This window comes from Gemmatimonadales bacterium (genome assembly GCA_035502185.1).
GTDB lineage: Bacteria > Gemmatimonadota > Gemmatimonadetes > Gemmatimonadales > JACORV01 > Fen-1245.
This window is the reverse complement of the sequence record DATJUT010000096.1, coordinates 1-57,671: the sequence shown is the minus strand read 5'-3', so window position 1 is coordinate 57,671 and position 57,671 is coordinate 1. Positions and strand designations below refer to the sequence as shown.

Genomic DNA, 57,671 nt, shown 5'->3' with positions numbered 1-57,671 from the left:
GTCCGAGTACTGCTCGAGGTGGACCAGCGCTTCGCCCCGCACCAGCTGCGCCTCGGCGGCCCATCGCGACCCGGCATGGCGGGCCAGCAACGACTCGGCGTGGGTCTGGGCCTGCTGCCAGCGGTCGTGCGCTTCGCCGATCCGCCCGGCGCGCTCGGAGCTGGCAGCCTGCCGGGCGTAGCGGTTGGCGAGGTACATGCCGTTGAAGTACGCGCACCCCGAGACGGCAGCCACCGCCGCGGCCGCTACCACAGGCAGGAGCCGGCGCGCTCTCACGGGGCCTGCCCGCCCGCGCCGGCGGCCGAGAGCCGGCGGTCGTACTCGGCGAGGTAGGCCACCACGGCGTCGGCGATCCCGTGCGCGAGCCGGCGCTGGCCCGCGCTGCCGGTGAGGTACCTCGCCTCGTCGGGATTGCTGCCGAACCCGACCTCGATCAGCACGGCCGGCATGTAGGAGGTCGCGAGGACCGCGAAACCCGCCTGCTTGACGCCACGCGCCTCGGCCGGGTGCACCTGGCCCAGCCCGCGCTCCACGATCTCCGCGAGGCGGCTGGACTCCCGCAGGTGCTCGTTCTCCTGCAGGTCGTTGAGGATGAACCGCATCGGGTCGCTGTCCGAGGCGCCGCCCTTCTCGAAGCGCACCGACTCGTTCTCCAGCTGCGCCACCCGGCGGGCGTCCTCGGTCTTCGCCTCGGCCAGGAAGTACGTCTCGAAGCCCCGCGCGCCCGCCGCGTCCCGCCAGTGCGGATTGGCGGCGTTCACGTGGATCGACACGAACAGGTCCGCGTGCGCCGCCCGCGCGATGCGCCCGCGGTCCCGCAGCGCGATCAGCGTGTCGGTGGTGCGCGTCATCACCACCCCGACCCCCCGGCGCCTGAGCTCGTCGGCCAGGTCCTGCGCGACCGCGAGCGCGACGTCCTTTTCGCGCAGGAACTTCCGGCCCTTGAGCGGACCGAGCATGCCGACGTCGGGGCCCCCGTGGCCCGGGTCGATGGCGATGACGTGCTGCAGCCGCGGCGCGCCGGATCCGCGCGCGGGCACGCGCCCGGCCGCCGGCGCCGGCGTGGACTCCGGCCGGCGCGCCGGCGCCGCCGCGACCGGGGAAGGCACGGCGCGCACCGCCGCCGCGGCTGCCGCCTGGGGCAGCTCCTCGAGCCGCGCGCGCTCCGGATCGTAGCTGTACCGTTCGGGCAGGAGGCGCGGCAGGAACTCGATCACCCACTGGAGCGGCACGAACACCGTGTCCCGCTCGACGTAGGGCGGCGCGGCCAGCGCATACACGTCGTCCCCGCACCGGAAGTAGCTCGCCTCGAGCACGAAGTCGAAGCGCCGGCCCGCCACCCGCAGCTCGACGGCGCCAGCGCGCGGCACGTCCACCTCCACGCTCGTCGCGGCGGCCAGCTCCGGCCCTGCGACCGCCGGCCAGCCGCGCTGCTCGCGGACGACCAGCCGCGCCTCGCCGCGGCCCGACGCGACGGTCAGCGTCTCGGGCGGCGGCGCGGCGAGCCACGCCGCGAGCAGCAGCAGCGCGCCCGGGGTCACCGCCGCCGCACCGCCCGCGCCATCTCGCGCTCCGCGTCGCGCCGCTTGATGTCGTCGCGCCGATCGTACTCCTTCTTGCCGCGGCCCAGCGCGATCGTCACCTTGGCGTGCGAGTTCTTGAAGTACAGCTCGAGCGGCACCAGCGCGAGGCCCTTCTGCTCGATGGCGCCGAGCAGCCGGCGGATCTCGCGGCGGTGCATCAGGAGCTTGCGGGTGCGCAGCGGATCGTGGTTGTGGATGTTCCCCGCCTCGTACGGCGGGATGTGCAGCGCCTCGAGCCACACCTCGCCGCGGCGGACCCGCGCGAACGCGCCCACCAGACTGGCGCGACCCGCGCGCAGGGCCTTCACCTCCGTGCCCGTCAGCACCAGACCCGCCTCCCACGTCTCCAGGAGGTGGTAGTCGTGCTTGGCGCGAGGATTCCGCGCGATGACTCGAGGATGACGGGGCTGGGTGCGCGCCCGACGTGGCGAACCAGGCTTCTCGGCAGGGGTCACAAGCGTCGTAACCCCAAGATAGAGCTAGGGTTCCGACCGGTCAAGGCGAGGGTTGACGGCGGGGGGGGCCAGGTCTATCTTGCGCCGCCTCGCCGAAGTGGTGGAACTGGTAGACGCGCGGCGTTCAGGGCGCCGTGGGCGCAAGCCCGTGAGGGTTCGAGTCCCTCCTTCGGCATTGCCGGGACAGCTGCGAGACGCCGAGGTGCGAGGGGAGGGCGAAGACGCCGTCCCCTCGTTCGTCTCCGGCGGGGTCAGTACCTCGCCATCGCCGGATCGATCTCCTCCGCCCACCCCGCCACGCCACCCCTCAGGCTCCGAGCGTTCGCGATCCCTCGACTGCGGAGGAACTGCGCCGCGTCGAGCGAGCGCATCCCGGTGTGACACACGGTGACCACCGTCGCCGCGGGATCCAGCTCCGTCAACCTCGCCGGCACTTCGCGGAGCGGCATCAGGACGCTCCCGGGGATGCGACAGATCTCCCACTCGAACGGCTCACGCACGTCGAGCAGCACCACCGGCCGCCCCGCGTCGAGCTCCGCCTTCAGCGCGCGCGCCGAGACCTCGAGCCCGTCGTCGGCCGAGGCGGCCGCCGGCCCCACGCCGCAGAAGGCCTCGTAGTCGATCAGCTCGCGGATCGTCGGGCGCGCCCCGCACAGCGGGCAGTCCGGGTCCTTCTCCAGCGCCAGCTCGCGGAACCGCATCCGCAGCGCGTCGAACAGCGCCAGCCGGCCGACCAGCGTCTCGCCGATGTCCAAGACCAGCTTCAGCGCCTCCAGCGCCTGCAGCGATCCGATGATGCCCGGCAGCACGCCGAGCACACCACCCTCGGCGCAGGAAGGCACCAGCTCGGGCGGCGGCGGCTCGCGGTACAGGCAGCGGTAGCAGGGTCCGCGCGCCGCCCAGAACACCGACGCCTGCCCGTCGAAGCGGTAGATGCTGCCGTAGACGTCCGGCTTGCCGAGCAACGCGCACGCGTCGTTCACCAGGTAGCGCGTCGGGAAGTTGTCGCTGCCGTCGAGGACGACGTCGTAGCCCCCGAGCACGGCGAGCGCATTGGCGCTCGAGAGCCGCGCCTCGTGCAGCACCAGCTCCACGCCGGGATTCACGTCGCGCAGCCGCCGGGCGGCGGAGGCGAGCTTCGAGGTGCCGACGGCCGACGTGCCGTGGAGGATCTGCCGCTGGAGATTGGAGAACTCGACCGAGTCGAAATCGGCCAGGCCCAGGACGCCGACGCCGGCCGCGGCGAGGTAGAGCGCCGCCGGCGACCCGAGGCCGCCGGCCCCCACGACGAGCACCCGCGCCGCCTTCAGGCGTCGCTGGCCCTCGACACCGACCTCGGGGAGGATGAGATGACGCGCGTACCGCTGCAACTCCTCCGCACTCAGGTCCGGGAAACCCGACTGAGGCGCAGGAGAATGCCGAATCTTTCTATCGCTATTCAGAATGCGACCACGTCCCGGACCTGCACAGGGACCCGCTCAGACGGTGACGACCCCGTTGCCGACGAGCGAGCGGACTTCCGACTCCTCGTGCAGCAGGTCGGCGAGGCGGATCGAGCCCAGCGTCTCGTCGATGCGCTGCTGGAGCAGCTGCCAGACGGGCCGGATGGCGCAGGAGTTCTCGGTCGTGCACCGCTCCGAGTCCACCGGATGGCACTCGCAGTTGACCTCGAACGTGCCATGCTCGGAGGCGTCGAGCACATCCTTGACCGTCACCTCGGAAGGCTGACGGGACAGAAGGTACCCGCCCCGCGCTCCGCGCACGGACTCGACGAGGCCGGCGCGGCGCAGCCGCAGCAGAATCTGCTCGACGTAGTCGGCCGGCAGCTTTTCCTTCTCGGCCATCTCACGTGCCGCGACGGGACCCTGCCCGGTGCGCCTGGCGAGATGCAGGCTCACGATGAGGCCATACTCCGCCCATGTCGTAACGCGCATATTCACCCTCCTCGCCATCGGAATATGCAAAAAGGAAGCCATTACCTCAAGATAACGGTGCGTTAGGCCTGAGACTCGGTATCACATGATGCTGCAGGGAGATAGCTGCCTGCGGGCTGGAGAGCCGGCTGGTGCCTGGCTCAGGGTTTCCGGCAGATCGCGACCAGCGAGAGGCCGCGCCAGGGCAGGAACCGGTCCAGCGGCCGTGCCAGCCAGACCATGGAGTCGTACAGCTTCAGCTGGATGCGGGAGAAGCTGGTGCGTCGCATCCATCCGTTGACGTGCCACCCGGGTACGGCGGCCCGGTTGAAGTCGAGCAGCGCCTCCACCTCGAAGCCCGCCTCCGTGGCGACGGCCCGCAGCCGGTCCCGGGTGTAGCGCAGCCGGTGGCCGAGGGCGCGGTCGAGCGAGTTGTAGCGCCGCGGGCCCTGCGGCACCAGCACGATGGCGTGCCCGCCGGGCGCCAGCGCGCTGCGGAAGTTCCGCAGCACCGGCACCGGGTCGTCGAGGTGCTCGAGCACGTTGAGGCAGAGCACCGTGTCGAAGCGGCCCGCCTGCGCCGCGAAACCCGCCTCGTCCTCCGCCCGCAGCTCACCGACTTCGAGGTACGGCTTGCCGACCGCGAAGTTCTCCAGGTAGTCGAGGTAGTCCGGGTTGATGTCGGTGGCGCGGTAGTGGTCGCGCGGCACCAGGTGCACCGTGAGATTGCCGATGCCCGCGCCCACCTCCAGCACCGCGCGCCCGACCCACGGCCGGATCACGTCGCTCATCCAGTGCGAGAACCTGCGCGCCCGCGAGAGACTGTGGAGGATGTGCGCGCCGTACGGGTCGTTGAGGTAGAGGTCGTCGATCAGCGCGCCGCGCAGGATGGCGCCGAGCGCCAGCACCCCGTCGCGCCAGCCGATCTTCTTGCCCTCGGCGTAGGTGCGGCCGGCGTACCGGATCGGGGCTTCGAAGATGACCGCGCCGCGCTTGGCCAGCTTGATCGTCAGCTCGGGCTCGATGCGGAAGTCGTCGTATCGCAGCGGCAGGGACTTGAGCAACTTGGTGCGGACCATCTTGTAGCAGGTCTCCATGTCGCTCAGGTTGAGGTTGGTGAGCAGGTTCACGAGGGTGGTGAGGACCCGGTTGCCCAGGCTGTGGTAGAAGAGCAGCACGCGGCGGTAGTCGCCCGGCAGGAAGCGCGAGCCGAACACCGCGTCGGCCTGCTCCTTGAGGAACGGCTGCACCAGCTTCGCCAGATCGTCCGGGTGATACTCGAGGTCCGCGTCATGCGCGACGCACACGTCGCCGCTTGCGTGGGCGATCGCGGTGCGCAGCGCCGCTCCCTTGCCCCGGTTGCGCTCCTGCTCGATGTAGCGGATGGCCGGGTGCTCCGCGGCCAGGCGCCGCAGCACGTCCCGGGTTCCGTCGGTCGAGCCGTCGTCGACGACGATCACCTCGATTTCCCGGATGGCCGGGTCGCGCACGGCGAGCACGCGGCGGATGGACTCCGCCACCAGGAAGCGCTCGTTGTAGACGGGGATGAGGACGGAAACCCTGAGACCGTCAGGCACGCCGCCTCCTACCGAGGGCAGATGGGCGGCGACAAGTATGCGGATAAGTTGCCAGACGGCAAGGAGGAAGTGGTTCCCAGACGCCAGCCGTGAGGGGCCAGACCAGTTGCCAGTACTGACATCTGGTCTGGCCCCCGTTCACTCTCCACTGGTAACCACTTCCTCCTTGCCGTCTGGCAACTAGTCTGACCCCGGTACTCCGATCTCCGTCATCCTCCGGTAGTCGAGCACCTGGTCGAGCTCCTTCCCCTTCAGCACGCCCTTCTCCTCCACCAGCCGCCGCACGGTGGCACCCTTCGCCAGCGACTCCTTGGCGAGCTTCGCGGCCTCGGCGTAACCGATCTTCGGCGCCAGCGCCGTCACCAGGGCGGGGCTGCGCTCCAGCCAGTGGGCGCACATCGCCGCGTCGGCCGTGATCCCCACCACGCAACGGTCGGCCAGGACCCGGACGGCCGCGGCCAGGATCTCCAGCGCAAATACCAGGTTGTGCGCGATGACCGGCATCATCACGTTGAGCTCGAGCTGCCCCGCCTCGCAGGCGAGCGCCACGGTCTGGTCGTTGCCCAGCACCTGGAAGCAGACCTGGTTGACCATCTCCGCGATGCTGGGATTCACCTTCCCCGGCATGATGCTCGACCCCGGCTGGACCGCCGGCAGCGCGATCTCCGCCAGGCCGGTGCGCGGGCCCGACGCCAGCAGTCGCAGGTCGTTGGCGATCTTGTTGAGGTCCACCGCCAGCGCGCGCACGGCGCCGGAGAAGGCGGCCACGTCGCCCATCGACTGCATCAGCTGCACGCGGTCCACGCCCACCCGGAGGTCCAGCCCGGTGAGCGCGCGCAGCTGCCGGACCATCAGCTCGGGGTAGCGCGGCTCGGCGTTCAAGCCGGTGCCGACCGCCGTGCCGCCGATGCCGAGGTCCCTGAGGTCGTCGGCCGCCCGCGCCAGCCGGGCGCGGTTGCGCCGGATGGTGTGACCGTAGGCGGCGAACTCCTGGCCGAGCCGGATCGGGGTGGCGTCCTGCAGGTGGGTGCGCCCCGACTTGACGATCCCGTCGAACTCACGGCCCTTCGCCTCGAGGGCGCCGGCGAGGCCGTCGAGCGCCCCGAGGAGCGGCTCCAGGCGGGCGAGCGCCGCCAGGCGGATGGCGGTCGGGATCACGTCGTTGGTGCTCTGCGCCATGTTGACGTGGTCGTTGGGGTGCACCGGCTGGTACTCGCCCCGCTTCCCTCCCAGCAGCTCGTTGGCCCGGTTCGCGAGCACCTCGTTGCAGTTCATGTTGTGCGAGGTGCCGGCCCCGGCCTGGTAGACGTCCACCACGAACTGGTCGCGGTGCCGGCCCGCCAGCACCTCGTCGGCCGCGCGCGCGATCGCGTCGGCGAGGCGCGCCTCGAGGCGGCCCGTCTCCCGGTGGGTCGCCGCCGCGGCGCGCTTGATCCAGATCACGGCGTCCACGAACGCGGCGAGCGGCTTCAGGCCGGAAATGGGGAAGTTCTGGCGCGCGCGCTCGGTCTGCACGCCCCAGTAGGCGTCGGCCGGGACTGGGAGATCACCGAGGGGGTCCTTCTCGATCCGGGTTGCCATGTCGTGCCCGAGAGATCAGAGGTGAGAGATCAGGGGTCAGTCGAGTTGCGAGACGCCGAGTGGCGAGTGGTGACGAGACTTGAGAGTGCAGGACCGACGAAGGCCGCGCAACTCCACAGCCCCGGGGGGCGAGCACCCGCCCCCTTGCACCCGCCCGCTCCCAGCTGCACACCACTCGCCGCTCGGCGTCTCGCCACCGTCCTGGTCGTGGCGTCTCGCCACGGCACGGAGGGCTGCCAGCCGCGTTCCCGGGACTCGCGCGAGGGCGCAGGCGTCCTAGTCGGAGCAGTCACCGAGCGGGTACACGTGCCCGCAGTTGGGGCACGGGTTCTTGCAGCCCCACGGCTTCCCGCGGACGGGGAAGCCGCACTTCTGGCAGGCGTTGATCCCGGGCACCAGCCGCACGAACGGATTCCCCCGCTTCTCGGCCGCGATGGTCGTTGCCGGCCCGTGGCCGGAATGGACGACGGTCTCGTCGGGCAGCACGAACAGCTTGAGGTGCACGGACTCGATCAGCGCCCGCAGGTCGCCGCCCGGCAGGTCGGTTCGGCCGATGGAGCCCGCGAACAGGGTGTCGCCCACGAACGCCATCCCGTGCCCCACCAGGCTGACGCCGCCGGGCGTGTGCCCGGGCGTGTGGAGGACCCGGAACCGGCACGCGCCGGCAGACACCGTCTCGCCCTCCGCGAACGCGTGGTCCGGCGCCGGGGGCGGGGCCGTGTCCAGCCCGAACATCGCGGCCTGGGCCGGCACGCCGTCGTACAGGGCGCGGTCGGCGGGGTGGAGGAACACCGGCACGTCGAGTGCGGCGCGGACGGCCGCGACGCCGGCGACGTGGTCCACGTGGGCGTGGGTGAGCCACACGGCGCGGAGCGTCCACCGCTCGTGGCGCAGCCGGGCGAGGAACAGGCCCGCCTCCTCGCCCGGATCCACGATCGCGGCGTCGCCGCTGTCGGGATCCGCCACCAGATAGCAGTTCTCGGCGAACGCGCCGTTAGTCAGCGTGACGACTTCGGGCTCCACGCGCCCCCTGCCGCTCCTTCCATTCCGCCAGGTACCGGGTCGCCGCGATCACGGCCGTGGTGGCGTCGCCGACCGCCGTCGTGACCTGACGCGTCAGCTGCGCCCGCACGTCGCCCGCGGCGAACAGGCCGGGGATCGACGTCATCATCACCTCGTCGGTGACGAGGTAGCCGCCCGCGTCGTGGTCGACGTGCCCGCGCACCAGACCCGTGTTGGGACGGAAGCCGACGAACACGAAGACGCCCCCGACCTGGAGCGCCGACGTCGCGCCGGTCTTCACGTTGCGCAGGGCGAGCCACCGGACCGCGCCGCCTTCGCCCTCGATCCGCTCCACGACGGTGTCCCAGACGACCTCGATCTTCGGGTTCTCGAACAGCCGCTGCTGGATGATCTTCGACGCGCGCAGCTGGTCACGGCGGTGGATCAGGTACACCTTGGTGGCGTAGCGAGTGAGGAACCCGGCCTCCTCGGTGGCGGCGTCGCCGCCGCCCACCACCGCGAGCACCTCGCCCCGGAAGAAGTGGCCGTCGCACACCGCGCAGTAGGACACGCCCTTTCCGGCGAACTCGATCTCGCCCGGCACGCCGAGCTTGGTCGGCGTCCCGCCGGCGGTGAGCAGCACCATCGGGGCGCGATACGACGTGCCGCTCTCCGTCGCCACCAGGAACCGGCCGTCGGCCTGCTTCTCGACCGCCGCCACGCCGTCGGTCACCAGCTCGGCGCCGAATTTCAACGCGTGCGCGCTCATCTTCTCGGCGAGGTCGCAGCCTCGCACCGACTCGAACCCGGGGTAGTCCTCGATCAGGTCGGTGTTCAGCAGCTCGCCGCCGGGCACACCCTTCTCCAGCACCACGGTGCGGAGCATGGACCGGCCCGCGTACAGCGCTCCGGTGAGGCCCGCGGGCCCGGCGCCGACGATGATGAGATCGTACTCGTTCATGATTCCCTGCTCTGCCTCGCGGTCCGCCCGCCGGCGGACGCCTCGATGAGTTCCATGAGCGGGACCGGCCCGCCCCCTTCCACGCAGGCGGCGAGACCTTGCAGGAAGCGGACCGTTTCCACGGGAAAGCCGTCCGGGGACGGCCCCCGCAGCTTCGCAATCGCCGCGCGGCCCTGCACTTCGACCCCGTGACGGTTGCCGCGCTCGCGATGCAGCATCGCCGCGGCGGCCTGGATCAGTCCCTGCCAGAGTGACCGCTCCGGCGGCGCCGCCTGCCGCCACACGACTTCGAGCGCCTCGTGCGCCTGCCAGAAGCGACCGGCGTTGAACAGCGCGACGCCGGCGCGCACGGACGCCGCCACATCCGGGACCGCCGCCCCGGCGCCCTCGCGGCCGCGCCCGGCGGCGCCGCGGATCACCGGAGCAGCCGCCCCCCGTCCACCACGAGCGTCGTGCCGGTCACGTAGTCGTTCTCCAGGAGGAAGAGCACGGCGCGCACCACGTCGTCGGGCGTGCCCAGCCGGCCGAGCGGCGTGGAGGCGACGAGCTTGGCCCGCTCCTCCTCGCCCCACGCCTCGGGCAGGAGCACCGCACCCGGCGCGACGGCGTTGACGCGGATCCGCGGCGCGAGGCTCTTGGCCAGCAGCTCGGTGAGGGCCACCACGCCGGCCTTGCTGACCGAGTGCACCGGATAGTGCCGCCACGGCCGGAACGACGACAGGTCGGCCAGCGCCACCACGGCGCCGCCGCGCTCGCCCATCGCCGCCGCCGCGCCCTTGGCGGCGAAGAAGGTGCCGCGGAGGTTGAGGTCCATCGCGCGGTCCCAGTCGGCCGGGGTCACCTGCTCCACGGGCCGGCGCTCCATCACCGCGGCGCTCAGCACCGCGATGTCGAGCGGACCGCCCAGCGCCTGCGCGGCCCGGGCGGGCAGCGCTTCGGCGGCGGCGGCGTCGCTCAGGTCGGCCTTCAGCATCGCGACCCGCACGCCGGCCACCTCGCCCTCCATCATGGTGGCCTTGGCGCCGCGTTCGGAGCGGAGGTAGTGGATGGCGACGTTCACCCCGCGGCGGATCAGACCGTACGCGATCGCGCGGCCGACCCGCTGGCCGGCTCCGGTCACCAGCGCGTTGCGGCCGCGGAGGTCCACGTGGGCTACACCTCGCCGTGCGAGACCGGGAGGACGTGCCCCGTGATGCCGGCCGACAGGCCGGAGGCGAGGAACAGCACGGCGTTCACGATGTCCGCGACGTCCACCCAGCGGACGGCGGCGGCGCCCATCGTGGCCAGGTTCTCGGGGGTGCGCGCCGTGCCGGGCGCGACCGCGTTGACCCGGACGCCCTGGTCGCGCAGCTCCAGCGCCAGGCTCCGGCTCATGGCCGCGACCCCGGCCTTGGCGGCCGTGTACGCCACCATCTCCGCCCGGCCGTGGAACGCGGCGATGGAGGCGAAGTTCACGATGGCCCCCCGGCGCTGCTGCACCATCACCCGCGCGGCGGCCCGCGACACCAGGTACGCCGTCTTCACGTTGATGGCCATCTCGCGATCGAACACCGCCGTCTCGGCCTCCAGCATCGACTTCACCCCGGTGAGCCCGCCCGCCGCGTTCACCACGACGTCCAGCCGGCCATAGGCCTGCACGGCCTCGTCCACCGCCCACTGGGCGACGTCCGGCTCGGTCAGGTCGCCCGCCGCGGCCCGGCACTCGAAGCCCCGCTCGACGAACTCCCGGGCGCGGGTCGCCACGTTGACGGCGCTGACGTCGCAGATGACCAGCCGGGCGCCGGCCTTGCCGAAGCCCTCGGCCACGGCGTGGCCGATCTGCCCGACCCGGCCCACCCCGGTGACCAGCACCACCTGGCCGGTGAAATCCAGGAGGCCCGGCATCACGCGGTCCGCGGCAGCACGCGGAGCACCTCGGCGGCACCGGGCGCGCCCCGTTTTCCGAACAGCACCCGGCCGTCACGCCCGATCAGGTACACGGTGCGCACGACGCCCTTGCCGTCCGGCTTGAGGCAGCGGTAGGCCCGCGCCGCTTCGCGCTCCGGGTCGGCGAGGAGGGGGAAGTTGAAGCGGAACTTGGCCACGTACTTCTCGTGATCGGCGACCGACGCCGGGTTGACGCCGAACGTCTTCACGCCCTGTGCCTGATACTTGCTCTGCTCGTCGCGCACGGCGGAGAGTTGGCGGTTTCAGCCGGGGGTGAAGTCGCCGGGATAGAAGAACAGCGCCACGGGGCCCTCGCTCAGCAGCGCACTCAGGTGCGCGCGCGCTCCCCCGGTGCCTTCCAGGTCGAAATCGGGCGCCGGCGTCCCGACGGCCAGCGGTTCTTCCGCACTAGCGCCGAACATAGCCCAGCTCCGGTGAGGTCCACGATGGTTGGCTCTGCCGCCACAACTCGCCCAGCTCGCCGTCCGACAGCTCGGCCAGGGCCCGCTCGCGGCTGCGGCTGCCCAGCGGCGAGAACCGCGCCAGCCGCTGCTCCCGCGTGCCGTCGGCCGCGACGCGCTCGAACACCAGCGGGAACTCGTCGCGCTCGTAGACCGTGAACCGGCCGGCGACGGAGACCTTCCACTCCTGGCCGTCGATGGTGAGGCGTCGCTCGATCATGGCTGGTCGTCCAAGGAATACTCCTTCAGGGAGCGCACCGACTCGAACCGGCGCGACAGCGCCCGCAGCCCCGCGATCTCGTCGCCGAAGACCGGCGGCGCGTCGGCGCCGGGCGCCGGCGCGGGGCCCTCGATGAACAGCGTAAGCTCGCTCGAATTGATCTCATTCCGATAGGCCCAGCAATGCCACCCCGCCGCCTCGGCCCGGCGGCGCGCGCCGCGCAGCAGCTCCTCCACCTTGGGCTCGGAGCCCGGCGTCGGCTCGAAGATCAGCACCAGCAGCTGGCGGCTCAGACCCCGGTCTCCGGGAAGTCCTCCAGCTCCTTCTTGAGGTCCGACATGAACCGGTCGGCGTCGGCCCCGTCCACGATGCGGTGGTCGTAGGAGATCGAGAGCATCGTCATGGTGCGCGGCACCACGACCTCCGCGCCGTCGTCCAGCGTCATCACGCGCGGCCGTCGCTCGACGGCGCCCACGCCGAGGATGGCCACCTGCGGCTGGTTGATGATGGGCGTGCCCGCGTACGAGCCGAACACGCCGGGATTGGTGATGGTGAACGTGCCGTTCTGGACCTCGTCGGGCTTGAGGCGCTTGGTGCGTGCGCGATCGGCGAGGTCGGCCATCGCCTTCGCGATGCCGAACAGCGACAGCTCGTCGGCCCCGCGGATGACCGGCACGATCAGCCCCCAGTCGAGCGCGACCGCGATGCCGATGTTGACCTGGCCGCGGTAGATGACGGCCATGCGCTGCACCGCCGCGTTGAGGACCGGATGCCGGCGCAGCTGGTCGGCCACCGCCTTCACGATGAAGCCCAGGTAGGTGAGCTTCACCCCGCGGTCCTCGTAGCCCTTCTTGTTCGCCGCCCGGAGCCGCGCGACCCGCGTCATGTCCACCTCGTAGAAGGTGGTCACGTGCGCGGAGGTGCGCCGCGAGAAGACCATGTGCTCGGCCGTGAGCTGGCGGATGCGGCTCATCGCCTCGACCCGGTCGCCCGGCCAGGGGCTGGCCTCCCACGGCCCCGCCGCGCCGGGGGCTGGGGCTTGGGGTTTGGGGGTTGGGACTGCCGCCGCGGCACCGGCCGCGGCCGGGCTCGCCTCGATGTAGCCGAGGATGTCCTTCTTGGTCACGCGCCCCGCATGCCCCGTGCCCGGGATGGTGCTGATGTCCACGCCCTGATCGGCCGCGATCTTCCGCACCAGCGGCGTGGAGCGGCGGCGGAGACGCTCGTCGGCGGACTCCACAGACCCCGGTGTTGGGGATTGGGGTTTGGGGGTTGGGGGTATCGGAGCTGCCGTGATGGGCGCGGCCACCGCGGCGGGGGTTGGGGATTGGGGTTTGGGGCTTGGGGACGGAACGGGCGCCACGGCGGAGGCCGGAGCTGGTGCAGCCCCAACCCCCAAACCCGAAACCCCGACCCCCGCCTCGGTCTCGATGATCGCGACGACCGTCTGGATCGGGACGGTCTGGCCTTCCGGCACCTTGATCTCGGCCAGCACGCCGCCCGAGGGCGCCGGGATCTCCGCGTCCACCTTGTCCGTCGAGATCTCGAAGATGGGCTCGTCGCGCTTGACCGCGTCGCCGACCTTCTTCAGCCATTTCGCCAGCGTGCCCTCGGCGATGGACTCGCCCATCTGGGGCATGACGACGTCGACTCTAGACATCCGTTCGACTCCCGGCTCAGAAGGTTGTAGGGTGCGGGGTGTCGGGTGTGGGGACGACACCCTCACACCCTACACCCGACACCCAGCTTCTCAGTATCCCGCCAGCTTCCTTGCCACCGCCACGATATCCGATGTCTGGGGCAGCACGTAGTCCTCCAGCGTCGGCGCGTAGGGCAGCGGCGTGTCGGCCGCGGTGACCCGCAGCACCGGCGCGTCGAGCCACTCGAAGGCCGCCTCGTTGATGCGCGCCGCGATCTCGCCGGCCACGCCGCCGGTGCGCGTGTCTTCGTGCACGATCATCACGCGGTTGGTCTTCCGCACGGTCGCCAGGATCGCGGCGTCGTCCATCGGCAGCAGCGTCCGGAGGTCCAGGACCTCGACCGCGAGACCGTCCTCCTTCTCCAGCGCCTGCGCCGCCTCCAGCGCCTTCCAGACCATGGCCGAGTAGGTGACGATCGAGAGGTCGCGCCCCTCGAGCGCCACCCGGGCGCTGCCGATCGGCGTGACGAGGTCGCCGTCCTCCGGCAGCTGCTCCTTGATCCGGCGATACAGGTACTTGTGCTCGAAGTACAGCACGGGATCGTCGTCGCGGATCGCCGCCTTGATCAGGCCCTTCGCGTCGCGCGCCGTGGCCGGACACACGATCTTGAGGCCGGGCGTGTGCAGGAAGGCGGCCTCGGGATTCTGCGAGTGGAACGGGCCGCCGCGCACGTAGCCCCCGCACGGCCCGCGCACCACGATCGGGCAGGCGAGGTTGGCCCGGTAGCGCGCCGTCGCCACGTAGTTCGTGAGCATGTCGTACGCGCAGGAAATGAAGTCGATGAACTGCATCTCGGCCACCGGCCGCATGCCCAGATGCGCCGCGCCCGCCGCCGCGCCCACGATCGCCGCTTCCGAGATCGGGGTGTCGATCACCCGCCGGTCCCCGAACTCCTCGATGAACCCCTCGGTGACCTTGAACGCGCCTCCGTAGCGGCCGACGTCCTCGCCGAGGATGAACACGCGCTCGTCGCGGCGCATCTCCTCCCGCAGGCCCTGGCGCAGCGCCTCGAGGTAGGTCACCTCACTCACGCGGCACCTCGCGATACCACGCCGCGGGCTGGAGCGGAGGATCGGCGTACACGCCGGTGAGCGCCGTCGCCGGATCCGGCAGCGGCTCCTGCTCGGCCACCCGCACGGCCTCGTCCAGCTCGGCCGCGACCCGCGCGTCCACCTCCGCCAGCGCGCCGGCGTCCGCCCAGCCGTTCTCCGCGAGCCGCTGCGCCCAGCGGGCGATCGGATCGTTCTTCTCCCACCGGGCCAGCTCCTCCCGCGGCACGTAGTGCTGGTCGTCGTGCTCCGCATGCCCCTTGCGGCGGTAGGTCACCAGCTCGAGGAGCGTGACGCCATCGCCGGCGCGCGCGCGGGCGACGGCCCGCCGCGCCGCCTCGTAGACCGCCAGCACGTCGTTGCCGTCCACCCGCTCGCCCGGCACGCCGTAGGCCTTGGACTTCAGCACCAGCTCCGGCACCGCGGTCTGGCGCTCGAGGGTCGTCGAGTAGGCGTAGCCGTTGTTCTCGGCGACCACCACCAGCGGCAGGCGGCGAACGGCCGCGAGGTTCATCCCCTCGTGGAACGCGCCCGTGGACATCGCGCCGTCGCCGACGTAGACCAGGCCGACCCGGCGCTCGCCGCGCAGCCGGAAGGTGAGCGTCACGCCGGCCATCACCGGCAGCATGTCGCCCAGATGCGAGATCTGGCCGATGAAGCCGCGCTCCAGGTCGCCGAAATGCACGTTCAGCTCGCGACCGCGCGTCGGGCCCGAGGCCTTGGCCATGTACTGCCGGAGCACGTCCACCGGGCGCGCGCCCATCACGAGCAGCGAGCCGAGGTTGCGGATCAGGGGCGAGAGCATGTCGCCGGCCGCCCGGTCGAGCGCGTAGGCGGTACCGACGGAGTCCGCCTCCTGGCCGAGGGAGCGGAACAGCCCGCCGATGACCTTGCCCTGCCGGTACAGGTTGGTCAGCCGCTCCTCGAGCGACCGGGTGAGCCGCATGTAGTAGTGCAGCTCGAGCAGCTGCGCGCGGCCGAGCCCGGCCGGGAGGCCGGCGGCGGCCGCGCGGGGCGCCGCGGCCGGGCGTGCGGTCATTGCACTCCCTTGTCGGACATGGGATTACGGCCGGAAAAGCTCGCTGGGGGTGGAGGCTGAGTCAAGCGTCGGGGAGCACACGCGTCGACGCGTGTGGGGGGTCGAGGGGCTCGGACATACGGGGTGTAGGGTGTGAGGGTGTGACGGTCCAGGCGTGTTGGGGTGGGGGCTTGGGTGGTCTCGCAACTTGCCGTCTCGCAGCGGGGCCGGGTGGAGTGGTGAGGATGGTACGGGTTATGCTATTGGGGAGTGCAGGAGGTACCAATGGCCAAGTTGACCCTCAAGGTGGCCGGGATGACCTGCGGCCACTGCCAGCAGCGCGTGGAGAAGGCGCTCTCCGCCGTGCCGGGGGTGTTCAGCGCGATCGTGGATCTGCAGGACGGCATCGCGGTGCTGGACTTCGACGACGACAGCGCCACGATCGACGACCTGACGGCGGCCGTGGCGAAGGCGGGTTATTCGGCGTCGCTCGCCGCCTAGCGGTCAGTACGCCCCGCGCGGCGCGTGTCCCGGCTGCTCCAGGGCGTGCAGCTCGGTGAGGAACCGCTTGGCGATGTCGTCGAGCTCGGAGCGCGACGTATCGCGCGTGGCGAGCGTGACCCGCACGTAGTGCCCCCCCTCGATCTCCACGTTCAGATCCACCGTCCCCAGCAGGCCCACGAACCGGGCGTGATCGCCCGCGCCGCGCTGCACCGCGAGTCCGCGCGGGGCGAAGTACTGCTCCGCGGCGGCGAGCACCGTCGTGGGCGAGGCGTGGGCGCGATAGAAGTACTGCATGGCGGCTCCTTGGTGCCCGGTGCTGGACCAGGGGCTGGAGACTCGGGGCTGGCGGCTAGGTGGCGAAGGTCGGCGTGAAACGACGGAGCCGCAAGCTGTTGGTCACGACGAACACGGACGAGAAGGCCATCGCCGCGCTGGCGAAGACGGGCGAGAGCAGCACGCCGGCCACCGGGTAGAGCACGCCGGCCGCGATCGGGATGCCGACGACGTTGTAGGCGAAGGCCCAGAACAGGTTCTGGCGGATGGTGCGCATCGTCCGCCGCGCCAGCTCCAGGGCCGTCACCGCCGTCGTCAGGTCGCCGCGCATCAGCGCGATGTCCGCCGCCTCGAAGGCGACGTCCGTGCCGTTGCCGATCGCGAGCCCGACGTCGGCCGTGGCCAGGGCCGGCGCGTCGTTGATCCCGTCGCCGACCATCGCCACGCGCCTCCCCGCCGCCTGCAGCCGCTTGACGACGGCGACTTTCCCGGCGGGCAGCATGCCCGACTCCACCTCGTCGATGCCCACTTCGCCGGCCACCGAGATGGCGACCTTGCGGATGTCGCCGGTCACCATCAGCACCTCGAGACCCATCGCCTTGAAGGCGCGCACCGCGGCGACCGCGGAGGGCTTGATGGGGTCGGCGAGGCCGATGAGTCCGGCCGGGGCCCCGTCCACGGCCACGAGCACGGGCGTCCGGGCCCGGGCGGCGAGACTGTCCACGGCGTCGGTGAACGGGCCCACGTCCACGCCCAGCTCGATGAGGAAGGTGGCGCTCCCGACGGCCACGGTGTGGCCCGCGATCGTGGCGGTGGCGCCCCGTCCCTCCAGGGCGCGGAAGCCGCTGGCCTCGGGGGGCTCGAGCCCGCGCTCGGCGGCGGCGCGCACGATGGCGGCCGCGAGCGGGTGCTCCGACAGCCGCTCGACCGCCGCCGCGAGCTGCAGCACGGCGGCCTCGCCGTCGGCGGGCGGCCCCGCGGCCACGCGGTCGACGACCTCCAGCGCGACCAGGACGTCGGTCACGGCCGGGTGCCCCTCGGTGACCGTCCCGGTCTTGTCCAGGATCATCACGTCCACGGCGGCCGCCGCCTCCAGCGCGGCACCGCCCTTGGCCAGCACCCCGCGCTCCGCGCCGCGGCCCGCGCCGACCATGATCGCGGTCGGCGTCGCCAGGCCCATCGCGCAGGGGCACGCGATGATCAGCACCGACACGAGCACCACGGTGGCGTAGACGGGGCCCGGGCTCGGGCCGAAGTCGAACCAGATCACGAACGCGGCGATCGCGACGGCGATCACGACCGGCACGAACACGCCGGCGATGCGGTCGGCGAGGCGCTGGACCGGCGCCCGGCTGCCCTGCGCCTCCTCCACCAGGCGGACGATCTGGGCGAGCGCCGTGTCGCGCCCCACGCGCGTCGCCTCCACGGTGATGGCGCCGGTCGTGTTGAAGGTGGCGCCGACCACCTCGTCGCCCGGCGCCTTGGCGACCGGCGTCGGCTCCCCGGTGAGCATGGACTCGTCCACCGCGGTGCGTCCCCCGCGCACCACGCCGTCCACCGGGATCTTCTCGCCGGGACGCACCAGCACGATGTCGCCCACCACGACCGCGACCGCCGGGATCTCCACTTCGGCGCCGTCGCGCAGCGCCCGCGCGGTGCGGGGCGCGAGCCCCAGCAGCCGCCGCATCGCCTCGGAGGTCCGGCCCTTGGCGCGCGATTCCAGCAGCCGGCCGAGCAGGATCAGCGCGATGATGGACGAGACCGCCTCGTAGTACGCGTCGGCGGGAAGCCCGGCGCCGGTGAACACGCCGGGCGCGAACGTCGCCACGACCGAGTACAGCATCGCCGCGGCCGTGCCGACGCCGATCAGGGTGTTCATGTCGGCACTGCGGTGCTGGAAGCCGCGCCACGCGCTGACGTAGAAGCCCCGGCCGGACCACGCCATCACCGGCACCGTCGCCAGGAACAGCCCGACCTTGAGCGACTGCGGGTCGGCCGCGTACAGCCACGGCAGGCCCCGCCGCAGGACGCCGTTCAGCGGCATCAGCACGCGGGCGAGGAGATCGGCGGACCCCACCGCCTCGGACGCCATCAGCGGCATGGACGCCACCATCGCGGCGACCGCCACGACCCCCGCGAGCACCAGCTTCCAGGCGAGGTCGCGGACTTCCCGCTCGCGCACCAGGCGCTCGCGCTCGACCGGGTCGGCCTCGGTGACGGGCACGGCCAGCACGAATCCGGCCGCCGCCACCGCGTCCTCGAGCTCGCGCGGGTCCAGGAAGCCGGGCACGTAGGTCACGCGGACCGACTCGGCCGCCGGATTGGCCACGGCGCCGAGGACGCCGCGCACCGCCAGGATCGCGCGCTCGAGGCGCGAGGTGTCGAGCGCGGACCGGAGGTCGGTCACCGCGAGGCTGAGCGCGTCGGTGCCGACGTCGTAGCCCGCCTCGCGCACCGCCTCCATCACCGTGCGCGGCTCCGCCCCGTCCAGCTCGACCGTGGCCTTGGTCGTGCCGAAGTTCACCGCCGCCTCGCGCACGCCGGGGGTCGCCACCAGTTGCCGCTGGATGCGCGAGGCGCACGCGGCACACGACATCCCCATCACCGGGAAGGTCACGCGCCGCCGCTCGGCGCCGGCCGGCGCCGCACCGGCCGGCGCGCCCGAGGCGGGGGTCGTCGTCACCGGCGCTCCCCGCCGCCGCGCGCCGGCGGCGGCGGGGCCAGGAAGTACCACAGCACCCACGCGATGGCCACCAGCCCGGCCACGGTCACGACGGCCTTGGCGATCGTCATCAGGGTCGCTAGCGCTGGTAGTACTCGATGCCGAGGTGCGTGATCTGATCCTCGCCCATCAGGTAGCGCAGCGTGTTCTTGAGCTTGAACTGCTGGATGAAGAGGTCGTTCTCGGCCACCAGCCCCGGCGCGGCCATCGGGCTCTTGAAGTAGAACGAGAGCCACTCCTGGATGCCCGCCATCCCGGCGCGCTGCGCCAGGTCCATGAACAGCGTGAGATCGAGCACGATCGGGGCCGCGAGGATGGAGTCGCGGCACAGGAAGTCCACCTTGATCTGCATCGGGTAGCCGAGCCACCCGAAGATGTCGATGTTGTCCCAGCCCTCTTTGTTGTCGCGGCGCGGCGGATAGTAGTTGATCCGCACCTTGTGGAAGATGTTCCCGTACAGCTCGGGGTAGAGCTCCGGCTGGAGGATGTGCTCGAGCACGCCGAGCTTGGACTCCTCCTTGGTCTTGAACGACTCCGGGTCGTCGAGCACCTCGCCGTCCCGGTTGCCCAGGATGTTGGTGGAGTACCAGCCCGAGAGGCCGAGCATCCGCGCCTTCAGCATCGGGGCCAGCACGGTCTTCATGAGCGTCTGGCCGGTCTTGAAGTCCTTGCCGGCGATGGGCAGGCCGCGGTTCCGGGCCAGCTCCTGGAGGGCCGGCGTGTCCACCGCGAGGTTGGGCGCACCCATCGCGAAGGGCACCCCCTCCTGCAGCGCCGCCCAGGCGTACAGCATCGAGGGTGCGATGTCGACGTGGTTCTCGGCCATCCCCTTCTCGAACGCGGCGAGCGAGGCGTGCACCGCCCCCGGCCGGATGAAGATCTCGGTCGAGGCGCACCACACCATCACCAGCCGGTCCACCCCGCGGTCCTTCCGGAAGCGGCGGATGTCGTCCCGGAGCTGCTCGGCGAGGTCGCGCTTGGTCTTGCCCGTCTTCACGTTGGGGCCGTCGAGCTTCTTCACGTAGAACTGGTCGAACACCGCGGGCATCGGGACGATGCCCTTCAGGAACTCCGCGATCGGCGCCAGGTGGCGCTCCTCGAGCACGCCCGCCACCGTGGCCGAGCGGAAGGCGTCGTCCGGGATCGGGTCCCAGCCCCCGAACACCAGGTCCTCGAGCCGGGCGAGGGGCGCGAACTCGTGGATCAGCGGGGCGCGCCCCTCGGTGCGCTTGCCGAGGCGGATGGTGCCCAGCTGGGTCACCGAGCCCACCGGCCGGGCGAGACCGCGGCGGACGCTCTCCACGCCCGCGATGAACGTGGTGGCCACGGCGCCCATGCCGGGCAGGAGCACGCCGAGGCGCCCGTGCGCAGGTTGCACGGTGCGGGGAGCGTCGGGTGTCACGTCAGCGTCCTTTCGGAGCGGTGCCGGCGGCCGGCGCCGCCGCCCCGGCGCCGGGACCGGGGCCGGAGCCGTTGGTCATCCGGAACACGAAGGCCACGCGCTGGGCCACGGTGTACCAGGACAGGAGGGCGAGCACGCCGATGATCGCCAGCAGCAGGATGCCGTGGGGACCGCTGCCGAAGAACAGCGTCGGTGCGCCCACGCCGAGAATCCGCTCCGGCCGTTGCGCCAGGCCGACGCGGCACTCCACCCCGAGGCCTTCGGCGCGCGCCCGGGCATAGGAGACGAGGAACGAGCCGGTCAGCGCGGCCAGCGCCGCGATCACGCCCAGCACGGGCCGGGCCTGCGCGGCCGCCGTCTGGAAGTAGATCGCGATGCCGGCGTACAGGGCGGCCTCGCCGATCCGGTCCAGGGTGGAGTCGAAGAAGGCGCCGAACTTGGACGCCATCCCGCCGCGCCGCGCCACCTGCCCGTCGAGGATGTCCAGCAGTCCGGAGAGCAGCAGCCACAGGGCGCCGAGCCGCGGCTGGTCCAGGCCGAACGCCGCGCCGGCCCCGATCACCACGATCACGCTGGCCGAGGTGATCGTGTTCGGCCGGACGTGCATCCGGACCAGCCACTCTGCGATGGGACGGAGCAGATTGGGGAAGCCCGTGACCATCTGGGCGGGAAGCAGCCTGACGCTACGCTCGTTCATGGCTCGCGGCTCGTAGACTAACTCCGCGCGCGGGGAAGGCGCAAACGCAGAGCTCAGTACAGCAGATAGGGCCGCCTCAGCGCGAGGAACCGCCGCGCGTCGGCAGGCCAGGTCACGGCACCGCCCCACCGCGTGCCGAGCCGGCGCGCCAGGGCGATTGCGTCCACGGCGAGCGAGCGCGGCTCGAGGCTCCGGATGGTCGCGAGCAGGCGCAGCGCGTCCCGCACGGCGTCGCCCCGGGCCCGGTCGAACGCCCGGAAGCGCACCCCGGCGACCGTGACGCCCTCGTCCTTGCCGTCGCCGGCGCCGTGCGGCGTGAAGTGCACGGTGTCCAGGACGACGCCGTAGCGGCGCGCCATCACCCGGGCCACCCGCGCCGCCTCCAGCCACGGAGCGCCGACCTGCCGGAACGACGCGGCGGTGCCCCGCCCCACCGAGAGGTTGGTGGCCTCGAAGAGCACCGTGCCGGGATACCAGGCGAGGGCCTCGAGGTCCGGCAGGTTGGGCGACGGCCGCACCCACGGCAGGCCGGTGCGGTCGAACCAGTCGCAGCGCTGCCACCCCGCGACGGGCACCACCACGAGGTCGGCGCCGATCCCGAGCCGCGCGTTGGCGAACCGGGCCAGCTCGCCCAGCGTGAGCCCGTGCCGCAGCGGGACCGGCAGCATGCCGATGAACGACGCGTAGGCGGTGTCCAACAGCGGGCCCTGCACCGCACATCCGATGGGATTGGGACGGTCGAGGACCACGACGCGCCGGCCGGCCACGGCGGCGGCGCGGAGCGCGAGGACCGTGGTCGATACGAAGGTCCAGGTCCGCGCGCCGACGTCAGGCAGATCCACGACGAGCACGTCGAGGGCCGCGAGCTGGCCCGCCGTCGGCGCTCGACGCGCACCGTAGAGGCTGTAGATTGGAAGGCCGGTCGCCGAGTCCACGGCATCGAGCACCGGCTTGCCGGGGGCCGCGGCGCCCCTGAGGCCGTGCTCGGGCGCGAACAGCGCCACCAGGTGCACGCCGGGCTGCCGCGCCAGCCGGTCGATCGTCGAGATCCCCGCGGCGTCCACCCCCGCCTGGTTGGTGATCAGCCCGACGCGCCGGCCCGCGACCAGGCGGATCGAGTCGCGGAGCAGCACGTCGATGCCGGGGAGAACGGAGTGGGTGGTGTCGCGGACTGCAGGTGAGTTGCGAGACGGCGAGTTGCGAGTGGTCACCAGACGCGAGTGGACGGGCGGAGTCGCCGACGGGAGCGCGCCCGAAGCCACTACGAGGAGAACGCTGATTCCGTGACGCACCGCTCCGCCTCCGTCGCCGTTCTCGCCGTCGGCCTGCTGGCCGCCGGCTGTGCCCGGGTGATCGCCACCGCCGCGGCGCCGCCGGGGCCCGTTCCCGCCCCCGACACGTCCGCCGCCGGTCCCCCGCCGGCCGCGCCCGCCGCCGCCTTCACCCCGGGGCCCGGCGTGCCGCCGCTGAGCCTCACGCTGCGCGAGAAGGCCGCCCAGCTGGTGATGCCGTGGATCGCGGGCGACTACTGGGCCACCGACGCCGCCGCGCTGGACTCGGCCCTGAGGCTCGCCGCCGACGACGGCGTCGGCGGCTTCATCGTCGGCGTCGGCTCCTCGCCCTACGACATCGCCGTGAAGCTGAACGCGCTCCAGCACGCCGCGCGGGTCCCGCTCCTGATCGCCTCCGACCTCGAGTCGGGTCTCTCGGCCCGGGTGCGGGGCGGCACCGCGTTCCCGGGCAATATGGCGCTCGGTGCCACCGACCGGGAGCTGGACGCCTACGAGGTCGGGCGGGTGGTGGCGCTCGAGGGCCGCGCCATCGGCATTCACCTCGACTTCGCGCCCGTGGTGGACGTCAACAACAACCCGCGCAATCCGATCATCAACGTGCGGTCGTTCGGCGAGAACCCGCAGCGCGTCGCGGACCTGGGCAGCGCGTTCATCCGCGGCCTCCGCGAGCACGGGATGCTCAGCACGGCGAAGCACTTCCCCGGGCACGGCGACACCGGCGTCGATTCCCACATCGCCCTGCCCGAGATCACGGGCAGCCGCGCGCGCCTCGACTCGATCGAGCTGGTGCCGTTCCGGGCCGCGGTGCGCGAGGGGACCGACGCGGTCATGGCCGGCCACCTCGCGGTGCCGGGCCTCGCCGGCGCCGACGCGCCGCCGGCCACGCTGTCGCCCGTGGTGCTCGACACCCTGCTCCGGGGCGACCTGGGCTTCCACGGACTGATCGTCACCGACGCGCTCAACATGGGGGCCATCGTCAGTCGCTATGGCGCTTCGCAGGCGGCCGTCCGCGCGCTCGAGGCGGGGGCCGACGTGCTGCTGATGCCGGTGAGCGCGCGGGCGACGATCGACGCCGTGGCGGACGCCGTCGCGCGGGGCGAGGTGAGCGAGGCGCGGCTCGACTCGTCGGTGGCGCGGGTGCTCGCCGCCAAGGCGCGCGTCGGCCTGTTCCGGCAGCGCCTGGTCGACGTCGACCGGGTCGCGCAGGCCGTCGGGACGGCCGCGGACGCGGCGCTGGCCCAGGACATCTCCCAGCGCAGCCTGGTGCTGGTCAAGGACTCGCTCGGACTGGTGCCGCTCCCGGCGGCGCGCCGGCGGAAGGTGCTGCTGGTGGCGTACGGCGACGAAAACAGCCGCGACGTCGGCGCCGCACTCGCCGCCGCGCTGCGGGGCTCCGTGGACACCGTCCGGGCCATGAGGCTGTGGCCCGCCTCGGGGCCCGCATCGTTCGACTCGGTCCGGTCCGCGGCCGCGGGTGCCGGCGCCGTGCTGTTCCTCGCCGCATCGCGGCCCACGGCGTGGCACCCGGACGCGGTCGACATCCCGGACGGCGTCGCGGCACTGATGTCGCAGCTGGCCGCCGACGGCGCGCCGCTGGTGGCCGTGTCCCTCGGCAGCCCCTACGTGCTCGGCCAGATCCTGCCGGTGAGCACCTTCGTGGCCGCCTGGAGCGACACCGACCCGATCGAGCGCGCCGTGGCGCGGGCCCTGCTCGGCCTGGCGCCCGTCACCGGCCGCCTGCCGGTCTCCCTGCCGCCCGCCTACCCGGCCGGTACCGGTTTGGTGCGCGCCGGGCCTCCGGCCGCCCCGGCGCGCGGCGGTGCCGGCGGCGCGGTGCCGTGAGCGCGCTGCTCCTCGCCGCGTCGCTGCTCGCCATGACACGGGACACGACCTGGGCGCCGCTCGCGCGCTTGCTCGAGGAGAGCGTCGCGGCCAAGGCCTTCCCCGGGGCCGTCGTCGCCGTCGGGCGCCACGACACCGTCCTGTTCCTGCACGCCTTCGGCCACCTGGACTACGAGCACGGCCGCCGCGTCACGACGCGAACCGTGTACGACCTGGCCTCGCTCACCAAGGTCGTGGGGCTGACGACGGCCATGATGCAGCTGGTCGAGGAGGGCAAGGTCGGGCTCGACACGCCGGCCGTGCGCTACGTGCCGGCCTTCCACGACAGCACGGTCACGGTCCGCCAGCTCCTCACCCACGCCTCGGGCCTCCCGGCGTGGAGGCCGTTCTGGCAGCGGGTGCATACCCGCGAGGAGATGTTCGCGCTGGTCAACGCCGAGCCGCTCGAGCAGCCGCCGGGGACGAAGATGGTGTACTCGGACCTGGGCGCGATGGTCCTGACCGAGATCGTCGAGCACGTCACGGGGGAGCGGCTGGACCGATACCTCCGGATCCACCTCTTCCGGCCGCTGGGGATGCGCGACACGCGCTACCTGCCACCCGCCGGCTGGCGGAGCCGCATCGCGCCGACGGAGATCGACACGGCGTACCGGCACCGCCTGATCGTCGGCGAGGTGCACGACGAGAACGCCGCCTCGATGGGCGGCATCTCGGGGCACGCCGGGCTGTTCGGCACGGCGCCGGACCTGGCGCGATTCGCGCAGCTGATGCTGCGCACCTTGCGCGGCGAAAGCTCCAGCCGAAGGGCGCGGGCGCGAACCCCTCGTGGGACGGTCGAGGTCCACCTGCCCGGCGGCTTCGTCGACTCGGCCACCGTCGCGATGTTCACCCAGGTGCAAGATCCCGCCCTCTCGAGCCGCGCCCTGGGCTGGGACACCCCGAGCGAAGGCTCGAGCGCCGGGACCCGGCTCTCGGCACGGGCGTTCGGCCACACGGGCTTCACCGGCACGTCGATCTGGATCGATCCCGGGCAGGACCTGTTCGTCATCCTGCTCACGAACCGCGTGCACCCCACCCGGGCGAACGAGCAGATCCTCCAGGTCAGGCCGCGGGTGGCGGACCTCGCGGCCGCCGCGGCGGCCGCGCTCGAGCCCGCCCGCTAGCCCCCGCGCCCCGCGACGGCGCCCGCGGCCGCGTGCCCGGACCGCCGCCCGCTGGCGACCGGCAGGAGCGCGAGCCCGACGGCGATCCACACCGCCCAGCGCAGCCGCGTCACGATGCCCGCGTAGATGCCGAGGGACGACGGCAGGCCCAGGACACCGAAGATCAGACCCGTGCCACCCTCGCGCGATCCGAGATCGAACGGCACGAAGAACAGCAGGTTGAGGCCGAGCGTGATGAAGCTCCCCATCAGGAACGCCTGCAGGAATCCGATCGACGCCCCCACGCTGCGCGCGACGAGGTAGTACTCCAGCATCCCGATGGCGCGACCGGCGAAGTCGATGGCCAGCGCCACGAAGAAGCGCACCGGGCTGCGGTGGTAGAAGCCCGCGATCTGCTCGTCGAGCTGCATCAGCGTGTCGCGCCGGCCCTCCAGCGCCCGGGCCGCACGACGGAGCAGCGGCAGTCGCGAGAGGGCCGCGAGCGCCAGGCCGAAGATCCCGGCGCGGTGGCGGGAGAACACGAACACCACGAGACCCGCCAGCGTCGCGGCCGCCACCGCCAGGCCGAGGGCCACCGGTGCGGCCGGCCGGAACAGCGACAGCACCAGCACGATGGCCAGCAGCCAGGTGAGCATGTTGCTCAGCGTCGTGAGCATGTAGTAGGTGAGCACGGTGCCCGCGGCCGGGCGCGGGCCCAGCCACGAGGTGAGCGCGCCGATCTTGAACGGCTCGCCGCCGAGCTGGACGACCGGCGTCACGGAGTTGAGCGCGAACCCGGAGATCATGATGGCCCAGGTGCGGGCGTAAGGCGGCCGGCCCGGCTGGTCGGCCATCACCAGCCAGCAGGCCAGCGCGTAGCACGCATAGACGGCTGCGTACACCGCGACGATCGGCGCGAGCATCCAGCCCGTCTCGCGCAGGTTCTGCAGCAGCCGGCCCGGGCCGAGGTGCAGGAGCAGGAATACGAACAGCGCGGTGCCGACGAGCAGCAGGGCGACCCGCGCGCGTCGGCTCATGGCACCGGGACGGCAGGCGGCCTGGCGCTCGCGGCCGCGGAGGCGTAGGCGCGCTCGAGCACGTCGGCGACCGTGGCGATCTCGCGCAGGCCGGCTTCGGCATCCCCGCCCGCCATGGCGTCGGCGAAGTCCCGCAACAGCCCGGCGAACCAGTCCCTGTAGGCCGCCTTGTCCAAGGCGGCCGTGAAGTCGACGCGCTGGGCATCCCCGTCGGCGTCGAGCGTCAGCTCGCCGCCCGTCCAGGCGATGGTCCCGCGCTCACCCCAGAACCGGATCACGTTCTCGCGGCGCTGGCCCGCCCACGTCACGAAGATCGTGGCGGCCCGGCCGTCCGGGTACTCGAGCACGACCTGGGCGGTGTCCTCCACGTCGTAGTCGCGGTGACGCAGGCGGCCGGTCCACGCGCGCACGCCGGACGGCGCGCCCGCCACGTCGTCGAGCAGGTAGAGCAGGTGCGTGCCATGGTCGAGCAGCACGCCGCCGGCGCCCCCGGCGCGTGTCCCCCGCCACGGCACGCCGCCGCCCGACCGGCCGCCGCGATCGGCGTACGGCCGGTAGGTGCGGAACTCCGCCAGGTGCCAGCGGCCGATCCGGTCCGCGTCGAGCCAGGAGCGCAGCTGCCGCCAGGCGGGGTTGAAGCGGTACTGGTGACACGCCACGACGACCCGCCCGGCCCGGCGGGCGGCGTCCGCCACCCGCGCCGCGTCGCGCCGGGTGGTGGCGACGGGCTTTTCGCACAGCACGTGCCAGCCGCGCTCGAGCCCCCACAGCACCAGCTCGACGTGGGAGGCCGTCGGCGTGCACACGTCGATGAAGTCGAGGGGCTCGTAGGCCGCCAGCGCGGCGGCGTCGGCGACCCGCGGCAGGCCGGGGATGTCCGCCACGTCGGGCGCGGTGTCCAGCGCGACTACCAGCTCGAGCCGGCGCGCGACGCCGGCGTCGGCGTAGGCGGGGTGATGGGACTGCCGCGCCACTCCGCCGGCGCCGATCAGCGCGCCGCGGAGCGGCCGCCGCTCAGTCCGCAACGGTGGGCTCCGCGGCTCCGTCCGGCCGCACCCGCTCCAGGGCCGCGGCGTTGCGCTCGTGGACGAAGATGACGGCGATCATCACCAGGTTCATCGGCACGGCGGTCGTCCACAGGAACCAGGCCACGTGGCGGGCGAGCACGGCCGCGGCCAGGAGCGCGAACCGGATGTTGGTGGCGATCAGCGTGAGCACGGGCAGCAGCGGCGCCTGGCGACCGGCCCAGCGGCCGGCGAACGCTGCCCCGCGGCCCGCGCGGCGGACGGACTGCAGCGTCCGGTAGGTGACGGGGAACATCATCACCTGGCGGCGCACGTAGGCGCGGTACAGGCGGCGCGCGGCGCGCGCCCAACCGTCCCCAGGCTCCCCCCCCGGCAGGTCCTCGGGGAGATCGGTCTCGCCGCCGCCACCGGGACCCAGGTCGAGGAACGCGTTCTTGACGAAGTCCACCGCCGCGCCCTGGAGGGAGTGGCTCCAGATCGCGACCCCGACCAGCACCAGCGCCGGCCAGCCCCAGCCCTGGACGATCACGAGCCGGGCGAACAGGTGCACGTACAGGTTGAGGAACCGCGCGGTGTCGGACAGGCCGTCGAGCACCCGGCCGAGGCGGGTGGACGTGCCCCGGAGCCGCGCCAGCTGTCCGTCGGCGCTGTCGAAGAAGTCCGAGGCGACGAACAGCGCGACGCCCGCCAGGTTGATCCACACGCGGGGGTAGTACAGCAGGTGCCCGGCCACCAGGCCGACGACCAGGCCGGCCACCGTGACCTGGTCGGCCGTGACGCGGGTCGGCGCCAGCGCCCGGGCGATGTGGATGCCGACCGGCCGGAAGAAGTGGACGTCGGTCCACTCCTCGACCGAGGCTCCCTTAAGCGCCAGCGCGCTCTGCGGCCTCAACCAGCACGCCCTTCATCGTCGCCAGCGCTTCGAGCGCCTGCTCCGCGGTGATCACCAGCGGCGGATTGATCCGGACTTCGGGGTTGTAGATCATCGCCAGCACGCCGCGCGAGAGCAGGGTGTCGAACACCCACCGGGTCACCTTCTTGTCCAGCGGCGTGCGCGTCCCCGGCCTGACCAGGTCCATCCCGAGCATCAGCCCCCGGCCGCGCGCGTCGCTCACGATCGGGATCTCGCCCTCCCAGCGCTTCAGCTCCGCCAGCATCCGCTCGCCCAGCACCCGGGCGTGCTCGACCAGGCCCTCCTCGATGATGGTCTCGACGGTGACCCGTGCCGCCGCCGCCGCGAGCGGGTTGCCTCCGTAGCTCGACGAGCTGCCGCTGGGGTTGGCGAACGGCCTGGCGAAGGCCAGCGGCTCGCGAATGAGCAGGCCGCTCATCGGGAAGCCGCCGCCGAAGCCCTTGCCCACGGTGATGACGTCGGGCACGATGCCCTCGTGCTCGACGGCGAACATCTTCCCGGTGCGCCCGAAGCCGGTGATCATCTCGTCGCAGATGAGCAGCGCGCCGAGCTGGTCGGCGACCAGGCGCAGCGCCTTCAGGTAGCCCAGCGGCGGCACGACGTTGCCGGCGGTCCCCTGGATCGGCTCGACCACGATGGCCGCTACGTCACCGGCCGTCTCGAGCTCGATCTTCCGCTTCAGGAACTCGACGCAGTGCCACTCGCACGTCGGGAAGGTCATCCCGAACGCGCAGCGGGCGCACGAGGCGTACGGCGTGAGGTAGGTGCCCGGCATCAGCGGCCCGAGGGCGTGCTTGAAGTTGCTGCCGAGGACCGGCAGCACGCCGCCCGTCTTGCCGTGGAACCCGCCCCAGAAGCCGACGAACTCGGTCCGGCCGGTGTGCGACTTGGCCAGCCGGAACGCGGCCTCGACCGCCTCGGCACCGCCCGAGTAGAGCTGCGTCCGGTTGATGTCCCCGGGCGCGAGCCTCGCGAGGAGCTTCACCAGGGCGGCCCGGTGCTCGGTCGTGAAGCTGCCGACGTGCACCCGGGCGATCTGCCGCTGCATGGCCGCGACGTACTTCGGGTGGGCGTAGCCGAGACTCGCCACGCCGACGCCGGCCAGCAGATCGATGTAGCGATTCCCGTCAGCATCCCACAGCAGGGCGCCCTCGCCGTGGTCCATGCACAGCCGGCTGAACGTCGCCACGCTCTGAGTGCCCGGCGCGAGGAACTGCGCCTCGGCATCGAACGCCTGCTGGGACTTCGGTCCCGGGAGCTTCACGCCTGGTGCCTGGGAGACGGTGGTCACCCGTGGCCCGCCCTTTCGTGGATGTACCCGGCGATGGCGTCGGCCGCCGCCTCGCGGAACGGCGCGAAGCTCGGCCAGTCGTTGATGTCGATCAGCACGGGGCGGTCCGGGGCCGGCACCACCACGTCGCCGCCGAAGATCTCCAGCTCCAGCATCCGGGCCGCGGCGAACGCGAGCTCCCGGAGCTTCCCCTCGTCCACGGGCGGCGAGGCCGCAGATCCCTCCTGAGCACCGTAGTACCGGAAGAAGCGCCCGTCCGCAACCCCGTAGAACTTGATCACGGGGCCCGGTACGTGCTCCTGCACCGCCGCCCACGAGATGCCGCGCGCCGCGAACGCGGCGAGCGCGGCCGCGATCTCGCCCCGCGGCACCGACACCACGTCCTCGGGCCGCTCGGCGTGCACGTCGCCGCGCTTGATCCACACCCGCGCGCCGGCGCCGAACGACGCGGCCAGCTCCTGCTCCGGCGGCGGCGCGCCACGCGTGTGGACGATCAGGGTTCGCGGAAAGGCGAGGTCGCTGCCGGCCATCCGGCGCACCAGACGATGCCGGTGGCAGGCCAGCACGCTGCTCGGCCGATTGACGATCAGGGCGCCGTCGGCCTCGATGGGCGCCAGGCGCTCCGACGCCAGCGGCCCCTGGCACATGTTGACGAACAGCTCCGCCGCGGGGATGCGACCCGCTTCCACGTCGGGCTCCAGCGTGCGCTCGGCCTGCCAGCCCCGCTCCACCAGCCGGGCGACCGTGGCATCGAGGATGGCCGTGTCGTTCGTCCGATGCTGCAGCGGCGAGTACGACGGGCTCCGGTACAGCGCCACGAGCCGCCTCACGGCGCGCCCCGCGCGAACCACGCCTCAGCCATCACCGCCCAGCCAGGCGTTCGCCGCCTCGAGGTCGGCGAGGCGGTCGAGATCGATGATGCGCGGCGCCGGCACCGCGGCGACGACCAGTCCGCGGTCCACGATTCGCGCCAGGAAGTTCCGCATCCGCATCACCCCCGCGTCCACGGCTTCGCGCGCCAGGGCCCGCACACCCGGCGCGAACGCGTACACTCCGCCGGTCACGCTCACCGGCGCCATTGGCCGGTCCGCCAGGCGCCGTACCCTGCCGCCGGCGTCGGCGGAAACGTACAACGCCGCCTCGTCGTCCACGAAGGGGGTCACGGCGAGCACCGCGTCGGCCCCGCCGGCGAGGCTCGTCGCGGCCGCCGCGAACACGGCGCGCCAGTCCTGCGGCCGCATCACGGTGTCCACCATCGTCGCGAACACGGCCCCCTCGGGCACCAGGGCGAGGCCCTCCGCCAAAGTGTGCAGCGAGGAGGGCGTCCGGCAGCCGTGCACGCGCACGGAGCCGCGCCACGCCCGGCGCGCCAGGTCCGTCACCACGTCCGGGAAATCGTCCCGCACCAGGCAGGTGACCGTCGGGCAGCCGAGCGCGACCAGCGTCTCGATCAGGTGCACGGCCTGCGCGCGACCGCCGACCTGCACCATCGCCTTGGGCACCCGCACCCCGTCCGCCGCCAGCCGAGACCCTTCTCCGCCGGCCAGCACCAGCCCGTGCATGTCAGGCGACGGCACGCTCGAGCTCCGTGAGCCGTGCGATCCGCGCGGTGGGCGCGAGATCCGGCGGTCCGGCGCGGTCGGGCGGCGCGATCCAGCAGGTCTTGAGCCCCAGCCGCTGGGCCGGCCGGAGGTCGGCTTCGACGTTGTCCCCCACCATCCACGCGCCGTCCGCGCTCACGCCCACGTCCGCCAGCGCCGCGCGGAAGATCCGCTGGTCCGGCTTGGCGACGCCCACCACGGTGGAATCGAGCACCGCCCGGAACAGCTCCCGCAGCTCGAGCTCGGCGAGGCAGGGCTCGAGGTTGCCGGTGAAGTTCGAGACCACCGCGAGCCGGAAGCGGCGGCCGAGCCGCTCGAGCACGGGCCGGTTGCGCCGCACCACGGCGACCGCGTCGTCGTGCAGCTCGCGCGCCCACTCCGCCGCCGGCACGGCCTCGCCGCCCGGCAGGAGCGCGGCCAGCACGCGCACCTGCGCCTCGATCGCCGCGCGGAAGCCGAGCCGCCGGATGCCGGGCAGCTCGGCGAGCCTCGCCTCCGACGCCTTGAACAGCGCCTCGAACTCGCCGTACGGCAGCCGGCCCCCGCCGCGGCGGTAGGCGGCGTGGAAGCGCGCGCACCAGTGCACGCCATCGGCGTCGATGGTGCCCCCGAAATCGAGGAGGATCGCCTCCGGCGGGGCGGCTCCGCTCACGGGGTCAGCGGCGGGCGGCATCCGCCCGCTCGAGCGCGGCGGCGCGCGAGGCCACCGTATCCAGGTCGCCGCCCAGCGCGTCCATCCTCACCTGGAACCGGCAGTCGATGATCAGGAGCGCGATCACGTACCCCGCCAGGTTGGCGGCGAAGATCACCAGGAACAGCCAGCGCCAGGGCACCAGCAGCCCCAGGTAGAGCACCACGCGCTTGAGGCCCGGATCGAAGTGCGCGCGGTCGGTCACCGTGGTCAACAGGTAGATCGCCACCAGGGCCAGCAGCGCCAGGGTCCACGTGACCAGGCCGGCCGCCGCGAACGCGAGGAAGATGAGCGTCTCGGCGGCCCGGTCCAGCCGCGTGTCGAGGATGCGCCCCCGCTCGGAGTACAGCCCGAACTCCCGCGCGATGCCGCCGTCGAGCCCGTCGAGGATCTGGCCCACCGCCATGAGCACGAGGCCCCAGACCACCTGATGCGCCGCGATCAGCACGGCCGCGGGGACGGACGCCACGAACGACGCCCACGTCAGCTGGTCCGGCGTCAGCCCGAGGCGCAGGTGGAGGGCCCTGATGGCCCCCTTGAGGATGCGGTCGCCTAGCTTCGGCTCAGGAACAGGAGGACGTTCAGGCATAGCAGCACGGCGGCCAGCACCGCCTCCTTCACCCCGTCGGGGATGGAGACGAGCCAGCCGCGCGTCACCCAGGTGGAATACGGATAGAAGGGCATCTTCTCGTAGCGGACCGAGTAATCCATCGCGATGTGGATCGACAGAAACACGACCGGCACGAGCGTGCGCAGCGCCACCGCGAGCGGCACCACCCACAGCAGCGCCACCGGCTCCTGGAGCGACGAGCGCCAGTAGTAGCCGATCCGCTTCTTGAAGCCGCCGCTGCGGAGGTAGTAGGGGGCCTTCACGGCGTGGTCGGCGTCCACCGCGACCCCGAACGCGTAGGCAAGCGCGACGTCGCGGCCGTGCAGCCCGCCGAGCTGCACGCCCAGCGTCGTGGCCAGGATGTGCGTGAAGATCGTCACTCGGACCCCTCGGGCGCGGCCGGAGCCGCGCTCGTCGATCTGTAAGGGCTTGAAGGGGATACGGCGGCGAGGCGGGTGTCAAGTGGTCCGGGCCCCGGCGTTGACGCCGGCCACGCCCCCATCTAAGATGATAAGGGCATTCGGAATTCTTCGGTGGAGGGTACGTGGGCGCGACACAGCACGAGCAGGCGGCGATCCAGCTCACGCTGACGGCGGCGGCCGCCGAGCAGATCCGGAAGGTGTTCGAGTCCGAGGGTGCGCCGGCGGCGACGGCCGGCCTGCGCGTGGGCGTGATGCCGGGCGGCTGCTCGGGCTTCAAGTACGCGCTGGCAATCGAGGACCAGCCGGCCGAGGACGACGTGGTGATCGAGTCGTCGGGCGTGCGGCTGTTCGTGGACAGCTTCAGCGGCCAGTACCTGAACGGCGTGACGATCGACTACGTGGTGACGATGCAGAGCAGCGGCTTCACGTTCGAGAATCCCAACGCGACCGGCGGCTGCGGCTGCGGGAGCAGCTTCACGGTCTAGCACCGACCGCGGCGCCGCGGACACCTCGGGGCCTGGAGAAATCACCTCCGGGCCCCTTTCTTTGGCGGCCATGCGCGGGGTGGACTGGGTCGTGGCCGCGGCGTACCTGGCGGGCGTGGTCGCGGCCGGGACATGGCTCGGGCGCCGGCAGACCGGTGCCTCGGACTACTTCCTCGGCCGGCATCGCCTGCCGTGGTGGGCGATCCTGCTCTCGATCGTCGCGGCCGAGACCTCCGCGATCACGGTCATCTCGGTCCCCGGCATCGCCTATGCCGGCGACCTGACCTTCCTGCAGCTCGCCTTCGGCTACCTCGTGGGCCGCATCGGCATCGCGTGGCTGCTGCTGCCCGCCTATGCCAAGGGCGAGCTCATGACCGCCTACCAGGTGCTCGGCACGCGCTGGGGCCCGCACGCGCGGCGCACGTCGTCGGCGGTGTTCATGCTGACGCGTGCCATGGCCGACAGCGTGCGCATCTTCGCCACGGCGATCCCGCTCGCGGTCATCACGGGCTGGTCGTACCCCGTCTCCATCGTCGTGCTCGGCGCGGCGACCCTGCTGTACACGTACACCGGCGGCCTGCGCGCCGTCGTGTGGATGGACGTCGTGCAGCTCGGCGTGTACCTGCTCGCGGGCGGCGCGGCGCTGGCGGTGGCCCTGCACCTCGCGCCCGGCGGCCTGAGCGCGGCCGCCGCCGCCGGCAAGCTGCGCGTGATCGATTTCGGCGCATCGCTCACCGCGCCCTACGCGTTCGTCACGGCCGTGGTGGGCGGCGCCCTGCTCTCGGCGGCGTCGCACGGCACCGACCAGCTGATCGTGCAGCGGCTGCTGGCCACGCGCTCACTCGGCGACGCGCGGCGGGCGCTGGTCGGGAGCGGCGTGGTCGTGATCGCCCAGTTCACGCTGTTCCTGCTGGTGGGAACGGCGATGTGGGCGGCGTTTCCGGCCGCGCGCGCGCTGCGCGGGGACGAGGTGTTCCCGCGGTTCATCACGACCCACCTGGCGGGCGGCCCCGCCGGGCTGGCGGTGGCCGGCCTGCTGGCGGCGGCGATGAGCACCCACGCCTCGGCCATCAACTCGCTGGCGTCGGCGACGACGAACGACTTCTACGCCCCCCTCACCGGGCGCGGCGGCGACGACCGCCACCTGCTCCGGGTGGGCCGGATCTTCACCCTGCTGTGGGGCACCGTGCTCGTCCTGGGCGCGCTGCTGTTCCGGCAGCGCGAGGCGCCGGTGGTGGTCGTGGCGCTGTCGATCGCGTCGCTCACCTACGGCCCGCTGCTCGGCGCCTTCGTCCTGGCGCGGTTCGCCCGGGTGCGGGAGCGCGACGTCGTGGCGGCGCTGCTCGCCGCCTCGGCGCTGATGGCGGTGGTGGTGTTCGCGGGCCCGCTTGCGTCGTGGCTGGGAGGCCCCGGTATGTTGCTCGCCATGAGCCGCCTGGCGTGGCCCTGGTACGTGCCGCTCGGCACCGCGCTGACCGTGACCGCCGGTCTCGGTCTGTCGGCGCTGCCGCCCCGTGCCGCCGCGCCAAGGCGCGAGGCGGGGGGCGCAGGCTCCGGTGGGGCCGCGCGGGCATGAGAATCCTGATCGGCGTGGACGCCGGCGCGTCGCACTCGACCGCTGCGGTGGCCAACGAGCACGGCACGGTGCTGGTGCGCTCGGACGGCGGTCCCGGGGCGATGCGGCCCGGCGCGGCGGCCGCGGTGGCGGCGCGGATCCTCGACACCTGCCGCGAGGCGCTCCACAAGGCGGAGCGCGAGGTCAGGGGCGACGTGCTGGTCGTGGGCGCGGCCGGCGTCGGCCGGGAGGAGGAGCGCCTGGCGCTCCAGGCCGCCCTGGAGGACGCCGGGCTCGCGCCCCGAGTCGCGGTGACGGTGGACGGCGCGATCGCGCTCCAGTCCGCCTTCGGCGACGCCGCCGGCATCGTGCTGCTCGCCGGCACCGGCTCGGTGGCCTGGGCGCGCCTCCCGGGCGGCGACACCGCGCGCGTCGGGGGCCTCGGCGCCGTGGTGGGCGACCAGGGCTCCGGCTACGAGCTGGCGCGCCAGGCGCTCCGCGCCGTCGGCCTCTCGATCGAGGGGCGCGGCCGCCGCACGACGCTGTCGGCCCGGCTGCTCGCGCGGCTGCGGCTCACCGGCCTCGGCGAGCTGGTGCGCTGGGCCACCGTGGCCGACATCCCGATGGTGGCGACCCTCGCGCCCGACGTGCTCGCCGCCGCCGAGGAGGGCGACGCGGTCGCGGGGGCGCTGGTGGACGCGGGCGCCGACGACCTGGCGACCCACGTGCGCGCGCTGGCCGAGCGGTACCCCCGCGGCGCCGAGGTCGGCGTGGCGCTCGGCGGCAGCCTGCTGGCCCGGAACGACGACTACCGCAAGCGGGTGGTCGCCCGGATCGTGGCCGACGTGCCGTCGGCGACCATCCGGCCCGAGCCGGTGGACCCGGTGCTGGGCGCCGTGCAGCTCGCCCGGGCGCTCTGACCCTCCCCCCCCGAGACCAGCCATGTGGGCCTTCCTCAAGCAGCGCACGCTGACGCAGTGGATCCTCGCCGGGATGGTGGCGGGCGTGGTGCTCGGGTGGGCCGCGCCCGGCGTCGGCGAGAGCCTGCAACCGCTCTCGACGCTGTTCCTCCGGGCGATCAAGTCCATCATCGTGCCGCTGGTCTTCGCCACCCTCGTCGTCGGGATCACCGGCCACGGTGACGACCTGAGGAAGGTGGGGCGGCTCGCGGTGCGGGCGGTGGTCTACTTCGAGGTCGTGACCACGCTCGCGCTGGTCGTGAGCCTGGTGATGGTGAACGCGCTCGAGCCGGGCGTCGGTGTCGCCCTGGGCGGCGCCGCGGCCGCCGCCCCCGCGGTCGCAGCGAAGACCACGCTCGCGACGATCCTCCAGCACATCGTCCCGCAGAGCTTCTTCGAGGCCGCCGCCGCGAACGAAGTGCTGCAGGTGGTCTTCTGGTCCATCCTGTTCGGCCTCGCGCTCACCCAGGTCAGGGGGCGGCCGAGGGAGGTGGTCGTCGAGTTCTGCGGCGGCCTGGCGGAGGTGATGTTCAAGTTCACGGCCATCGTGATGAAGTTTGCGCCCATCGGCGTCGGCGCCGCGCTGGCCTTCACCGTCGGGCACGGCGGGCTCAAGGTCCTGGCGAGCCTGGGCGCGCTGATCCTCACCCTGTACGCCGCGCTCGCGGTCTTCGTCCTCGTCGTGCTGCTCCCCGTGATCCTGCTGACGCGGGTGCCGCTGGGCGCCTTCGTCCGGGCGATCAAGGAGCCCGCCCTCATCGCGTTCTCGACCGCGTCGTCGGAGGCGGCCCTGCCGCTGGCGATGGAGCGCATCGAGCAGATGGGGGTGCCGCGGCGGATCGTCGCCTTCGTCATCCCGGTCGGGTACACGTTCAACCTCGACGGCTCGACGCTCTACCTCGGCGTGGCCTCGATCTTCGTCGCGCAGGCGGCGGGCGTGCACCTCGCGCTGGGCCAGCAGCTGCTCATGATGCTGACGCTGATGCTGACGAGCAAAGGCGTGGCGGGCGTGCCGCGGGCGGCCATCGTGATCCTCGCCGCCACCGTCGCCTCCTTCAATCTCCCGGTCGAGGCCGTGGCGGTGGTCTTCGGCGTGGACCAGCTGATGGACATGGCCCGCACCGCGATCAACGTCGTGGGCAACGGGCTGGCGGCGTGCGTGATGGCCCGATGGGAAGGCGAGTTCGTTCCGCCAGAGGGGAGTGTGTAGGGGTCGGACGGCAGATCAGTTGCCAGACGCCAAGCTGCCAGTGGTTCCAAGTCGAGAGTGAACGGAATTCAGACCAGTTGCCAGTACTTGCAACTGGACTGGTCCCGATCACTCGCGTCTGGTAACCACTGGCAACTTGGCGTCTGGCAACTCTACTGCAAACTGCGGTCTCCGGACTGCAGACTCAGCGCACGCACCCGGCTGTGTCTCACGCCGTACGTGAAGTAGATCACCCCGCCGATCAGCAGCCACACGGCGAACCGGATCCACGTCAGCAGCGGCAGCGCGAGCATCAGGTAGAGGCAGAACGCCACCGACACGAGCGGCAGGAGCGGCACCCACGGGGTGCGGAACGGCCGCGGGCGGTCGGGATCGGTGCGGCGCAGGACGATGATGCCCAGGGCCACGAGCACGAAGGCGAACAGGGTCCCGATGTTGGTGAGCTCGAGCACCACGCCGATGGGGACGAAGGCGGCCCCGACGGCGACCACGATGCCGGTCACGATCGTCGTCACGTGCGGCGTCTTGAACCGCGGATGCACCTTCGCGGCCCAGGGCGGGAGCAGGCCGTCGCGGGCCATGGACATGAAGATCCGCGCCTGCCCGAGCTGAAAGACCAGCAGCACCGAGGTCATCGCCGCCACGGCCCCGAGCGAGAGGATGCCGGCGGCCCAGTCGGCGTGGATGTACTGCAGCGCCACCGCCAGCGGGTCCGGGACGTCGAGCTGGTTCCAGGGAATGAGCCCGGTCAGGGCCAGCGCGATGGCGACGTAGAGGATGGTACAGATGATCAGCGAGGCGATGATCCCGATCGGGATGTCCCGCTGCGGGTTCTTCGCCTCCTCGGAGGCCGTGCTCACCGCGTCGAAGCCGATGTACGAGAAGAAGATGATCGCCGCGCCCACGCTGATCCCCCTGAAGCCGTGCGGCGCGAAGCTGGGCGTGACCCACTGGTGGGGGTGGAGGGCGGCGAACCCGACGGCGAGGAACAGCAGGATCACCGCCAGCTTGATGCCCACCATCAGCGTGTTGACCCACGACGACTCCTGCACCCCGATCACCAGCACCACCGTGATCAGCCCGACGATGGCCAGGGCCGGAAGGCAGAACACGATCGGAATGGAGCCCAGGTGGGGCGCCGAGGCGACGATGGCCGGATTGGCGAGGCCCGAGATGGTGTCGGTCACCAGCCACCGCGGCAGCGCGATGCCAACGCCGCGCAGGAACGAATCGAAGTACCCCGCCCAGCCGACGGCGACGGCCACGTTGCCGACCGCATACTCGAGGCACAGGTCCCAGCCGATGATCCACGCCACCAGCTCGCCCAGCGTGGCGTAGGCGTAGGTGTACGCGCTGCCCGCGATGGGGATCAGGGCGGCGAACTCGGAGTAGGTGAGGGCGGCGAGCGCGCTGGTGACGCCCGCCAGCGCGATCGACACGACGATCGCGGAGCCCGCGCCCACGTGGCCCGCGTCGCCGCTGATGGCCGTGCCGATGGCCGCGAAGATGCCGGCACCGATGATCGCCCCGATGCCGAGCGCGGTGAGCGCCACGGGACCGAGGCTGCGCTTCAGCCCGCCGCCGACCTGCCCGTCGGCGACGCACTGATCGACGGTCTTGCGGGCGAGAAGCTGGTTCAGAGCGCCTGGCTCAGATGAAGAGCGGCGCCAGCACCAGCGTCACGGTGCTCAGCAGCTTGATCACGACGTGGAGCGACGGACCGGCGGTGTCCTTGAAGGGATCACCCACCGTGTCGCCGACTACGCCCGCCTTGTGGGCGAACGAGCCCTTGCCGCCGTACTCGCCCATCTCGATGAACTTCTTGGCGTTGTCCCACGCGCCGCCGCCGTTGTTGAGCATCAGCGCCACGAGGATGCCGGTGATGGTGGCCACCATCAGGAACGCCGCCACCGCCTCGGCGCCGAGGCCCAGCAGCCGGAAGACGAGCCCGACCGCGATCGGCATGCCGACCACCAGCAGGCCCGGCGCGACCATCTCCTTCAGGGCGCCGACGGTCACGATGTCCACGCAGCGCGCGTAGTTGGGCCGCGAGGTGCCCTTGAGGATCCCGGCGTCCTCCGAGAACTGGCGCCGCACCTCTTTGATCACGCTCACCGCCGCCTTCTGCACCGCGTTGATCGCGAGCGAGCTGAACCAGAAGATCAGCATCGCCCCCAGGAGCGCCGCCACGAAGATCTCGGGCTTGGCGATGTCCACCGCGGTGAACGGCTTGCCGGTGTAGAAGCCGATCTCGTCCATGTAGGCCGAGAAGAGCAGGAACGCCGCCAGCGCCGCGGAGCCCACGGCATAGCCCTTGGTCAGGGCCTTGGTCGTGTTCCCCACCGCGTCGAGCCGGTCCGTCTTCTTGCGGATCTCCTCGGGCTGCTTCGACATCTCGATGATGCCGCCGGCGTTGTCGGTGATGGGCCCGAACGTGTCCATCGCGAGGATGTAGGCCGCGGTTCCCAGCATGCCCATGGTCGCGACCGCCGTGCCGAACAGGCCGCCGCCCGGCACCGCGCTCTTGCCGAGGTGGTAGGAGGCGATGATCGCCAGTCCGATCACGAACGCCGGCAGCGCCGTGCACTCCAACGCCACCGCGAAGCCCGAGATGATGTTGGTCGCCGGGCCGGTCACCGACGCCGCCGCGATCGTCTTCACCGGGCGGTAGCGGTACTCGGTGTAGTACTGGGTGATGTACACGAACGCGACGGAGGTCGCGATGCCGATCACCCCCGCCGCGGCGAAGTGCCACCACGCGTCGGGATTGCCCGGGAACTGGAGCAGCCAGTACGTGCCGCCGACGAAGCCGACGGCCGCGAGCACCGCGGCGGTCCAGTAGCCGCGGTTCAGCGCCTTCATCGGGTCCTCGGCCTCCTTCGCCTTCACCGTCACGATGCCGACGATGGAGGCGATGAGGCCGAAGGCGCGGACCACCAGCGGGAAGAGCATCACGCCGATGATCGAGAACGCCGCTCCCGGATTGGCCAGCTGCACCCGCAGCGCGAGGGTGGCACCCAGAATCATTGCGCCGATGTTTTCGGCCGCCGTGGACTCGAACAGGTCGGCGCCGCGGCCGGCGCAGTCGCCGACGTTGTCGCCCACCAGATCGGCGATCACCGCCGGGTTGCGGGGGTCGTCCTCGGGGATGCCGGCCTCGACCTTCCCCACCAGGTCCGCGCCGACGTCGGCGGCCTTGGTGTAGATGCCGCCGCCGAGCTGCGCGAACAGCGCCACGAAGGAGGCACCGAAGCCGTAGCCGACGATGATCAACGGGATCTTGGTGTCGGGGATGCTGGTCAGGCTGTGCACGAGGAAGTACAGCCCGCCCACGCCCAGCAGGCTCATCGCCACCACGAACAGGCCGGACACCGCGCCGCCCCGGAGCGCGGCCTGCAGCGCGCGGTTGAGGCTGGTACGGGCCGCGCTGGCCGCACGGATGTTGGAGCGGATCGAGACGAACATCCCCACGTACCCGGCGACGCCGGAGCACAGCGCACCGAAGAAGAACGACGCGGTCGTGGCCAGCGTGAGCCAGAGCCGCGACACCTCGTGCGGATCGTTCGGGCTCGGCGCGCGCACCAGCTGGTAGATCAGGAAGATGATGAGTCCCACGACCACCGACAGCAGCGCGATGGTGCGGTACTGGCGCTTGAGGAAGGCTTCCGCGCCTTCCTGGATGGCGTCGGAGATGGTGCGCATCTCCGGGGTGCCGTTGTCCATCTTGAGCACCCAGCGCGCGAGGCCGAGGGCGACGAGGAGCGCCAAGACGCTCACGATCAGGACCAGGCTGATGATCATGGGTTTCCAGAGTCCAAGCGGGTGGTCGGATTTCCGGCTGCCGAGAGCCGCGAAAAGTAGCGGCGACGCGTCCGATTTACAACGTGATGGTGATCCGGAACAGCGCCGCGACCGGATGGCCGTCCAGAGTGTAGGCCGGGGTGAAGGTGAAGCGGCGCAGCCGCTCGAGGAACTCGTTGGCGAAGCGATGGTCCTTCGGGGACGGATCGAGGGCGACGTGCAGCACCTCGCCGGTGGCGGAGATCTCGAAGACCGCCGTCACCGTCGTCCCGCGCAGCGAGGAAGGCCGGTCGGGCGGCGGCAGGATGATGCCCTGCGGCTGCGGCGGGTAGACGCGGCCGCCCCCGCCGCCCGAGTCGGGGCCCATGCCGGGGCCGGTGCCCGAGCCCACGCCCCCGCCGGTGCCCGATCCCGAGCCGGGCCCCGTGCCCGGGCCCTTCCCCGCCCCCTCGCCGGGTCCGGCGCCGGCGGCGACGGCGGGGGTCGGGGCGCGCGGCGTCGTGTCGGTCGGCTGCGGGACGGGGATCACGACGGCCGGCACGGTCGGCATCACGACGGCCGGGGCCGCGGGCGGCGGCGCAGGTGCCTCGGCCGCCGGCGCCACGTACAGCACCAGGGTGCGGTTGCCGCCCCCGCCGCCCCCGCCCCCGCGGCCGTGCCCCGGCCCCGGCGCGCGCTCGTCCAGCGCCAGCCGCGCCCCGCTCCACACCAGCAGGGCCACCACGGCCAGATGCACCACGGCCGACAGGATCACGGCGCGCGTACCCCCGCGCTCGTGCGCCAGTCGGCCGAATGGTGTGGCGAGCGGTATCGGTCGCATCGCGCCGGCCGAGGCCTGAGCTGCTGCCGTCGCGGTCGTCGCGCCGCCCGCTCGATCCGCGCCTACCACGGTTTCATCGCCCCGGGCTCGCTAGGCATTCCCTGCCGTCCCTACGCCCGGCGAGCGCCGATGTTCCACCGCCCAGGGCTGCGGCGGGTCAGGATCCTCCCGCCGGCACGGCCGCCGTGTTCCCCGGCGCGAGGCCGAACACCTGCACGCCGGCGCCGCGGGCGACGTCGATCACGTTGATCACCTGCGCATACGGCCGCGAGTCGTCCGCCTTGATGAACAGCAGCTTGTCGGGCCGGATGTTGTAGATCTCGTACAGCCGCTGCGCCAGGCCGGCGGAATCCACCGGCTGGGTGTTGATCGCCATCGAGCCGTCGGCCTTGATCTCCAGGATGATCTGGTTGGCGTTCGGCTGCTGCTTGGTCTTCTCCTCGCGGGGCACCTGGATGTCCAGGGCCTTCCGCGCCAGCGGCAGCGTGATCATGAAGATGACCAGCAGCACCAGCAGCACGTCGATGAGCGGCGTGATGTTGATGTTGGAGTTCATGCTGCTGCTGCTCGAGACCGCCATGGCCATGGTCAGCTCCCTCCCGCCTTGGGCCGCTCCGCCGACACCAGCGGCTCCGATCCGGGGGTCTGGTCGGTGATGGCCGAGACGACGGCCACGCCCGCCTTGCGCGCCATGGTGATGGCGTCCTGGATGACCGACATCTTCAGGTTCTTGTCGGCCTTGAGGAACAGAATCTTGTCCTTGGTCCGGTTGGCATAGATGTTGGTCAGCTCCGTCTGCGCGTCCGTCGGCGAGCGCGGGTGCGTGTTGACGAAGTAGTGACCGTTCACGTCGATGCCGAGCACCACGTCGTCGGGCTTCTCCTCGGACTTGATGAGGTTGACGCCGTTGGGCATGGTCGCATAGAAGCCGGCGGCGATCAGGGGCGCCGTGATCATGAAGATGATCAACAGCACCAGCATCACGTCCGCCATCGGCGTGACGTTGATGTCGGCGTTGACGCCGCCCTTGGTGCTACTTGTTGATATGGCCACTGCCCGAGGTCACCTTAGCCGGGAAGTCCTTCGTGAAGGTCGAACGGCCAAACTCGTGCCCCACACCCTTGATCAGGTAGTCGATCAGCTCCTTCGAGGTGTAGGTCATCTCGACGATGAGGAACTCGAGCTTGGTCTGGAAGTAGTTGAACAGCCACACCGCCGGGATCGCGACGATCAGACCGAACGCGGTCGTGATCAGCGCCTCGGCGATGCCGCCGGCCACCGCCGCCAGGCCGCCCGACCCGCCGCCGGCCGCCATGCCGGTGAACGCGTTCACGATGCCCAGCGTCGTGCCCAGCAGGCCCACGAACGGCGCCGTCGCGCCCACCGTGGCCAGGATGCCCAGGCCGCGCTTCAGCTCGGCCTGGATGATCATCATGTTGCGCTCGATCGCCCGCTCGGCCGAGTTGATGTCCGCCACCGTGATCTGGTTGTCGGTCAGCAGCGGCTTGATCTCCTCCAGCGCGCCGACCAGCGTCCGCGCCACGTGGCTCTTCTTGTACTTCCCGGCCAGCGCGATCGCGCCGTCCATCTGCTCTTCCTGCAGGAAGCGCGAGAACTCGGGGGCGAACTTCCGCGTCTCCTTCTGCGCCTTCCGGATTCTCCACCACTTGTTCATGGCGATGCCGAGCGACCACACCGACATGATCACCATGACGAACACGATGCCCCGGGGAAACCAGCTCATCGAGTTCCACAGCTCGAGCAACGAGAGGTGCTGCATTACGTTGGCCCTCCGAGACCGGTGTACGTGACCGACGCCCCAACAGCGCGGCCGGTGAAGTTATTGACCGCCCAATCCACCCTTGACCACCGTGAAGTTCAGCGGAACCTGCACCCGCACCCGCACCGACCGGCCCGAGATCTTGCCCGGGCGGTACACCGACGCCGCCACCACTTCCTTCGACGGCTGCTCGAACAGCGGGTTCGTGCTCGACAGAATACGGATGGAGCCGTGCTCCGCGTGGCCCGTGGTGTCGATGATCGCCTCGACCACCACGTGCCCCTCGATCCCCGCCTGCTTCAGGATCTCCGGGTAGTGCACCGGCGGATGGCTGATCAGCTCCGGCCGCTCCTCCACCACCGACTCCAGGTACGGCTGGTCGGTCCGCACCGCCGGCCCCGTCTGCGTGATGCCCCGCGCCACCCCGCCCTCGACGCCCACCCCGGAGAAGTCGGCCGCGTTGAAGCTGCTGTTCGAAGACGGCGGCGGGATGTTGATCGGGATGTTGGTCGGCATCGACAGCGTCTGGAAGCCCTTGGGCGGGGCCACGACCGTGGCCAGCTCCTGCTTGGGCGGCGGAGGCTCCGCCTTCTTCTCCTGGGTCTGCAGCGTCACGTCGAAGGTGTGGCGCACCTGCTTCACCACTTCCTTGGCGTGCATCGTCGCGTACACGGCCAGCGAGATCACCACCGCGTGCAGCGAGATCGAGAAGGCGCCGCCGCCGAACGCGCCGCCGTACGCCGCGCTCTTCTTCGACTCGATCAACTGGTCAAACACGGTTACCTCCGGGGACCACTTCCACGATTACCATACTCGCCGGGGATGAAACCCGGATGAGGCCCACATTACGATTCGATGACATCTGCCAGTTCCCAGGCGGCAGGTTGCCAGTTGGAAGTGGTTACCAGTTACAGGCCTGGCGGAACCAGACCCATGTCCAGTACGTACTTGCGACTGGGCTGCAGTCCGGCCCCTCGAACCTGGTAACCACTGCTCGCTTGCCGCTGGCAGCTCAACTGCCTTCTGCCCGCTTCACCTCTGCCACCGCCGCGCTCGTCCGCGGCAGCGTCACCGTGAAGGTGCTCCCCCGCCCGGGCCGGCTGGTGACGGCGATCGAGCCGCCGTGCGCCTCCGCGACCCACCGGCAGATGGACAGCCCCAGCCCGAACCCGGGCCGCTCCCCGGTGCGCGATCGCGCCGCGTCGGCCCGCCAGAACCGGTCGAACACCCGGTCCACGTCGCCGGGCGCGATGCCGATCCCGGTGTCGCGGACGGATATCGTGGCAGCCTCCGAGCGCGCGGTCAAGGTCAGCCAGACGTGCCCCCCGGGGGGCGTGTACTTGACTGCGTTGGAGAGCAGGTTGAGCAGCAGCTGGCGCAGCCGGGCCCGGTCGGCCTGCACGATGACCGGCTCGGGCGGCGACTCGAGCGTCACCTCGACGTGGGCCTCCTCGCCCAGCATCTGCGCGGTCTCGTACGTCTCGGCCGCCAGCGCGCCGAGCTCGACGGGCTCGGTGTGCAGCTCCATGCGGCCCTCGTCCACGCGCGCCAGGGTGAGCAGCGTGTCCACCAGCTCCGTCATCCGCCGCACCTCCTGGAGGGTCTCGTCCAGGGCCGGGAGGGTCTCGGGCCGGGTCCGCGGGTCGGTGAGCGAGTGCTCCACGCCCACCCGCATGACCGTGAGCGGCGTCTTCAGCTCGTGGCTGGCGTCGGCGATGAAGCGGCGCAGGGCGGTGAAGCTCGTCTCCAGGCGCGCCAGCATCGCGTTGAGCGTGTGACCGAGCCGGTCCATCTCGTCGCCCGCCTCGGCGGGCGCGGGGAGGCGGCGGTGCAGGCTGCGGCCGTCGGTGATGGCCTCCAGCTCGTCGATCATCCGGCCCAGCGGGCGGAGCGCGCGGGCCGACAACACCCAGCCCACGGCGATGGAGAACAGCAGGATGAGCGGGGCGACGAACAGCATCGAGGCGAGGATGCGCTGCGGCGCGACGTCGAGGTCGCGGGTGGGCGCGCCGACGGCGACGCCGACCAGGACGGTGGGCACCGCCGCGGACCGGGGCACCGGGACCGCCACGAAGTGCAGGGCGACCCCGTCCAGCGTGAGATCGAAGCTCTCGTGCTCGCGGCTGGTGCCGAACACCCGCAGCCGGAGGGTGTCGGACGCGGCCGGCGAGAACCGGCGCGTCTCGACGGAGCTGAACACGATCCGGGAGGCCGAGTCCACGACCACCAGGTAGTCGGTCACGAGATCCAGGGGTGCCTGGAGGTCGAGCCGCAACGACGCCAGCGTCGAGTTCACCTCGTCGAGGACGTGGCCGCCCGACGCCTGGTCCCGGCCCATCGTCTGGGCGGCGAGGACCGCCTCGTTGGTGAGCCGTCGGTCGAGGTCCTCGTAGCGGGCCCGGCGGTCCACCAGCGCGGCGGTGACGCCGAAGGCAAGCACGGTCGCCACGAGGGCGACCGTGTACCAGAGCGCGAGCTGGGAGCGGATGCTGCTCACGACGCCTTCGCCACGTAACCCACGCCGCGCACCGTATGGATCAGCTTGGGCTCGCGCCCCTGGTCGATCTTCTTGCGCAGCCGGTTGATGACCACGTCGACGATGTTGGTGCCGGGATCGAAGTGGTAATCCCACACGTACTCGGTGATCAGGGTCCGGCTCATCACGCGGCCCGGGTGCGAGACCAGGTAGACGAGCACCTCGTACTCCTTGGGGGTCAGCTCGATGCGGGTGCCGCCCCGCCGCACCTCGCGGCTCGCCGCGTTGATGGCGAGATCCGCCAGCTGGAGCACCGACGGGGCGAGGTCCTTGGGCCGCCGCCCGATGGCCTCGACCCGCGCGATCAGCTCTTCCATCGCGAACGGCTTGGTGACGTAGTCGTCCGCGCCGGCCCGCAGCGCGTCAACCTTGCCCTCCACCGAGTCCTGCGCGGTCAGCACCAGGATCGGCGTGCCGATCCCGCCGTCGCGCAGGTTGTGCAGCACCTCCAGCCCCGGCAGGCCCGGGAGCCGCAGGTCCAGGACGATCAGGTCCCAGTGGCCGCCGCGCGCGGCCTCCAGACCGGCCCGGCCGTCGGTCACGAGCTCGGCCGTGTAGTGGTGCTCTTCCAGGCCGCGGGTCACGTACTGCCCCACGGTCCGGTCGTCTTCAATGACGAGGATCTTCACCGGTCGGCAGGATGACCTTGAACGTGGAGCCGCGGCCGAGCTGCGAGTCCACCTCGATGCGCCCCCGGTGGTCCGCGACGATGCCGTAGCAGATGGACAGCCCCAGGCCGGTGCCGCGGCCCTGGGGCTTGGTGGTGTAGAACGGCTCGAAGATCTTCTGGATGTCGTGACCGGCGATGCCCGTGCCCGTGTCGGAGAACGCGATGACCACCTCGTCGACCCGCTCGGTGCTGAGCCCCGTGTGGATGGTGAGGGTGCCCCGGGCGTCCATCGCGTCCATCGCGTTGAGCATCAGCGCCATGAACACCTGGATGAGCTGCTCGCTGTTGGCCCGCACGCCCGGCAGGCCGGGGGCCAGGTCGCGCTGCAGCGCGACGCGCTTGAACCGCTCGTGGTGCTTGAGCAGGAACAGGGTGTCCTCGACCACCTTGTTGACGTCGGTCGGCTCGCGCGCGCCCGAGCGCGGGCGGCTCACGTCGAGCAGGCCCTCGACGATGCGCTTGCACCGCTGCACCTCGGTCTCCATGATCTTCACGTACTCGGCGATGCCCGACTGCACGGCCTGCGGGGCGTCGCCGGCCACGGCGCTCACGGCCTCGCAGCAGGCGCCGATGGTGGCGAGCGGGTTGTTGATCTCGTGCATCACGCCGGCCGCGAGCTGGCCGATGGCCGCCAGCTTCTCGGACTGCGCGATCTGGCGCTGCACGTTCTTCCACTCGGTGATGTCCTCGCCGGTCGCGATGACGTGGGTGACCTCGTCGTCGTTCAGGCGCAGCGGGATCTTGGTGATCCGGTAGTGGCGAACCTCGCCGGAGGCGTGGGATTCCTGCTCGAGCACCTGCATCTTGCCGGACGCGAGCACCTCGTCGAATTCGCGCTGCAGCATGTCGCGCGGCTGCCGGCTCAGCACCTCGAAGATCGGCCGGCCGATGGCCTCCTCGCGGGGCACGCCCTGGGTGCCGGTCTCGCGCTTGCGGTTCCAGGCCTGGATCCGGTAGTCGCGGTCGATCACGTACAGCCCGACCGGGAGCGCGTCGATCACCTTGGCTGTGAAGCGGCGCTGGTCGTCGATCTCCCGCGCGCGCCGGGCGACCTCGAACGCCAGGTCTTGCGAGAGCTCCTTGGAGGCCAGCAGCGGGGAGAGCACGCTCGCCACCACCGTGAGGACGTCGCGCTCCATCGCCTCGCGGCCGTCGCGCGGGACCCGGACCTGCAGCAGCCCGAGCCGCTCCTCCTGGTGGACCAGCGGCACGCTGAGGTCGAGCGCGTTCCAGGTGTCGGCCGGCGTGAGGGCGCTGGTGCGGAGCGCTTCCGCCACGCGCGCCGCCTCTTCGGGCGACGGCTCGTCGCCCGGGGTGGCGATGGCGCGGAAGGACACGCCGTCCTCTTCCCGGATCCACAGGCGGCACTGCAGGGCGTCGAAGCCGCGCCGCAGCGTGTTCACGACCGAGGCCATCACGACCTCGGAGAACACGCCGGCCGAGAGGGCCGCGCTCACGTCGGCCAGGAGCCGAAGCCCGGGGTGCGCGGGGACCGCGGCGTTCAGGCCCGCGAGCCCGGCGCCCGGGGACGGTGGCTGCGCCATGAGTGCCGAACCTAGAGCACGAGAATGGAGACAGCAAGCGTGCGGAGCCGTTCCGTGACCTTCGGGCGCCCGTGAGGCGCCGCGACTTTCTGGCCGCGGTGGCCGCCGGGGTGCTGTCCGCGCCGGCGCTCGCCGCCCGCCCGCGCCGCCGCCGCCCGAGCGACTGGTCGTTCCGGCTCGACGGCGAGCAGCGCTGGAGCCTGCTCTCGCGCGCCGGCGTCCCCGCGGTCGCGGGCGCCGACATCGTGGTGCTGCTCGACGGCGGAGAGCCCACGCCGCTCGGCGCCCTGGAGGAGGTCCGCCGCTTCCGTCTCACGCCCCCGGACGGCGGGAGCGCCGGGTGGCAGGTGATCGGCGCGCTCGCCGGCGTCGAGGTGTCGGCCCTGCTGCTCGACGGCCCCCCGCCGCGCATCACCGTGACCGTGCGTGGCCTGGGCGACGAGCGGGCCCTCACCGAGATCCGGTTCCTCGACCGGCACACCGCGCGCATCGCGGCCCTCGAGGCCGCGGGCCGGGACGCGCCGCGCCTGCTGGTCAACGGCTACCAGTCGGACAGCGACTGCCGCATCGTCGCGCTCGATGGCGGCGTGGAGGCCACGGGCCACTGGCAGGCGGCCATTCTCACCGGCGGCGCCCGATCCCCGGCCGCCGGGCTCGCCCTCTCGTTCGGCAGCGACGACGGCGGCGAGGGGCGGTTCGCCGTGTCGGGCGGCCTCGCCGCGTCCGCGGTGTTCGGACGGCGCGCCGTGAGCATGGCCCTGTCGCCGGCGTCGGCCAGCCTCGCCGTCGTGCCGGGCGCCGATCCCCTGGCCGAGCTGGGGCGCCTCGCCGCGGTCGCGCCGGGCGCCCCCGTGACCCCGAGCGGCTGGTCGTCCGGCCACGCCCTCGGCGCCGGGGCCACCGAGGCGGAGTTCCTCGCCAGCCTCGAGGCCGCGCTGAGCCGCTTCGACGCCGGCGCCTTCCGCCTGATGCGGCTCGACGACGGCTACGAGCGCTCGGCCGGCGACTGGGACACCAACGACCGGTTCCCGCACGGTCACCGCTGGCTCACCGACCGGATCCACGCGGCGGGCCTCCGGGCCGGCCTGTGGCTCGCGCCGTTCGCGGCCGCGCAGCACTCGGGGATTCCCGCCGCCCACCCGGAGTGGTTGCTGCAGACGCCCGACGGCCAGCCGCTGGTCGTGGCGGAGCGCGCCGACTGGGGCGGGACGGTCTACGGTCTCGACGCCGCCCTGGCGCCGGTGCGCGACTACCTGCGCGAGCTGTCCCGGCATGCGGTGAGGACCTGGGGTTACGACCACCTCGAGCTCGGCGCGCTGCACATCGCCACGGCGGGAACCCGGCCGGGCCGTCGGGTCGGCGCGGCCGAGGCCTACCGGGCGGGGCTGGGAGCGCTGCGCGAGGGCGCCGGTCACGCGTTCGTCGCGGCCTCGGGAGCGCCGTTGCAGCACGCGGCGGGCCTGGTGGACGGCATGCGAACCACGCCCGACGTCGCGTCGAGCTTCGTCAGCCTGGCGGGGGCGGCGCGCGGTGCGCTGCTCCGGGCACACCTGCACGGCGCCGCCTGGATCAACGACGCCGACGCGGCGCTCGTCGGCGAGGCGCTCACGCTGGACGAGGCCCGGACCTGGGCGTCGGTGGTCGCGCTGTCCGGCGACATGGCGCTGGCCTCGGAGCCGCTCGACGGTCTGCCCGACGAGCGGCTGGCCATCCTGCGGCGCGTGATGCCGGCGGCGCCGGTGCGCGGCCGGGCGCTCGATCTGGCGGCGGAGGGCTGGAGCGGGACTCCGGAGGGCGGCGCGCCGGCCTGGCTGCTGGCCGAGGTGCAGGACGACTGGTGGATGCTGGCGGCGCTGAACTGGGACGACGGGCCGCAGCGCCTGACGCTCGACCTCGCGGATCACGGACTCCGCGGGCCGCTCGCCGCCTACGACGTCTGGCAGGACGCCCGGCGCGCCGACGTCGCCGGCCGGCTGACGCTGTCGCTGCCGCCCCACGCCGCCACGGTGCTCGCCCTGCGGCGGCCGCGTCGCGCGCCGTTCGTCCTCGGGTCCACGCGGCACGTCGTGCAGGGCCTGCTGGACATCGAGGACGAGCGGTGGGATGCGCGGCGCCGGGTGCTGTCGGCGCGGTCGGTCCAGCTCGACGGGCAGCCGTACGCGGTGACCGTCGCGCTGCCGAGGGGCTTCGAGCCCCGCGACGCGAGCGCGGAGCCCGCGACGGACGTGGTGGTGGAGGCGGCGGCGGGCGGAGCCGCGCGGCTGGTGTTCCCGCAGCCGCCGCGCGAGGGCATCGACTGGGAGATGGCCTTCTAGCGGCTGCGCCTGCCTACCGCCGCGACACCGCCATCCGGAACCGCAGCGCGAATTCGCCGTGCGTGGAGGTGGTGCGCCCGAGCAGCACGGCGGGCCCGTAGTACAGGCCGACCGACTGTCCGAGGGGATCGGAGCCGCCGAAGGAGAGCCCGAGCAGCAGGGCCGCGCGCGCCCCCCAGGGACCCTGCGGCAGCGGAGTGTGGATGTCGGCCGTGCCCGCCGCGTCGACGGACGCCTCGAGCCTGAGCGTCGCCGGAGTCCGCTCCGATCCCACGTCCGCGATGTTCACCAGCGGCCGCCGGAGCGTGCCGCCCAGGGTGACGAAGAAGCCCTGCGACTGGCCGAACAGCACGGCCTGATCCTGGATGAAGCTGCCCAGGGCGAGGGTGGCGCCGACCGCCGTGGACGAGTGGTCGCTCAGCCGCCACAGCATCGCGACCTCGAACCCGGACGGCTGCCACGTCCCTCCGGTGTAGGCGAGGATGCCGATGCCGTAGGCGCGGCGCGCCGGCGGCGCGAGCGAGTCCTGGTCGAAGTACCCCGGATGCCGGCGGGGACCCTGATCCGGCGGCCCGCCCGAGTCCTTCTGGGCCAGGGCCACCGACGGGACGAGCAGCAGCAACGGCAGCAGTCGTTTCACGCGAACCCCGAGTCTGTCAGATCAGTACCCAGCGCGGCGGCCAAGGTGCCGGGCGAGCCGCTCAGGGAGCGCGGCTCAGCGGCTGGTCGGGCGTTTCCATGGTGAAGGTGAGACCCGTCACGCGCCACTCGCCGTGGTGTTTCATCAGGTGGAACGCGTCCATCCCGTAATGGATCGCGACGGAGTCGGGCCGGACGCCGCAGTGCGCGCGATAGACCACCCACGCGTCGGCGAGGGGCCCGTAGGTCACCACGTTGGCCCGGGCGATCTCGTCCGAGAAGCTCGCCGGACAGTCGTGGATGCCGACCTTGGTCGCGCGTGCCACCAGGTCCTCGATGGACGTGGGGTACACGCTGTCGGCGGTGGCCCCGGCGGGCCGCATGATGGTCGTGATGGTCGCCCTCGGCCAGAAGCTCTCGGCCAGCACCTTCCAGTCACGGGACGTGAGGCGCGCGTAGTAGAGGCGCAGCGCCGCGTCCACCTCCGCGGTGGCGACGGAATCGGCGGCCGCGGAAGCCGGCGTGACGCCGGGGCGGCCGGAGGCGGCGCGCTCCACCCGGCAGGCGGCGACGGGGAGCGCGCCGAAGCAGACCAGCACCAGGAAGCGGCCACGTCGCATGCCGCAATGTCACCCGGGCTCCGGGCGCGGGCAAGCGGTCTGGCGACCCGGTTGCCCGGGCCGCATATTCGCCGCCGATCCCTCTCCGCGAGTCCGACTCATGCTCGACCGCCGCACGTTCCTCGGATCCTTCGCCTCGGTCGCCCTGCTCGCCCGCGCGGGCCGTACCGCACCCGTGGCGGCCGCGCCGCCCGCGGGAGCGGGCTGGCCGCCGCCGGTCTTCCAGGACGACGAGAGCTACTGGCGCGCGCTGCGCCGGGAGTTCCTCATCCCCGCCGACGAGGCGTTCTTCAACACCGGCACGCTCGGCAGCATGCCGCGCGTGGTGGTCCAGGCCGTGGCCGACGACATGAACCAGGTGGCCGGCACCATCGCGCACTGGAACTACAAGCCCGGCACGCCCGACTACATCGCGGGCTACAACCCGGAGACCGATCTCAGGACCGCGCTGGCAGCGCTGATCGGCGCGTCGCCCGACGAGGTCGCCCTCACCCAGAACGCGACGCTCGGGATGAACTACGTGGCCAACGGGCTGCCGCTCGAGCCGGGCCACGAGATCATCCTCACCAACCTGGAGCATCCGGGCGGCCGGATGGGCTGGGAACTGAAGTCGAAGCGCTACGGGATCTACGTCAAGCAGGTCACGGTGCCCGTGCCGCCCAGCGACCCGCAGCAGCTGATCGACCTGTACGTCAACGCCACGACGCCGCAGACCCGGGTGTGGAGCATTCCGCACCTCACCAGCGGGCAGGCGATCCGCTTCCCGATCGAGCGGATGTGCGCGCTCGCGAAGGAGCGCGGCATCTTCACCGTGATCGACGGGGCCCAGATGAGCGGGCACGTCCAGCTCGACATGAAGAAGATCGGCTGCGACGCCTACTACTCCTCCCCGCACAAGTGGCTGCTCGCCCCGGCGGGCAGCGGCTTCCTCTACATCACGTCCGACAAGCTCCCGGGCGTGTGGGCGACCCTGGCCTCGGCGACCTGGGACGACTACAAGGCCGGCGCCTACCGCCTCATGCAGATCGGCACCGGGAACCGCTCGCTGCTCAAGGGCTACGCCGCCGCGATCGAGTTCCACAACCGCATCGGCCCCGCGCGCGTCGAGGCGCGGATCATGTCCCTCGCCAACCGCCTGCGGGCCGGGCTGCAGCAGATTCCGCAAGTCACCATCCATTCGCCGGTGCATCCCGACTTGGTGAGCGGAACCACCGTGTGGAGCCTGGCGGGCGTGTCGGCGACGGACCTGATGGACGGGCTGTGGGACCGGGCGAAGATCCGCTGCCGCTCGATGGGCGATCCGATGGGCGTGCGGCAATGCTGCCACATCTACACGCTGCCCGAGGACGTGGACCGCACGCTCGCCACGGCGAGACAGATGGTCAGGAGGCAGTAAGCGGATCAGTTGCGAGACGCCGAGTCGCGAGCGGTTACGAGAGGTCCGCGAAGCAGTAACAGAGAAGGCCTCGCCACGAAGCTGCGGCGGGGCCTTTTCTCGCGCTCGCGACTCCCAACTCGCAACCGCTCGCAACTCGCCGTCTCGCAACTCCCCTGTCTTCCGCCCTCCGCTCACCGTCTTTACTTGAGGTGGTACCGCACCTCGTGCTCCGTCGCGCCGGGGAGCGTGACCGCGCAACGGAAGCCCGTCCCCCATCCCGTGACCTCGGCGGTCACCTCTCGACGGTCCACCTCGACCCTGCTCGGCAGCGAGGGCAGCCAGGGCGCGCAGGTGACCGCGAGCCCCGGCCCCAGCGTGCGGCGGATCTGCACCTGGAGCTGGCCGTCGCGGCGCTGCAGCGCGGCGTCGTAGGCACTGTCGGCGCAGCGCAGGCCCGTGACCTCGAGCCTCGACCACGCCGGCGGCAGCTGCGGCGCCACCGTCAGCCTGCCCGCCGCGGCGTCGGGATCCACGCCGAGCAGCCCCTCGATCATCGGCAGTACCAGCATCGCCGCCGACCACGCGCGGTCCGGGCAGCCGCCGGCCGCGCGCTCCTCGAGGCCGTCCAGCAGCTCGTCGAACGCCCCCCGCTGCCGCGCGTGCATCAGTTCCACGTTGGCGCGCAGATGCCGGAAGCCCGCCTCGCCGAGGCCGGCCCGGTACTCCGCCAGGGCCGCCCAGCCGGTGCACAGCGGCCACACGGCGCCCGCGTCGCGGCTCGACGGCGAGAACTGCGGGTCGGTCGTCGGCCGCGTCCTCACGCCCCAGCGCGCGCTGAAGGCCTCGCCGCCGAGGGCCTCGAGCAGCTCCCGGGCGTGAACGGGGTTGGTGGAGCCCAGCAGCAGGGGCACGGCCTGGACCGCGCTCCGGGTCCACGACGCGGTGCCGTCGGCCCCGATTTCGTGCGCGTACCCGCCGCGCTCGGCGTCGTAGAAGCGGTCCTCGATCGCGGCGGTGACGCGCGCCGCCCGCGCCCAGCCGTCGGCGGCGAAGCGGTCCTGCCCCAGCACCTCGCCCGCGCGGGCGAGGCCGCGCAGCGCCGCGTACCACAGGGCGGCGAGATAGAGGGAGATTCGCTGGCCGCTCGCCGCGTCGGTGCCGATGCCGTGCCCGGCGTCGGTGTGCTCGATCAGCCCGTCGCCGTCGCGGTCGGTCGAGAGGCAGAACGCCAGGCCCCGCTCGACGTGCGGCCAGATGGACGCCACGAAGTCGCGGTCGCCGCTCCACGCCAGGTAGCGGGCCACGAGCAGCAGGAACAGCGGCGTCGCGTCGGCCGCGTCGAACTGGAACTGACCCGACGTGGTCGCCTCGTGCGGCACCTTGCCGGTCACGTCCTGCCGGTCGCCGAGGAAGCGGATGACCTGGCGCACCAGCGAGTACTCCCCCTCGGCGAGGAGGGCGAAGCTCGCCCAGCAGGCGTCGCGCGCCACGAACCACGCCTCGCCCGGACGCCCGTCGCCCCACCCCGGCCGGGACGCGGCGTAGCCGGCGAGCAGCGACCGGCCCAGGCCGGGCACGTCGCCCAGGAACGCGTCGAGCCGGCGCTTGGCCCACGCGAACGCGCGCTCGACCTGGCCGTCGTCGGCGCGCACGGCGACGCGGGCCTCGACGAGCACCGCCGCGCGCTGGGTGCGCTGGCGCACCAGGCCGGCGACGCCGAGCCGCCGGATGCCGCGCAGCGTGCGCTGCAGCTCGGCCTGATTGGCGCCGCCCACCACCGCGACGAACAGCGGCGAGCCGAGCGTCGTGCGGATGCGGCAGCGCACCGACGGCGCGCCGCCCGTCACCGGCGCCATCTCCACGTTGGCGGCCCGGCTCACGAACACCGCCATCACGCCGTCGTCGCTCTCCGAGGCCACCACGGCCACGCGCCCGTCGCTGCGGCTGCGGTAGGACAGGTTGCCGCCGCACCCCGCGGCGAACGGCCACATCCGCCGCAGGTCCGTCACCAGCTCGATCTCGAAGTCCGCCGGCCCCCGCCCCACCGACTCGCGGCGTTTGCGCCCGGGACGGTACTCGACCAGCACGACGGGGTGCTCGAGCGCCACGAGGACCGTCTCGAGCAGCCGCCGCTCCGGCGTCTGCACCGCGCGCGAGACGACGTCCGGCGTGACCTCGATCCGGCTGCCCACCGTCGCCGTGCCGTCCGCCCGCACGACCCAGGAGGCCACCGTCCGATGCGGGTGCACCCACAGCTGGCGGATGCCCTGGCGCTCGCCGCCCACCAGCAGCGCCCGCCGGCCCGCGAGGTCGAACGCCTCGTCGGCCTCGACGGCCCCGGCGATCACGAGCGCGTCGTCGGAGGCCACGGGGAGCGCCCCGTCGAACTCGAGCGGCTCCGGGAGCGCGAGCGCCTCGGAGGGCATGGCCACCGTGCCCGGCGACGGCCACCAGGTCCGCGGCTCCGCCGGGCCCGCGGCGACGGCCCGGAGCGCGTTCTGGACCAGGCGCTCGAGCTGCGGGCGCCGCCGCCGGTCGGGCGCGGCGAACGCGGTGAACGCCCCGAGACAGAGCACCCGCCCCCGTCCGGGCGCGTACTCCCACGCCACCACGCGCTCCGCGTTCTGGATCCGGTAGCCCCGCTCGACGGCCACGACCCGCCCGTCGGCCGGCCACGCCCCGCCCGAGTAGCAGGCCCACGAGAACGGCTCGCCTTCCGTCGGCCCCCAGCAGTCGGTGCCGTTGTGCAGGCCGTCCATCAGCGGATGCGGGCCGTAGGCGGCCAGGCCGCGCACGTGCGGATACGCCGGCAGCGCGCGCAGCTCCTCCGACCACCACTCGTCGGCCTGGTGGCTCCAGACCATGTCGCGGCAGTCGTTGGGCGGCACCGTCTCGATGCCGAGCGGGCCCACCAGCGAGGCCGCCCGCAGCGTGAGCAGCAGGCCGCCGCCCTGCGCCACGAAGCCGCGCAGCGCCTCGGCGGGCAGCCGGGCGGCGTCGGTCTCGCCGTGGATCCAGACCACGTCGGACTCGTTCACCGCGGCCGCCAGCCGCTCGGGCTCGGAGCGGTGCGACGCCACGCCGGCCAGCGACGCGAGCCACGCCTGGGCGGCGTCGCCTTCCGCGCCGCCGGCGGCCACCAGTCCCACGCGCAAGGTCACAGCGTCACCTCGATCGCGTCGCCCACGCGCCCGCGCCCCGCTTCGCGCCCGCCCACCAGCACCGCCAGCCGCTCCCCTTCCCGCACCACGTCGATCCGCGCGCCCTGCATCGGCAGGCCCCGGGCCTCGAGCCCGTCCAGCACGCACGGCATCGGATCCACCACGAAGCGTCCTTCGCCCGCGGGCCGCACCCCGACCACGTACCGCACGATGAGGTCGTTGATCCACGAGTGCTGGTAGTCGTCGACGCCGCGGTAGGCGCTCGGCCGCCCCGACACCGGGTGGTAGTGCTCGTAGCTGTTGGGCCGCGAGGCGTCGCCGTCCCAGAAGAGCATGCGCACGAACTTGGTGATGAATTCCGCCAGGTGCGCGCGCAGCGCGGGCACCGGCCCCAGCGCGACCGCGGCGATGGCCTCCGCCACGTGGCTGTTCGCCATCGGCCATACCCGCCCGTTCCACGGGCAGTTGTGCCGCTTGCCCTTCCACGCCGCGTCGGCGTCGAACAGCGGGTCCTGGAGCCCGGACGACGGCACCGGGAACGGCGTCCAGAACGCGCGGGCGTCGAACAGGTTCTGCGCGAAGCCCGGCAGGTGCTCGGCGCCCACCAGATCGGTGGCGTAGGGGTAGAAGCACACCGCCGCCTTCACGCGCGTGCGGCGGCCCGTGGCCGGGTTCACGTCGCTGAACATGCCCGAGCCCGGGTCCCACATCCGCTTGCGCACCGCCTGGGCGGTGGCTTCGGCCTCACGCCGCCACCGTTCGCCGTCCAGGCCGCCGCGCGGCGCCAGCAGCGCCAGCGCCCGGAACAGCGAATACGCGTACACCGTGACGTCCACGCCCTTGAGGCGGATCCGGCTCTCCCAGCCGTACAGGTCCGCGTCGGGGTCCACGGCCTGGTAGCGCGACATGTACTCCTGGCCGGTCTCGTACTGGTCCACGACGTCGTAGAGGTGCATGCGCTGCGCGTCGCGGGTGGCGAGCAGCCACTCGGCGTAGCGCTCGAGGGCGGGCAACACCTCGCGCAGAAAGGCGTCGCTGGGATGGACGGCGTCGAGTGCCAGCAGCGCGCCGCCCCAGTCCGCATGGTAGAAGTCGGCCTCCTCCAGATGGTTCGCGTACACCCGGCCGGGGAACGAGCCGTCCAGCCGCTGGTGAGCGACGAAGCACCGCAGCACCCCGCGCGCCGGCTCGGGGTCACGGCCCCAGCGCAGCTCGCGCAGGTGGCACTGCGCGCTGTAGGCGATGGGCTGATGGAAGTGGCCGATGCCCTCGCACACCGTCGGCGCCG

At 72.4% G+C, this 57,671-nt stretch carries 54 protein-coding genes, 1 tRNA gene and 1 pseudogene (1 of these 56 running past the window's edge); 10 read left to right on the top strand and 46 right to left on the bottom strand.

What is annotated here, in order from left to right:
* From VMF70_12595 to smpB, 3 genes and pseudogenes are all read right to left on the bottom strand, one after another.
* Positions 1–234, bottom strand: partial view of a hypothetical protein gene (locus VMF70_12595; protein ID HTT68856.1) — the 5' end (the start) only. 1,215 nt of this gene lie to the left of the window's left edge; only the first 234 of its 1,449 coding nucleotides appear in the window; the start codon lies at positions 232–234; its stop codon lies beyond the left edge, outside the window.
* A gap of 38 nt (positions 235–272) precedes the next feature.
* A complete protein-coding gene (locus tag VMF70_12590; protein HTT68855.1) occupies positions 273–1,541 on the bottom strand; it encodes an N-acetylmuramoyl-L-alanine amidase in 1,269 nt (422 codons plus the stop codon).
* Positions 1,538–1,975, bottom strand: a pseudogene (gene smpB, locus VMF70_12585) (SsrA-binding protein SmpB). Before smpB ends, VMF70_12590 begins: the two are co-directional and overlap by 4 nt.
* Before the next feature lie 154 nt (positions 1,976–2,129).
* On the opposite strand from smpB, the gene VMF70_12580 reads away from it, so the two are divergent.
* A tRNA-Leu gene (locus tag VMF70_12580) sits at positions 2,130–2,213 on the top strand.
* A 76-nt stretch (positions 2,214–2,289) separates the two neighbouring features.
* Here VMF70_12580 and moeB read toward each other — a convergent pair.
* The 15 genes from moeB to VMF70_12505 all read right to left on the bottom strand — a co-directional run bounded on the left by moeB (position 2,290) and on the right by VMF70_12505 (position 15,467).
* On the bottom strand, positions 2,290–3,423 hold the full coding sequence (moeB, locus tag VMF70_12575; protein HTT68854.1) for a molybdopterin-synthase adenylyltransferase MoeB: 1,134 nt from the start codon (positions 3,421–3,423) through the stop codon (positions 2,290–2,292).
* A gap of 93 nt (positions 3,424–3,516) precedes the next feature.
* Positions 3,517–3,972, bottom strand: a complete 456-nt coding sequence (locus VMF70_12570; GenBank protein ID HTT68853.1) for an Rrf2 family transcriptional regulator — start codon at positions 3,970–3,972, stop codon at positions 3,517–3,519.
* A 140-nt stretch (positions 3,973–4,112) separates the two neighbouring features.
* On the bottom strand, positions 4,113–5,528 hold the full coding sequence (locus VMF70_12565) for a glycosyltransferase (GenBank protein ID HTT68852.1): 1,416 nt from the start codon (positions 5,526–5,528) through the stop codon (positions 4,113–4,115).
* Between the two features lie 180 nt (positions 5,529–5,708).
* Positions 5,709–7,109: an aspartate ammonia-lyase gene (locus tag VMF70_12560; protein ID HTT68851.1), complete on the bottom strand. Its 1,401-nt coding sequence runs from the start codon at positions 7,107–7,109 to the stop codon at positions 5,709–5,711.
* A gap of 276 nt (positions 7,110–7,385) precedes the next feature.
* Positions 7,386–8,132: an MBL fold metallo-hydrolase gene (locus tag VMF70_12555; protein ID HTT68850.1), complete on the bottom strand. Its 747-nt coding sequence runs from the start codon at positions 8,130–8,132 to the stop codon at positions 7,386–7,388.
* Positions 8,104–9,072 carry a thioredoxin-disulfide reductase gene (gene trxB, locus VMF70_12550; protein ID HTT68849.1) on the bottom strand — a complete coding sequence of 323 codons (969 nt, stop codon included), beginning with the start codon at positions 9,070–9,072 and terminating at the stop codon, positions 8,104–8,106. Before trxB ends, VMF70_12555 begins: the two co-directional genes overlap by 29 nt.
* The gene (locus VMF70_12545) at positions 9,069–9,422 is read right to left on the bottom strand and encodes a DUF309 domain-containing protein (GenBank protein HTT68848.1); all 354 of its coding nucleotides are present in this window, start codon (positions 9,420–9,422) and stop codon (positions 9,069–9,071) included. The genes trxB and VMF70_12545 overlap by 4 nt, the downstream gene beginning before the upstream one ends.
* Positions 9,423–9,487: 65 nt before the next feature.
* Entirely contained in the window at positions 9,488–10,219 is a 732-nt protein-coding gene (locus tag VMF70_12540; protein ID HTT68847.1) for an SDR family oxidoreductase, read from the bottom strand.
* 5 nt (positions 10,220–10,224) lie between these two features.
* Entirely contained in the window at positions 10,225–10,956 is a 732-nt protein-coding gene (locus VMF70_12535) for an SDR family NAD(P)-dependent oxidoreductase (GenBank protein ID HTT68846.1), read from the bottom strand.
* A complete protein-coding gene (locus VMF70_12530) occupies positions 10,956–11,420 on the bottom strand; it encodes a redoxin domain-containing protein (protein ID HTT68845.1) in 465 nt (154 codons plus the stop codon). The genes VMF70_12535 and VMF70_12530 overlap by 1 nt, the downstream gene beginning before the upstream one ends.
* On the bottom strand, positions 11,407–11,679 hold the full coding sequence (locus tag VMF70_12525; GenBank protein HTT68844.1) for a hypothetical protein: 273 nt from the start codon (positions 11,677–11,679) through the stop codon (positions 11,407–11,409). The genes VMF70_12530 and VMF70_12525 overlap by 14 nt, the downstream gene beginning before the upstream one ends.
* Entirely contained in the window at positions 11,676–11,954 is a 279-nt protein-coding gene (locus VMF70_12520; GenBank protein HTT68843.1) for a hypothetical protein, read from the bottom strand. Before VMF70_12520 ends, VMF70_12525 begins: the two co-directional genes overlap by 4 nt.
* A 14-nt stretch (positions 11,955–11,968) precedes the next feature.
* Positions 11,969–13,339: a 2-oxoglutarate dehydrogenase, E2 component, dihydrolipoamide succinyltransferase gene (sucB, locus tag VMF70_12515; protein ID HTT68842.1), complete on the bottom strand. Its 1,371-nt coding sequence runs from the start codon at positions 13,337–13,339 to the stop codon at positions 11,969–11,971.
* A 90-nt stretch (positions 13,340–13,429) separates the two neighbouring features.
* Positions 13,430–14,410, bottom strand: a complete 981-nt coding sequence (locus tag VMF70_12510) for an alpha-ketoacid dehydrogenase subunit beta (protein ID HTT68841.1) — start codon at positions 14,408–14,410, stop codon at positions 13,430–13,432.
* Complete coding sequence (locus VMF70_12505) at positions 14,403–15,467, bottom strand: thiamine pyrophosphate-dependent dehydrogenase E1 component subunit alpha (GenBank protein HTT68840.1); 1,065 nt, start codon at positions 15,465–15,467, stop codon at positions 14,403–14,405. Before VMF70_12505 ends, VMF70_12510 begins: the two co-directional genes overlap by 8 nt.
* Before the next feature lie 264 nt (positions 15,468–15,731).
* Between VMF70_12505 and VMF70_12500 the strand changes: the two genes are divergently transcribed.
* Entirely contained in the window at positions 15,732–15,947 is a 216-nt protein-coding gene (locus VMF70_12500; protein HTT68839.1) for a heavy-metal-associated domain-containing protein, read from the top strand.
* Positions 15,948–15,950: 3 nt separating this feature from the next.
* Here the strand turns inward: VMF70_12500 and VMF70_12495 are convergent, their stop codons facing one another.
* The 5 genes from VMF70_12495 to VMF70_12475 form a co-directional block, all read right to left on the bottom strand.
* Positions 15,951–16,244 carry a hypothetical protein gene (locus tag VMF70_12495; GenBank protein ID HTT68838.1) on the bottom strand — a complete coding sequence of 98 codons (294 nt, stop codon included), beginning with the start codon at positions 16,242–16,244 and terminating at the stop codon, positions 15,951–15,953.
* 55 nt (positions 16,245–16,299) lie between these two features.
* Positions 16,300–18,906: a heavy metal translocating P-type ATPase gene (locus VMF70_12490; protein HTT68837.1), complete on the bottom strand. Its 2,607-nt coding sequence runs from the start codon at positions 18,904–18,906 to the stop codon at positions 16,300–16,302.
* Between the two features lie 118 nt (positions 18,907–19,024).
* Positions 19,025–20,347, bottom strand: coding sequence for an inositol-3-phosphate synthase (locus tag VMF70_12485; protein HTT68836.1), 1,323 nt, complete (start codon positions 20,345–20,347; stop codon positions 19,025–19,027).
* Between the two features lies 1 nt (position 20,348).
* On the bottom strand, positions 20,349–21,044 hold the full coding sequence (locus VMF70_12480) for a CDP-alcohol phosphatidyltransferase family protein (protein ID HTT68835.1): 696 nt from the start codon (positions 21,042–21,044) through the stop codon (positions 20,349–20,351).
* A 53-nt stretch (positions 21,045–21,097) separates the two neighbouring features.
* Positions 21,098–22,255 (bottom strand): DUF1343 domain-containing protein, encoded by a 1,158-nt coding sequence (locus VMF70_12475; GenBank protein ID HTT68834.1) that lies wholly within the window; start codon positions 22,253–22,255, stop codon positions 21,098–21,100.
* Between the two features lie 72 nt (positions 22,256–22,327).
* On the opposite strand from VMF70_12475, the gene VMF70_12470 reads away from it, so the two are divergent.
* A complete protein-coding gene (locus VMF70_12470) occupies positions 22,328–24,178 on the top strand; it encodes a glycoside hydrolase family 3 N-terminal domain-containing protein (protein HTT68833.1) in 1,851 nt (616 codons plus the stop codon).
* Positions 24,175–25,341: a serine hydrolase domain-containing protein gene (locus VMF70_12465; GenBank protein HTT68832.1), complete on the top strand. Its 1,167-nt coding sequence runs from the start codon at positions 24,175–24,177 to the stop codon at positions 25,339–25,341. Before VMF70_12470 ends, VMF70_12465 begins: the two co-directional genes overlap by 4 nt.
* On the opposite strand, the gene VMF70_12460 is transcribed toward VMF70_12465, so the two are convergent.
* Genes VMF70_12460 through VMF70_12420 form a run of 9 tightly spaced genes read right to left on the bottom strand, consistent with a single transcriptional unit; the run spans position 25,338 to position 32,868 of the window.
* Positions 25,338–26,357: a lysylphosphatidylglycerol synthase domain-containing protein gene (locus VMF70_12460; protein ID HTT68831.1), complete on the bottom strand. Its 1,020-nt coding sequence runs from the start codon at positions 26,355–26,357 to the stop codon at positions 25,338–25,340. The genes VMF70_12465 and VMF70_12460 overlap by 4 nt on opposite strands.
* A complete protein-coding gene (locus VMF70_12455; protein ID HTT68830.1) occupies positions 26,354–27,382 on the bottom strand; it encodes a Gfo/Idh/MocA family oxidoreductase in 1,029 nt (342 codons plus the stop codon). The genes VMF70_12460 and VMF70_12455 overlap by 4 nt, the downstream gene beginning before the upstream one ends.
* Entirely contained in the window at positions 27,372–28,274 is a 903-nt protein-coding gene (locus tag VMF70_12450) for a CDP-alcohol phosphatidyltransferase family protein (GenBank protein ID HTT68829.1), read from the bottom strand. Before VMF70_12450 ends, VMF70_12455 begins: the two co-directional genes overlap by 11 nt.
* Positions 28,246–29,559, bottom strand: coding sequence for an aspartate aminotransferase family protein (locus tag VMF70_12445; protein HTT68828.1), 1,314 nt, complete (start codon positions 29,557–29,559; stop codon positions 28,246–28,248). The genes VMF70_12450 and VMF70_12445 overlap by 29 nt, the downstream gene beginning before the upstream one ends.
* A gap of 23 nt (positions 29,560–29,582) precedes the next feature.
* A complete protein-coding gene (locus VMF70_12440; GenBank protein ID HTT68827.1) occupies positions 29,583–30,416 on the bottom strand; it encodes a hypothetical protein in 834 nt (277 codons plus the stop codon).
* Between the two features lie 24 nt (positions 30,417–30,440).
* Complete coding sequence (locus VMF70_12435; GenBank protein ID HTT68826.1) at positions 30,441–31,163, bottom strand: NTP transferase domain-containing protein; 723 nt, start codon at positions 31,161–31,163, stop codon at positions 30,441–30,443.
* Positions 31,150–31,839 (bottom strand): HAD family hydrolase, encoded by a 690-nt coding sequence (locus VMF70_12430; protein HTT68825.1) that lies wholly within the window; start codon positions 31,837–31,839, stop codon positions 31,150–31,152. The genes VMF70_12435 and VMF70_12430 overlap by 14 nt, the downstream gene beginning before the upstream one ends.
* 4 nt (positions 31,840–31,843) lie before the next feature.
* Entirely contained in the window at positions 31,844–32,467 is a 624-nt protein-coding gene (locus tag VMF70_12425) for a CDP-alcohol phosphatidyltransferase family protein (protein ID HTT68824.1), read from the bottom strand.
* Positions 32,431–32,868, bottom strand: coding sequence for a hypothetical protein (locus VMF70_12420; protein ID HTT68823.1), 438 nt, complete (start codon positions 32,866–32,868; stop codon positions 32,431–32,433). The genes VMF70_12425 and VMF70_12420 overlap by 37 nt, the downstream gene beginning before the upstream one ends.
* A gap of 164 nt (positions 32,869–33,032) precedes the next feature.
* On the opposite strand from VMF70_12420, the gene VMF70_12415 reads away from it, so the two are divergent.
* From VMF70_12415 to VMF70_12400, 4 genes are all read left to right on the top strand, one after another.
* A complete protein-coding gene (locus VMF70_12415) occupies positions 33,033–33,395 on the top strand; it encodes an iron-sulfur cluster assembly accessory protein (protein ID HTT68822.1) in 363 nt (120 codons plus the stop codon).
* Between the two features lie 70 nt (positions 33,396–33,465).
* Complete coding sequence (locus VMF70_12410; GenBank protein ID HTT68821.1) at positions 33,466–34,971, top strand: sodium:solute symporter; 1,506 nt, start codon at positions 33,466–33,468, stop codon at positions 34,969–34,971.
* Positions 34,968–35,870, top strand: a complete 903-nt coding sequence (locus VMF70_12405) for a BadF/BadG/BcrA/BcrD ATPase family protein (GenBank protein HTT68820.1) — start codon at positions 34,968–34,970, stop codon at positions 35,868–35,870. Before VMF70_12410 ends, VMF70_12405 begins: the two co-directional genes overlap by 4 nt.
* Positions 35,871–35,892: 22 nt before the next feature.
* Complete coding sequence (locus VMF70_12400) at positions 35,893–37,119, top strand: dicarboxylate/amino acid:cation symporter (GenBank protein ID HTT68819.1); 1,227 nt, start codon at positions 35,893–35,895, stop codon at positions 37,117–37,119.
* A gap of 152 nt (positions 37,120–37,271) precedes the next feature.
* Here the strand turns inward: VMF70_12400 and VMF70_12395 are convergent, their stop codons facing one another.
* From VMF70_12395 to VMF70_12350, 10 genes are all read right to left on the bottom strand, one after another.
* Positions 37,272–38,672, bottom strand: coding sequence for an amino acid permease (locus VMF70_12395; GenBank protein HTT68818.1), 1,401 nt, complete (start codon positions 38,670–38,672; stop codon positions 37,272–37,274).
* Between the two features lie 97 nt (positions 38,673–38,769).
* Complete coding sequence (locus tag VMF70_12390; protein HTT68817.1) at positions 38,770–40,920, bottom strand: sodium-translocating pyrophosphatase; 2,151 nt, start codon at positions 40,918–40,920, stop codon at positions 38,770–38,772.
* A 76-nt stretch (positions 40,921–40,996) separates the two neighbouring features.
* Entirely contained in the window at positions 40,997–41,674 is a 678-nt protein-coding gene (locus VMF70_12385) for a hypothetical protein (protein HTT68816.1), read from the bottom strand.
* 223 nt (positions 41,675–41,897) lie between these two features.
* A complete protein-coding gene (locus VMF70_12380; protein HTT68815.1) occupies positions 41,898–42,326 on the bottom strand; it encodes a biopolymer transporter ExbD in 429 nt (142 codons plus the stop codon).
* A gap of 2 nt (positions 42,327–42,328) precedes the next feature.
* On the bottom strand, positions 42,329–42,793 hold the full coding sequence (locus VMF70_12375) for a biopolymer transporter ExbD (GenBank protein HTT68814.1): 465 nt from the start codon (positions 42,791–42,793) through the stop codon (positions 42,329–42,331).
* Positions 42,774–43,520, bottom strand: a complete 747-nt coding sequence (locus VMF70_12370) for a MotA/TolQ/ExbB proton channel family protein (GenBank protein HTT68813.1) — start codon at positions 43,518–43,520, stop codon at positions 42,774–42,776. Before VMF70_12370 ends, VMF70_12375 begins: the two co-directional genes overlap by 20 nt.
* 60 nt (positions 43,521–43,580) lie before the next feature.
* Positions 43,581–44,297 carry a TonB family protein gene (locus VMF70_12365; protein HTT68812.1) on the bottom strand — a complete coding sequence of 239 codons (717 nt, stop codon included), beginning with the start codon at positions 44,295–44,297 and terminating at the stop codon, positions 43,581–43,583.
* A gap of 235 nt (positions 44,298–44,532) precedes the next feature.
* Entirely contained in the window at positions 44,533–46,017 is a 1,485-nt protein-coding gene (locus tag VMF70_12360; protein ID HTT68811.1) for a HAMP domain-containing sensor histidine kinase, read from the bottom strand.
* Positions 46,014–46,685, bottom strand: coding sequence for a response regulator transcription factor (locus VMF70_12355; protein HTT68810.1), 672 nt, complete (start codon positions 46,683–46,685; stop codon positions 46,014–46,016). Before VMF70_12355 ends, VMF70_12360 begins: the two co-directional genes overlap by 4 nt.
* Positions 46,666–48,270 (bottom strand): ATP-binding protein, encoded by a 1,605-nt coding sequence (locus VMF70_12350; protein HTT68809.1) that lies wholly within the window; start codon positions 48,268–48,270, stop codon positions 46,666–46,668. Before VMF70_12350 ends, VMF70_12355 begins: the two co-directional genes overlap by 20 nt.
* 71 nt (positions 48,271–48,341) lie before the next feature.
* Here VMF70_12350 and VMF70_12345 point away from each other — a divergent pair, with 71 nt between their 5' ends.
* Entirely contained in the window at positions 48,342–50,585 is a 2,244-nt protein-coding gene (locus VMF70_12345; GenBank protein HTT68808.1) for an alpha-galactosidase, read from the top strand.
* A 13-nt stretch (positions 50,586–50,598) separates the two neighbouring features.
* On the opposite strand, the gene VMF70_12340 is transcribed toward VMF70_12345, so the two are convergent.
* On the bottom strand, positions 50,599–51,225 hold the full coding sequence (locus VMF70_12340; protein ID HTT68807.1) for a hypothetical protein: 627 nt from the start codon (positions 51,223–51,225) through the stop codon (positions 50,599–50,601).
* A gap of 61 nt (positions 51,226–51,286) precedes the next feature.
* On the bottom strand, positions 51,287–51,844 hold the full coding sequence (locus VMF70_12335; GenBank protein HTT68806.1) for a hypothetical protein: 558 nt from the start codon (positions 51,842–51,844) through the stop codon (positions 51,287–51,289).
* A gap of 100 nt (positions 51,845–51,944) precedes the next feature.
* Between VMF70_12335 and VMF70_12330 the strand changes: the two genes are divergently transcribed.
* A complete protein-coding gene (locus VMF70_12330) occupies positions 51,945–53,240 on the top strand; it encodes an aminotransferase class V-fold PLP-dependent enzyme (GenBank protein ID HTT68805.1) in 1,296 nt (431 codons plus the stop codon).
* Between the two features lie 182 nt (positions 53,241–53,422).
* Here VMF70_12330 and VMF70_12325 read toward each other — a convergent pair whose 3' ends face one another.
* Positions 53,423–56,383, bottom strand: a complete 2,961-nt coding sequence (locus VMF70_12325) for a GH116 family glycosyl hydrolase (protein ID HTT68804.1) — start codon at positions 56,381–56,383, stop codon at positions 53,423–53,425.
* The coding region (locus VMF70_12320; protein ID HTT68803.1) for a hypothetical protein at positions 56,380–57,671 on the bottom strand (1,292 nt) is incomplete at its 5' end. The genes VMF70_12325 and VMF70_12320, both read right to left, overlap by 4 nt.

What these genes read in the sequence shown, in the direction of transcription:
- VMF70_12460 (HTT68831.1), bottom strand. Translation starts at nt 26,357, where the DNA reads ATGAGCCGACGCGCGCGGGTCGCCCTGCTGCTCGTCGGCACCGCGCTG.
- VMF70_12335 (HTT68806.1), bottom strand. Translation starts at nt 51,844, where the DNA reads ATGCGACGTGGCCGCTTCCTGGTGCTGGTCTGCTTCGGCGCGCTCCCC.
- VMF70_12570 (HTT68853.1), bottom strand. Translation starts at nt 3,972, where the DNA reads ATGCGCGTTACGACATGGGCGGAGTATGGCCTCATCGTGAGCCTGCAT.
- VMF70_12505 (HTT68840.1), bottom strand. Translation starts at nt 15,467, where the DNA reads ATGACCGCACGCCCGGCCGCGGCGCCCCGCGCGGCCGCCGCCGGCCTC.
- VMF70_12380 (HTT68815.1), bottom strand. Translation starts at nt 42,326, where the DNA reads ATGGCCATGGCGGTCTCGAGCAGCAGCAGCATGAACTCCAACATCAAC.
- VMF70_12500 (HTT68839.1), top strand. Translation starts at nt 15,732, where the DNA reads ATGGCCAAGTTGACCCTCAAGGTGGCCGGGATGACCTGCGGCCACTGC.
- trxB (HTT68849.1), bottom strand. Translation starts at nt 9,072, where the DNA reads ATGAACGAGTACGATCTCATCATCGTCGGCGCCGGGCCCGCGGGCCTC.
- VMF70_12350 (HTT68809.1), bottom strand. Translation starts at nt 48,270, where the DNA reads ATGGCGCAGCCACCGTCCCCGGGCGCCGGGCTCGCGGGCCTGAACGCC.
- sucB (HTT68842.1), bottom strand. Translation starts at nt 13,339, where the DNA reads ATGTCTAGAGTCGACGTCGTCATGCCCCAGATGGGCGAGTCCATCGCC.
- VMF70_12405 (HTT68820.1), top strand. Translation starts at nt 34,968, where the DNA reads ATGAGAATCCTGATCGGCGTGGACGCCGGCGCGTCGCACTCGACCGCT.
- VMF70_12390 (HTT68817.1), bottom strand. Translation starts at nt 40,920, where the DNA reads ATGATCATCAGCCTGGTCCTGATCGTGAGCGTCTTGGCGCTCCTCGTC.
- VMF70_12525 (HTT68844.1), bottom strand. Translation starts at nt 11,679, where the DNA reads ATGATCGAGCGACGCCTCACCATCGACGGCCAGGAGTGGAAGGTCTCC.
- VMF70_12480 (HTT68835.1), bottom strand. Translation starts at nt 21,044, where the DNA reads ATGAACGAGCGTAGCGTCAGGCTGCTTCCCGCCCAGATGGTCACGGGC.
- VMF70_12330 (HTT68805.1), top strand. Translation starts at nt 51,945, where the DNA reads ATGCTCGACCGCCGCACGTTCCTCGGATCCTTCGCCTCGGTCGCCCTG.
- VMF70_12425 (HTT68824.1), bottom strand. Translation starts at nt 32,467, where the DNA reads ATGCCTGAACGTCCTCCTGTTCCTGAGCCGAAGCTAGGCGACCGCATC.
- VMF70_12560 (HTT68851.1), bottom strand. Translation starts at nt 7,109, where the DNA reads ATGGCAACCCGGATCGAGAAGGACCCCCTCGGTGATCTCCCAGTCCCG.
- VMF70_12495 (HTT68838.1), bottom strand. Translation starts at nt 16,244, where the DNA reads ATGCAGTACTTCTATCGCGCCCACGCCTCGCCCACGACGGTGCTCGCC.
- VMF70_12410 (HTT68821.1), top strand. Translation starts at nt 33,466, where the DNA reads ATGCGCGGGGTGGACTGGGTCGTGGCCGCGGCGTACCTGGCGGGCGTG.
- VMF70_12535 (HTT68846.1), bottom strand. Translation starts at nt 10,956, where the DNA reads ATGCCGGGCCTCCTGGATTTCACCGGCCAGGTGGTGCTGGTCACCGGG.
- VMF70_12370 (HTT68813.1), bottom strand. Translation starts at nt 43,520, where the DNA reads ATGCAGCACCTCTCGTTGCTCGAGCTGTGGAACTCGATGAGCTGGTTT.
- VMF70_12400 (HTT68819.1), top strand. Translation starts at nt 35,893, where the DNA reads ATGTGGGCCTTCCTCAAGCAGCGCACGCTGACGCAGTGGATCCTCGCC.